This window comes from Thalassococcus arenae, from assembly GCF_019104745.1.
Taxonomy (GTDB): Bacteria; Pseudomonadota; Alphaproteobacteria; order Rhodobacterales; family Rhodobacteraceae; genus Thalassococcus_B; species Thalassococcus_B arenae.
Map to the genome: position 1 here is coordinate 896493 of NZ_JAHRWL010000001.1, position 54385 is coordinate 950877.

A 54385-nucleotide genomic window follows, 5' to 3' on the forward strand; every position below is an offset into this window, starting at 1 on the left:
CGCCGGATGTCTATCACCTGTATTACGGCGACGCGGCTGGCACGCCCGGCACCGTGATGACCTATTTCCCCTTCCCGGGCGCCAAACGGGGACGGTCGGGCACCGGCGAGGTCTCGACCACCGCGTTTTCCGTGCCCGCGGGCGCGCTGGAATACTGGCAGGACCGGCTTGCCGAACATAACGTCGCCGGGCTGGAACACCGCGACCGGTTCGGACAGGCGCAACTGGCGTTTCGCGGCCCCGACGGCGATGGGTTCGTTCTGGTCGAATCCGAAGACCGGCGCCATCCCTGGGCTGCGACGGTGCCCGAAGACGTGGCCATCCGCGGCTTTCATTCGACGGAACTGCGGCTTGACCCGCGCGGCGCCGATGCAAGCGCCGAGTTGCTGCGTTTCATGGGGTACGAGGCCGAGGGCAGACAGGGCAACGTGATGCGTTTCCGCGTGCCGGGCGGCAACGCCGCCGACGCCATCGACATCGCCCGCACCGATGCCGCGCCGGCCGGTCAGGGGGCGGGCAGCGTGCACCACATCGCCTTTTCGGTGACGAACCGCGCCGCACAGCTGGACGTGCGCAAGGCGTTGCTGGACACCGGCTATCAGGTCACCCCGGTGATCGACCGCGACTACTTCTGGGCGATCTATTTCCGCTCACCCGGCGGGGTCCTGTTCGAGGTGGCCACGGACGAACCCGGCTTCGACCGCGACGAGGACAGCGGACATCTGGGCGAAGCGCTGAAATTGCCCGGCCAGCACGAGCATCTGCGGGCCCGGATTGAACAGTTGCTGGAGCCGATCCGTGACTGACTACCATTTTGCGGAGACGCAGGGGGCGCCCGGCGCGCCCCTTGTCTTCACGTTTCACGGAACCGGCGGATCCGAGCGGCAGTTCCACGACCTGCCGCGCCAGATCCTGCCCGAGGCGCATGTGGTATCGCCGCGCGGCGACGTGTCGGAAGGTGGCGCGCTACGGTTCTTCCGCCGCACCGGCGAAGGGGTCTACGACATGCCGGATCTTGCCGACCGGACGGCGCGCATGGGTGCGTTCCTGCGATCGGCGGTGTCCCGGATCGGCGCACGGCGTGTGATCGGGCTTGGCTATTCGAACGGTGCGAACATCCTTGCTTCGGTGGCGATGGACAGGCCCGACCTGTTCACCGACCTGATCCTGCTGCACCCGCTGATCCCGTGGACGCCGGAGCCAGTGCCTGCGCTCAGGAACGTGCGTGTCCTGATCACCGCGGGGCAACGCGACCCGATCTGCCCCGCCCCCCAGACCCAGGCGCTGGCGGACTGGTTCGCCAAGCAGGGTGCGCGCGTCGATCTGACCTGGCATCCCGGCGGGCACGAAATCGCCCAGGCGGAGGTGGTGGCACTGCAACAGGCCCTGGCCGGCTGAACGAAAACGCCCCCGGAGCCAGAACAGGTTCGGGGGCGTTTCGGTATCTCGCGGTCCGATCGTCGGGCGGCAAACGCCGCCTGCGGTCAGCGACGCGCGAAAAGGCTGTGCCAGAGATCGGCAAAGGCCTGGCCGCGGGCGGCATGGGCCGCGCGGATGGCGTCACGTTGGCGAGCGGTGCTGGCTGTCTCGAACATGGTGGTCTCCTGGGATGCGAAGGTTGGATCAGGTTGTCTTTCCTGAACTCAATATGTGCGTTTTCATTTCAGTTCACAAACGAGACTTCTCACCAGATCAGTTAAATGATACTTAAGTCAAATGAGTGATCGCCTGCCGCCGCTGACCGCCTTGCGCGCCTTCGATGCCGCCGCCCGAAAGATGTCGTTTGCCAAGGCGGCGGAGGAATTGAATGTCACGCCCGCTGCGCTGTCCTTTCAGATAAAAAGCCTTGAAGAGCATCTGGGTCAGCCGGTCTTTCGCCGCCTGAACCGCGCGGTCGAACTGACCGAGGCGGGCCGCGTTCTGGCCCCCGGCTGCGCCGAAGGATTCGAAGCGCTTGCCCGCGTCTGGCGTGCCGCGCGACGCTTGCAGGATACGCGCGGGTTGACGGTGACGGCGGGACCGGCCTTTACCGCGAAATGGCTGGCGCCGCGGTTGTATCACTTCGCCCAAAGCCATCCAGAAATCGAATTGCGCTTCGCGGCCACGCTGCGGCGGCTGGATTTCGCCCGCGACGGTATCGACGTGGCGATCCGCTATGGCTACGGCCCGGATGATGGGTTGCATGTGGAATACATCCTGCCCGAGGCAATCATGCCGATGATGCGGCCGGACCTTGCCACGCGCTATCGCGATCCGCGCGAATTGGCCGACGCACCGCTGTTTTTCGACGATTCCATCGAATTCCTCGATCCGCCGGCGACATGGCCGGTCTGGTTCCGCGCCAACGGGATCGACTGTGACCCGCACCCTGCGGCGCGGTTTTCGCAGGCTGACCATGCGCTGGACGCGACGATGGCAGGCGGCGGCGTTGTTCTGACGCGTTCATCCCTGGCGCTGCCCTATCTGGCCTCGGGGCAGTTGGCCGCGCCTTTCGACATCGCGCTCACCACGGCGGCCCGGTTCCGGTTTCTTTGCCCGAAAGGCCATGAAACGCGGCCCCAGATCGCCACGTTCCGCGATTGGCTGATGCAGGAAACAGGCGCCTACCCGGACGTGCTGAGCGGCAAGACGTTGATCAATGTGGCGGACCTGCCCTAGCAGGGGCAAGCCCGCCGAATGGTCCGCCTGACGCCGCGGACGGGCGGTTTCAGGTTGCCGGTTGCGCCGACAGTCGCGTGATTTCTTCCTTGATCCTGAGCTTCTGCTTCTTGAGTTCCGCGATGTGCAGGTCGTCTACCCCCGGGGCGCGCTGCGCCTTTTCAACGGCCTCCGATAGCGAGGCATGCTTTTTCTTCAGCTCCTGCAGGTGCGAAGTGACGCTCATGGATTCCTCCTGTTGATGGGTTGGATCCGTAGTGCAGCACATCGCGGGCCGTCTGTCACGCTGCGAGCGCAGCATGGGCCCGCGCGAAATAGCTCAAGTCTTTCGTTATGCCGTCGGAAAGGGCAACGCGGCGCCGTCGCGCAGGATGGCCGAAACCTGCGGCGTGTAGTGGTCGGCATCGCCGGGATGCGCGTTGCCGCGGTGCAGAACAACGGGTGCGCACAGGCGAAAGGCCGCCTTTCCGCCCTTGCGCCCGCGCAGCAGCACCAGCCTTGCGGCGCGGTGCGCCCGCGGGACCAAAGGCAGGCATTCGACAGAGCCCAGATGCGTCGTCATCGCGGCCAGCAGGTCTGGCAGGCGCTCGGCGCGTTGAATGACCGTGGCAAATCCACCCGGCGCCAGCCGCCTGGCCGCGACCGCGATCCAGTCCGACAGCGGGGTTCTTCCGGCGCGCGCGATCTCGCGACCCGCATCCTCGGAACCGATTCGCGAACCGGGGCCGAAATAGGGCGGGTTGGCCAGGACATGATCGAAGGTCGCGCTGCGCAACGGATCGGGCAGATCGACGATGTCGGCGCAAACCACCTGCGCGTCGAACCCGTGGTCCGCCAGATTGCGCCGGGCCAGATCCGCATAGGCGGGCTGGATCTCGACTCCGGTCAGCGAAAGCCCCGGCACCCGCGCAGCAAGGCAGGACAGGGCCGGGCCCGCACCGCAGCCCAGTTCCAGCACACACTGTCCAGGCCTGGCCATCACCGATGCCGCCAGAAGAACAGGGTCGACACCGGCGCGGTACCCGTCGCGTGGCTGCCGGATCGTGACCTTGCCACCAAGAAAGGCATCGCATGTCAGTTCGGCCTCGACGAAGGGCTCAATCCTCAAACCGCACTCCGTATTCGCGCAAGACCCGGCGCGCGGCCTGGAGTTCATCGGCGCGCACCATCAGCCGCCGCGGCAAGATGCCGATGCTGCCCTCGAGCACGCTCATGTTTACGTCCAGCTCGAAGCTCATTATACCCGCGTCGTCGAGAAGGGTTTTCGCCAGCGGGATCAGGGTTATGTCGTTGGTGCGCAAAAGCTCTTCCATGGCGGGGATGTAAGGACAACCAACGCGGGTTGTCGAGCCTTGTGACGGGGGTGTGATGAGCCTGGATCAACCGGCTTCAAAGCCGCATGAACGGCTTGCGGCGGCGCTGCAGGATGACCTGGCCGGCGTCAACGCGCTGATCCGCGACCGCATGGCGTCGCGCCACGCGCCGCGCATACCCGAGGTCACGGCGCATCTGGTCGAAGCCGGGGGCAAGCGGCTGCGCCCGATGCTGACCCTGGCCAGTGCACGGCTTTGCGGCTACGAAGGCCCGTATCACGTACACCTGGCCGCGACGGTGGAATTCATCCACACCGCGACGCTGTTGCATGACGACGTGGTCGACGAAAGCCAGAAACGCCGCGGGCGGCCCACGGCGAACCTGCTGTGGGACAACAAGTCGAGCGTGCTGGTGGGCGATTACCTGTTCGCGCGGTCCTTCCAGCTGATGACCGAGACCGGCAATATCCGCGTGTTGCGCATCCTGTCGGACGCCGCCGCCACGATCGCCGAGGGCGAGGTCCTGCAGATGACCGCGGCGCAGGATCTGGCCACGGACGAGGCCGTCTATCTGCAAGTGGTGCGCGGCAAGACCGCCGCACTGTTTTCCGCCGCGACCGAGGTGGGCGGTGTCATCGCAGGGCGGCCCGAAGCCGAGGTCAAGGCGCTGTTCGACTATGGCGACGCGTTGGGCATTGCCTTCCAGATCGTCGACGATCTGCTGGATTACTGGGGGTCGGACGCCACCGGCAAGAATGTCGGCGACGATTTCCGCGAACGCAAGCTGACCCTGCCGGTCATCAAGGCGGTGGCCAAAGCGGATGCCGAAGAACGCGCCTTCTGGTCGCGGGTGATCGAAAAGGGCGACCAAGGCGAGGGCGATCTGGACCACGCCATCGCCTTGCTGAACAAGCACGACACGCTGGAAGCGACGCGGCAGGATGCGCTGGCCTGGTCGGCCAAGGCCAAGTCGGCGATGCTCAGCCTGCCGCAAAGCGATCTGCGCGACATGCTGGTCGACCTCAACGATTACGTGGTGGCGCGGGTCAGCTAGCGGGAAAGCCCGTGGATGAAATGTGTCGCCCGGTTCTTTCGGACTGCGACAAGGACGGATGTTCAGCAGTCGCGCGGAACAGCGGCACGCATCTGATCACCCAGCAAACAACCCGCTTTCCACCATTCTGGCCGGATCTTGTGCAGCTCATACGTGGCTGCCTTCGCCGCCTCTTCGGTTTCAAACAGACCGAAACAGGTCGCTCCTGATCCGGACATGCGCGCCAATCTGCACCCGGGCAAGGCGGAAAGAACAGAGAGGACCTCTGCTATTCCCGGCTCGACACACAAGGCTGCGTCTTGCAGATCGTTGCGCTGGACCGAAAGCCAGTCGATCAAATCGCCGACATCGAAGAATTCGGGTAGGGCCGCGGGCATTGGTGGATTGTCGCGCAGTTTCAGCGCCTTGAACACAGAGGGCGTCGACACCGGCAGGCGGGGGTTTGCAAGCAAGGCCGGCAAACTGGGCAGGTCAACCGGGATCAGTTTGTCGCCGACGCCCTGCACACGCATCGGGCTTGAATGAACGCACATGGGAATGTCCGCGCCAAGCGTCAGCAGGTTGTTCATCTCTGCTTGAAGCCAGGGCTCCGGCGCGTCGGCCAACCAGTGGAACACGTCGCCTTTCAAGTAGGTCATCCCACGCCAAGCGGCGGCAGCATCCGCTGAGCCTCCACCGATCCCCGAAGCGGACGGCAGGTTTTTTTCCAGCACCAGCGCGGCACCCTCGAACGGCACCAAAGCGGCCGCGCGCAATGCCAGATTTCGCATGTCAGACGGAACCCCCTGCGACTCGGGGCCCTCGACCGTCAACGAAAGTGAGTTGGCGGGCACGGCGATAAAAAGCCGGTCCCCGACAGAGGCAAATGTCACCAGCGAGTCCAGCAGGTGATAGCCGTCCGCCCGCTGGCCGGTGACGTGAAGCGTCAGGTTGATCTTGGCCGGAGCAAAGACCTCAATTCTGGCCATTGGCCAACTTGAGCGGCGGCGCGCCTTCTTCGGCCAGCACGACATCGAGCCCGACCGCCAGCTTGCGGCGGATGCGCTCGGGATCGAGCTCCTCGGACGCGTCTTCCCAATCGACGAAGCTGAGTGCGCGTTTCCACTGGAATTCCGCCTCGAGTGTGCGCCCCACGGCCCAGTAGACATCGCCCAGATGGTCGTTGACCACCGGGTCGATGGGCATCAGTTCGGCGGCGCGTTCCATATGGACGACCGCCTCGTCATAGCGGCCAAGCCGGTAGAGCACCCATCCCAGGCTGTCGACGATGTAGCCGCTGTTGGGTTGCGCGGCGACGGCGCGTTCGATCATGTCCAGCGCCTCGTCCAGCTTGGTCTGCTTCTCCACCAGCGAATAGCCGAGATAGTTCAGCACCTGCGGCTGGTCGGGGTTGAGTTCAAGCGCCTTGCGGAAATCGGCTTCGGCCTGGTCCCACAGGCCCTGGCGTTCATAGGAAATCGCGCGGGCATAGAGCAGGAACCATTGCCGTTCGCCGGGTTCGTCGAACAAGGCCAGCGCGCGGCTATAGGCCTCTGCGGCTTCGGCATAGCGATCTTGCTGGCGCATGATGTCGCCCAGCGTCGATTGGACAACGGCCAAGTCGCCGTGGGTTTCGGCCAATTGTTCAAGCACCTCGACGGCGGCATCCACCTTGTCCTGCGCGCGCAGCGCGCCGGCCCGGCCCAGTTCGGCGGCGTGGAAGGAAGGATCGTCGCGCGGGACGCGTTTGTAGGCCGCGACGGCCAGGTCGTGCTGTCCGAGCTTTTCCAGCAATTCCGCGGTCAGCAGCAAGGCGTCGACATGATCGGGGCGGAGGTGTTCCGCAAGGCGGGCGTAAAGCAGGGTGTAGTCGTCGTCGCTTTCATTCGAGAGCGCTCCGGCCAGCGTGTAGAAGACTTCGGCCATGCCGTCGCGGGCCGAACGGATATGGCTGAAGGGCAGCTTGCCTCCGGCATCGAGCGCGGCGCGCATGGCGGCGAGTTCCGGGTCGAGATCCTGGCCGAACGACCGGTCGATCAGCGTGACTGCGTCGGTGGCGCGGTCGAGCTGGCTCAGGATTTCGGCGCGGGCCATCACGCCCCGCCGGGTCAGCGACATGCCGCCGGCCTCATCCGCGGCGAACAAGGCCTCGGCGCTTTCGAAATCCCCGACCGATGCCAGCGCCATCGCCTTGTGATAGGCGGCAAACGGTCCGAGGCCCTGCAACTTGCCGACTTCGTCAAAGGCGACCACGGCGGCGCCCATGTCGCCCTGCCCCAGTTGCGCCCAGGCGTCGATCAGCCCATCGGCGAGCGGCCCCAATCCGCGTACATCCTTGATCGCGGCCGACACCGCTGCGTATTTCTCTTCCTTGGCGTCCCGCACGACGAGCGCCATGTTCGCGAGCTGGCTGGAAAACCCTTCGAGAACCAGCTTGTCCGCCAGCGCGGCGGCGCGGTCGAGATCGCCCAAGGACACGTTCGCCAGGATCGCCCGTTCGAGCAGTTCGGGGTTTTCCGGATCGAACAGGATCGCCCGTCCGTAGTATTCGGCCGCTGCCTTGTAGTCGCCCATGATCGCCGCCTGGCGCGCGGCAAGGTAGTCACCTGCAAGACCATTCGCGGAAACCCCGGCCGGGATCGCCATGATCACGACCAGCGCCGCACTGCCCAGAACCTTCGCGATGGATGTCACCCTGTTTCTCCGCGCTGATGGTTGTTCGCGTCACCCTAGTGCCGAACCCACACACTGACAATTGTCTCGTCCGCGGCCCCGGGATGACAAGCGCGTGTATGCCGCGGTGAGCGGCAGAAAAGCGCGATCCGCTAGGCTTCTTGTACGGTTTCGCGCAGCTTGGCCAAGGTGCGATTCGACAATGGTCGGTCGAATTGCATGCCGCCGATATCCGCCTCTTGCCAGACGACCCGCGCGCTGATGTCTTGGTCATCCAACCGAAAGCGAACGCGGTCCATCGGGTTGCGCGCCAGAACGCCGCGAAACCGCAGACCGTTGGCGCTGAGATTCACGACCGTGACCCGCCTCGGCCCAAAGACGGATCGGACATTCAACGCGAAACGGCTGGACCAACGCGGTGCTCTGATCTGCACGAAGATGACCCCTTGCCGGATATCGTCGAACGGCAGGGTGCAGCAGAGGCGTTAAGATAGATCGAAAACCGGGCAAGGCGTCGGCCAAGCCATGCCCGGGAAAACAGCGTTTGACTGCATCACATGTTGGGATAGTTCGGCCCGTCGCCACCCTGCGGAACCGTCCAGTTGATGTTCTGGCTTGGGTCCTTGATATCGCAGGTCTTGCAATGCACGCAGTTCTGGAAGTTGATGACGAAGCGCGGGTCCTTGCCGTCTTCGCGGACCACCTCATAGACGCCGGCCGGGCAATAGCGTTGCGCGGGCTCGGCGTATTTCGGCAGGTTCACCTGGATCGGCACCGAGGGGTCTTTCAACTGCAGATGCGCAGGCTGGCTTTCCTCGTGGTTGGTGAAGCTGAAGCTGACATTGGTCAGCCGGTCGAAACTCAGCTTGCCGTCCGGTTTGGGATAGTCGATTTCCTTGAATTTCTTGGCATCGCCTGTTGCGGCGGCATCGGTCTTGCCATGGCCGATGGTGCCGAGCAGCGAGAAGCCGAGGGTGTTGGTCCACATGTCCAGCCCGCCCAGCGTCAGAGATGCTGTCAGGCCGTATTTCGACCACAACGGCTTGACGTTGCGCACTTTCTTGAGGTCGTGGCCGATGGCACCGCCGCGCACTTCGGATTCGTAGGCCGCCAGTTCGTCGCCTTCGCGGCCGGCCTTGATGGCGGCGTGGGCGGCCTCGGCCGCGGCCTTGCCCGAAAGCATCGCGTTGTGGTTACCCTTGATGCGCGGCACGTTGACCATGCCGACCGAACATCCCAGCAGCGCCACACCCGGCGCGACCATCTTGGGCATCGACTGGTAGCCGCCTTCGCTGATCGCCCGCGCGCCATAGGCCACGCGCTTACCGCCTTCGAGCAGCTTTGCGACCATCGGGTGGTGCTTGAAGCGCTGGAATTCCATGTAGGGATAGAGGTGCGGGTTCTCGTAGTTCAGGTGCACCACGAAGCCGACATAGACCTGGTTGTTTTCCAGATGATAAATGAACGATCCCCCGCCGGCATTGCCACCCAGCGGCCAGCCCATCGTGTGAGTGACCGAACCCTGCTTGTGCTTGGCCGGATCGATCTCCCAGATTTCCTTCATGCCCAGGCCGAATTTCTGTGGTTCCTTGCCCTTCGACAGGTCGTATTTCTCGATCACTTGCTTGGCCAGCGACCCGCGCACGCCTTCGGACAGGAAGACATACTTGCCGTGCAACTCCATTCCCGGTTCGTATCCGTCGCCCGGCGTGCCATCGGGGTTCTTGCCGAATTCGCCCGCGACCACGCCCTTGACGCGATCGCCGTCATAAACCAGCTCGGAACAGGCCATGCCGGGGAAGATCTCGACCCCCAGCCCCTCGGCCTGTTCGGCCATCCAGCGACAGACATTGCCCATCGACACGATGTAGTTGCCGTGGTTGTTCATCAGCGGCGGCATCGGCCAGTTGGGGATGCGCAATTGCCCGGCTTCACCCAGCATGTAGAAATTGTCTTCCGTCACCGGGGTGTTCAGCGGTGCGCCCTTGGCCTTCCAGTCGGGGATCAGCGCGTCAAGGCCGCAAGGGTCCAGAACCGCGCCCGACAGGATATGCGCACCCACTTCCGAGCCCTTTTCCAGAACAACCACCGACATGTCGGCATCGAGCTGTTTCAGACGGATCGCCGCCGACAGGCCCGCCGGGCCCGCTCCCACGATCACGACGTCGTATTCCATGGATTCGCGCTGCGCGTCGCTCATCTTGCACCCCTCCCGGGTTGGCATGTCCCTTTGTCGACCTTGCCTAGCGCGGCAGCGCAGCAAGGGTCAATTGCGACACGGCGTTACAAAGCGCGAACGCGGCGTTTTCGAACCGCCGCGCCATCCGGAAAGGTCGTGGAATCAGCCCCGATCCGCCCTTTCGCTGGACATTTTCACCGACCTGTTGCATTGCGCCCCGGCTTGCGCACATTGTGACCCGAGCACGCTGCACAGACGGCCCGGGCGACACCGGACAAGAAACGGAACCGAGTTCATGGAAAAGATCCCGATGACCCGCGCGGGCCACGCCGCGCTCGAGGGCGAATTGAAGGTGCTGAAAAGCGAAGAACGGCCGGCCATCATCAAGGCGATCGCCGAAGCCCGCGAACACGGCGATCTGTCCGAGAACGCGGAATATCATTCGGCGCGCGAAAAGCAGAGCTTCATCGAGGGCCGGATCAAGGAAATCGAAGGCATCCTGGGCCTGGCCGAGGTCATCGATCCGGCAAACCTGTCCGGTGCGGTCAAGTTCGGCGCCACGGTGACGCTGGTCGACGAGGATACCGACGAGGAAAAGACCTGGCAGATCGTCGGCGAACACGAGGCCAACATCGAAAAGGGTCTGCTGAACATCAAATCGCCCATTGCGCGCGCGCTGATCGGCAAGGACGAAGGCGACAGCGTCGAAGTGCGCACCCCGGGTGGCGAGAAAAGCTACGAGATCCTCAAGATCGCCTATAGATGAGCGCGGCCATGGCCACCGAACCCGATCCGTCCCGCACCCGCAAGAGCCCGGTCAGCCTGCTGCCCGAACCGGCGGACGGCTTTGGCGCGGTCGAGGTGGCCGCGTTGGTCGCGACCGTCTTCTGGCTGCTGCTGAGCGGCATCTATTTCCTCACCGGACGGCCGAGCGACCAGGCCGGTTTGGGCTTTCTGATGGCGGCGATGGTGATCGTTCTGCCGATCGCGATGATCTGGGTGGCCGCGCTGACGGCCCGGTCGACGCGGGTGCTGCGGGCAGAGTCGGCGCGGCTCCAGGCCGCCATCGACGCGATCCGCGCGGCCTATGTGGCGCAGATGAAGACCCAACAGGGCGCGGGCGAGGCGCCACATCCCGCACTGACCAAAAGACTGGATGAAATCGCCGCCACGCAAAAGGCTCTGGAAAGCGGCCTGACACGGCTGACGACCGCGCGGGTGACCGAAACCGCCCTTGCGCAATCCGCTGCGACCGCGATCGAAGGCGAAGACCAGCCCGCGCTGTCCCTGGGCACCCCGGCCGAAGCGCTCGAGCCGCCCTTGTCCAACAGCGATTTCATCCGCGCGCTGAATTTTCCCGAAACCGCCGATGACAAGCCCGGTTTCGCGGCGTTGCGGCGGGCGCTCAAGGACCGGACGGTCAAGCAACTGGTGCAGGCCAGCCAGGACGTGCTGACCCTGCTCAGCCAGGAAGGCATATACATGGACGACCTGCGCCCCGACCTGTCCCGGCCCGAGATCTGGCGCGCCTTCGCCGAGGGCAAGCGTGGCCGGGCCATCGCGTCTTTGGGCGGCGTGCGCGACCGCTCTTCGCTGGCGCTGACCGCGGGCCGGATGAAACAGGATCCGATCTTTCGCGACGCGGCGCATCATTTCCTGAGGCTCTTCGACCGGACCTTCGCCGGTTTCGCCAGCCGCGCCAGCGATTCCGAGATCACCGAATTCGCGGGCACCCGCACCGCGCGCGCCTTCATGTTGCTGGGCCGCGTCGCGGGCACGTTCGACTAGGCCGGGCCGCGGCGACGCGTCGCCAAAAGCACCAGAAAACTGCACGCGCGACCCGCGCGTTCCGCTTGACCGCCGGCTAAAGGCCGAACGATCCGTATGGAAAGTATCGCACCGGATCGCCCGGGCGGACATGCGCCGCGCCGTCTGGCAGTTCCACCAGCCCTTCGGCCCAGCTCAGCCCAGACACCCGGCCCGACCCTTCGGAGCGGAACACTTCCGCCCGGCCGTCACGGATGCGGGCGCGCAGGTATTCCCGCCGTCCCGGTTTCTTGCGTTTCTCGAACGCCGCAGGCACGTCGAACCCCTGAGGATCGCGCCAGCCTTCGCCCGCCAGCAGCCCCATTGCAGGCCGCGCGAAGACCAGCGTGCAAACGAAAGCCGCCACCGGGTTGCCGGGCAGGCCGAAAACCGGTGCGCCCCGCCACATCCCCAGGGCCAGCGGGCGGCCGGGTTTCAGCGCGATCCGCCATTCCTGCATCGCACCCGCGTCGCGCAACAGGGCCGAGACGTGATCTTCGTCCCCCGCCGACGCGCCGCCCGAGGTCAGGATCACGTGCGCCTGGTCCGCCGCTGCATCCAGCGTTCCGCGCAAGGCGTCGCGGTGATCCGGTACCCGGCCCATATCCACCGGTTCGAACCCGAACCGGTCCACCATCGCCAGCAGCATCGGCCGGTTGGCGTCGAAGATCTGCCCCGGTGCGGCATCGGCCCCGGGTTCGACCACCTCGTCGCCGGTGGACAGTACCGCGACGCGCAGACGTTCCCAAACGCGCAGATGTCCATGCCCCACTGCCGCGGCCAGCGCCAGTTCCGGTCCGCCCAGCCGCGTGCCCTCCGTCAGCGCCACGGCCCCTGCGGCGACATCTTCGCCGGCCTTGCGGGTGTTGGCACCGGTCTTCAGCGGACCGTTGAAGGCGATCACCCCGTCGCCGACGGTCGTGTCCTCGTCCAGCACCACCGTGTCGACGCCCGCGGGCAAGGCCGCACCCGTCAGAACCCGGATGGCGTGTCCCTTGGGCACCCGGCCTTCAAAGGGCACCCCGGCTGCCGCCCGACCCGGATTCAGCGGCAGCGTCTGCGGTCCGGGGCCGACGACAGATCCGGCAAAGCCATAGCCATCCACCGCGGTATTCGCTTCCGGCGGGTTCGCGCGCAGCGCAACGAGGTCGGTGGCCAGAACCCGCCCGGATGCCTGCGCCAGAGGCAGGTCTTCTGCACCGACCACCGGGCGCAACCGGTCGCGCAAGAGCGACAGCGCCTCGTCCACAGGCGTCCAGTCGACACCGGGCGGCAGGGCAAAGCAATCGTTGGACAGCGGCGGCGCGGAAATCCCGGACGCCGCGGCGCGCAACGCGTCTTCCCGACCGGCACCAAGGATCCAGCCCTCGACGGGGTCGCCGGTGCGCAGCATGACGTCCAGCGTCGCGGGCGAAAGGCGTGACAGCGCCTGGGCCAGAACCCGCACCTGCGCACGGTCCGGGATCTCGCCGGGTTCGCGCCGGGCCGCGACGATGTCGGCGATCAGCGACGGGAACAGTTCGACCAGCACGATGGGCGTATCCGGCGCCTCGAACGGCGCAACGGTCAATCGACCGGCGAACCGGTCGCGCAGCGCCTGCAGGCGCGGCAGACCCAGCAGCGCCTGCGAGCCGACGGAACCCGTCGTGAATAGTTTCCAGCAAGGCTGGGCGCGCGTGACGCGCGCCTCGACCGCGCGCCGTTCCGGCAGGCCATGCCCCGCCCGCGCCGTGCCCTTGTCCGGCAGCACCGCGTCGGCCTCTGCGGGCGGACAGCCCCAGAACGGACCGGTGCCGGGAAACAGACGGTTCAGGTCGCGCGCCACGATAAACCGGTTGTTGGCGTTGTCCGGGGCGTCCACGATGCGCGACGCCAGCCAAGTCCAAAGTGCCAGCGGGTCATCCGTGCCGGTCACGGCGCGCGCAAACCCCTTGGGATAGGCGAAGGGAAAGTCGAACCCCGCCACCACCCGGCGGCCCTGCCCCAGTTCGGTTTCGAACAGGGCCGCCAGCGCGTCGATCGCTTCGGCGCGGGTGCGGTGATAGTGGCATGAAACGTCGCCCTGTCGGGCCACACCGATCCAGATCGCATCCTTGGTGGGCTTTGCCGGGGACGGCGCCGACCGCGCCGACCAGTCGACCACGACAAACGTGTCGAACCCGGTCATAGCCCGACCTCGGCCAGTACGAAATCGGCGATCGCGACAGTGTCATCCAGGTCGAGAACCGGACGATCCAGTTCCAGCGGCACGTCCGAGGCCACGGCGCGGATCGTCGGGTCTCCGGGTGCGATCAAGCTGTGCCCGGCCTCGGCGCGAAAGGCCTCGATCTTGGGATGCGGCGCGCCCTTGAACCCTTCGATCAGCACCAGATCGGCCGGGGCAAGCCGGGCCAGCAGGTCCGGCAGCTGCGGCTCGTCGGCGCCGCGCAACTCGGTCATCAGGGCCACCCGTTTCGGTGACGACACCAGCACTTCGGAGGCGCCGGCCGCACGATGGCGGAAACTGTCGGTGCCGGGCACATCCACGTCGAACCCGTGATGGGCATGTTTCACGGTGCTGACGGTATAGCCGCGCGCCGTGATCTCGGTCACCAGCCGTTCCATCAGCCCGGTCTTGCCGGCGTTCTTCCAGCCGGTGACGCCGAAAACCTTCACACCATCGCCTCCGCCTCGGCCAGGTCTTGGGGCGTATTGACGTTGAAGAACGGATCACCCGCGTCGGTCGGAAACACCTGCTCGCGCCCGTCATGGCGGTCGGTCCAGATCACCACCTTGCGCAACCCGTCCAGCAAAGCGGCGCGCAGGTCGTCGCGCAACGCCACCGGCCAAAGCCCGAAGGTCGGGTGCCGGATCAGCCCGCCGCGGGTCTTGCTTTTGGTCTGCGCATCGCCCCGCGTGGCGGCCAGAACCAGCGGATGTGCCTGGCCTTCGGAGGCCAGCAGCAGGCGTGGCACCAGATCGCAGGGAAAGAACGGTGTATCGGCGGCGACGGTCACGACCGCATCGGCGCCCTGCCCGGCCGCCCAGTCGAGCCCGGCCAGAACTCCGGCCAAGGGGCCGGGAAACCCGTCGATGCTGTCCGGCAACACCGGCAGGCCAAAGTCATCGAACCGTGCGGGATCGCCGTTGGCGTTCAGCGCCAGGCCACCCACCTGCGGCGCCAGGCGGTCGATCACATGCGCCAGCAGCGGCCGGCCGCCAAGCGGCAGCAGCGCCTTGTCGCCGCCGCCCATCCGGGTCGCCAGCCCACCGGCCAGGATCACGCCCAGCGGTTGCTTCACGGCTTTCTCCGGTCGTGCTTGTAGGCGGCGGGCATCAGCCCGCGCAACGGCATGACCGCGAAGTCGGGATCGGCAGGCACCGCGACCAGCGCGTGCGGCGCGTAGTCCAACATCAGTTCGCGGCACGGACCGCAGGGCGGGATGACCTCGCCGCGCCGGTTGACGGCCGCGCAGAAGACGACGGCATCATCGGGGTTGGCCGACAGCGCCATGCCAAGCGCGACCGGTTCGGCGCAGACGCTGGCGCGCGGCAATGTGCTGTCCAAGTTCAACGCCACAAAGCGCGCACCCGACGCCGTCAGCACCACCGAGGCCACGGTGTGCCAGTCGCCGCGCTGGCGGTCGGCGATGAAGGCGCGGGCGGCGGCGACGGCCTCCTGATGCGCGGGGTCGAGACGTTGCGGTGCGGTCATCCTGCGCTTTTCCTGCGATGCTTGCGGTCTTCGTCCGGCACGCTGTCGGGGTCGATGTCGCGCACCAGCCGCTCTTCGCCCGCCAGGCAGATGAACCGCTTGCCGCGCATCCGGCCCACCAGCGTCAGCCCGACCTGTCGGGCGATTTCCACGCCCCAGGCCGTGAAACCCGAGCGCGAGGCCAGAACCGGGATGCCCATCAGCGCCGTCTTGATGACCATCTCGGATGTCAGCCGCCCGGTGGTGTAGAGGATCTTGTCACCCGCCGGCACGTCGTGGCGGAACATCCAACCGGCGATCTTGTCGACGGCGTTGTGGCGCCCGACATCCTCCATGTAGACCAGCGGGCGATCGGCCTGGCACAGGACAGTGCCATGGATCGCGCCCGCTTCCAGATAAAGCGACGGGGTGGTGTTGATGCGTGCCGCCAGCGCATACAGCCATGACGTGCGCAATTCGGCCGCGGGCAGTGTCTTGCCCTCCAACCCTTCCATCATGTCGCCGAACACCGTGCCAACCGCGCAGCCGCTGGTGCGGGTCTTCTTCTTGACCTTCTCCTCGTAGGTGGTGCGCGACGCTGTGCGCACCACGACGGTTTCCAGTTCCTCGTCGTAATCGACGCCGGTCACCGTTTCGCCATCCTTCAGCATGCCCTGGTTCCGCAGGAACCCGATCGCGAGATAGTCGGGATAATCCCCGATGGTCATCGCGGTGACGATTTCCTGGCTGTTGAGAAAGATCGTCAGGGGCCGCTCCTCGACCACCGAAATCACCGTTTCGGCGCCGGTCTGGTCGGTGCCTGTCACGGCCCGTGTCAGGCGCGGCGCCTGCGGGTCGGGGGCGATGAGATAAGGCATATCGGGCGATTGCATCCGGGGGCTGGCTTGGCTAGGGCAGGAACGAACGAGGCAGGACCAAGTGATGGCGGGCAACGGGGCAAAGTCAAGCTACTGGCGGGGTGTGCGGGATGGAATGCCGTTCATCCTGGTGCTGATCCCGTTCGCAACGCTGTTTGGCGTTGCAGCGACCGAGGCGGGGCTGAACATCGTCGAAACGCTGGCCTTTTCGGTTGTGGTCGTCGCGGGTGCGGCGCAATTCACCGCGCTGCAATTGATGACCGAACAGGCGCCGACACTGGTGGTGCTGGCCTCGGCGCTGGCGGTGAACATGCGCATGGCGATGTATTCGGCCTCGATCACCCCGCATCTGGGCGGCCTGCCGCTGTGGAAGCGCGCGGCGACGGCCTATTGCCTGGTCGACCAGAGCTATGCCTCGGCTGTGCTGGATTACGAGCAACGCCCCGACCAGACACCCGATCAGAAATTCGCCTATTTCTTCGGGGTCTGCACGCCGATCATTCCGCTGTGGAGCGTGTTCACGCTGATCGGCGCGTTGGTGGGCGAAGCGATCCCGCCGGAACTGGGCCTGGATTTCGCCCTGCCCATCGCCTTTGTGGCGATGATCGCGCCGGCGCTGCGGACCCGCGCACATGTCGCCGCGGCCTTTGCCGCCGTGGTCGGCGCGCTGGCTTTCGCCTGGTTGCCCTGGAACCTGGGCCTGATCGTCGGCGGTTTGGCGGGCATGGCTGCGGGTGCCGAGATCGAGCGGAGGATGGGCGCATGATCGACCGCGCGGAATTGTGGCTGGTGATCGTCGTGCTCGGGCTGGGGTCGTTCGGCCTGCGCTTTGCCTTCCTGGGGTTGGTCGGCGACCGGCCGATGCCGCCCTGGCTGCTGCGGCACCTGCGCTATACTGCCGTCGCCGTGCTGCCCGCGCTGGTGGCACCGCTGATCGTCTGGCCCAAGGCCACCGGCGGAGACCCCGACCCGCTGCGCCTGGCTGCGGCCGCACTGACGCTGGCGGTCGGCTATACCAGCAAGAACGTCATCCTCGCCATGCTGGCCGGGGCCACGGTGATGGTGGCCGGCGCCTATTGGTCGTTCTGACTGCTTCGGCTGATTTCGCGGCTGATCCCGTTGCGGGCTTCGAACTCGGCGATGGCCAGCTCCTTGTCGTCACCGTCGTTCTCGTACAGCCGCCGTTCCGTGACGCCCGGAATCTGCGCGACCTGGTCGGCCAGGTTGTTCGGGAACAAGGTCGAGCGGACGGACGAGAATTCGGGCACCTGCGACAGGATGCGCGACGTGGCGGTGGTGCACTGTGCCGCGGGGACGATCCCGTTGGCCTGCACCAGGCGCAAGGCACGCTCGGCGCTTTGCGGTGATACCGGCAGGCGCTGGATGCGCACGTGATAGGTCGACCGGGCGTGGGCGCGTTCGTAGAAATCCAGAACCGACGGGGTGATGCCATACAGCACGTCGCCGATTTCCGGCATGACGCTCAGTTGAACGGACCCCGCGGGGTCGAAGATCACCCGCTGCGACGGCGCGTTGATCATGATCGAGGTATGCGCTCCGGAACCCGACCGGTTGTTGATCATCGTATAAAGCACGATCTCGGGCGGGCCATCATGCCGATACGCCGCGCGCGCGGCTTCTTCGGGAGAGGATTCCTTGGTCCCCATCGGCTGACCGCAGGCACCAAGGATCAACAGGCCCAAAAGGGCCAGAACACCGAAACGCTTTTTCACCAGTTCAGCCGATTCACGAATTGAAGACGGCGAGGAAGACCACGATCGCCAGGATCACGATCACCGTGCGGATAGTGAAGGTGATGAACCCGTTAAAGGTCTTTTCCTGGGTGGTGATGTCCATGCTGCCGTGCTTGTGCTCTGCCATGGGTCTTTCCTCGAATTTGCGTGTTCCCGATGCGGGATTAGCCTATTCGGCCAGCGCTGTCACGCGCAGGCGCGCGAGCAATTGTCGCGCCCCGCGGTCCCGCGCTCGGAACCACGCTCAGAGTTGCTCCAGCTCGCGGGCCAGACGGAACCCGATCCGGCGCGGTTCGGTCTGTTCGACCTCTTTGGGAAGCGCGCGCAGCATCACGTTCAACTGGCTGACATGCTGGATCAGCTGGGTTCGGGCCCCGGACGGGTCCGAGCCGTAAAAGGTCACGATATCGGGGTCGAAATATCCCATCCCCTCGATGCGCAGGATCCCGGTGTTGCTTCCGGTAAAGCCCATCGCCACCTCGTGTTCGTTGTCCAGTTGCTGTTCGAAATTCTGGATATAAAGGATGAGCCGCTCATAGGCCCATTCCGCCGGGCTCTTGGACTTGACCGGCTTGCGGGTGACGGCATCGGGCAGATCGGCCGGGCCGCAGGGATCGTCGGAGTCGGTATGCACATCGACCTTGCGCGGGATGGCGTCGGCTTCGGCGGCCTCGGCGGTGGTGGCGATTTCCTTCATGGGCGCTCCTCAGACCGGCAGGGCCGTGGTTTCCTTGATCTCTTCCATAACAAAACTGGCCGAGATATCCGACAGCGGCACACGGGCGATCAACTTTTTGTAGAACGCGTCATATCCCGCCACGTCGGCGACCCGGACCCGCAGAAGGTAATCCAGATCACCGGACATCCGGTAGGCGCTCAGCACTTCGGGCAGCGATTCGACAGCGCGGTGGAAGCGGTCCAGCCAATCGGCATCGTGGTTCGAAGTGCGCACCAGCACCACCACCTGCAATCCGCACCCCAGGGCGCGCGGATCGGCCAGCGCGACGCGTCCGCGCAGGATGCCGCGGTCTTCCATCTGCTTGATCCGCCGCCAGCACGCGTTGCGCGACAACGCCACCCGTTCTGACACCGCATCTACGCTGAGCGAAGCGTCCTGTTGCAACAGGCGCAGGATACGGCGGTCTGTTTCGTCGATATTCACACTCATCATGGGATTATTTCCCAAAAATTTCCGATTGGCCACCCGATTTTGAGACCCATTCCCCAATCGGTTTTGGCAAAAGATGCAGGCCAGATACAGGAGATGGACATGGACAACACCCGCCGCGCGCCGCTGCAGTCGCTGTTTTTCGATCACCCCGCTTCGGTGAACGAAACCTATTTCCAGCACATGGGCTTTGCCCTGCGCTTCGCCGGTCTGCTGGCGCTGGCCGCAGGGGCCGCACTGCTGCATGCCCTCGTGCCGGCACTGTGCGAACGGACCGCCAGCACGATCATCCGGTGCCTGCATGCCCGGATCGAGGCGCGGCGCTGACCCATGTGCCGCATCGCCGCTTATCACGGCCCTGCCATCCCGCTGGAAAACATCATCGTCCGGCCGCGCCACAGCCTGCTGAGCCAGAGCCAGCACGCGACCGAGGCCAAGCTGGCGGTAAACGGTGACGGGTTCGGTATCGCCTGGTATGCGCCGCACAGCGCCGAACCGGGGCTGTATCGCGACGTGCTGCCGGCCTGGAGCGACGGCAACCTGCCCAGTCTGTGCCGGATGATCACCGCGCCGCTGTTCCTGGCGCATGTGCGTGCTTCGACCATCGGCGAAACCAGTCGCGCGAATTGCCACCCGTTCACCTTCCAGGGCTGGAGCTTTTGCCACAACGGCCAGATCGCGGCCTTCCCGGCCTTGCGCCGGAGGATGGAGGCGGCGCTGCCCGATGCCCATTACGCCGCTCGCCGCGGCACCACCGATAGCGAAATGCTGTTCCTGACCCTGATGGCGCGCGGTTTCGCCGACGCCCCGGCGGCAACACTACGATCCGTCCTGACCGAATTCGCGCCCGAGTCCGATGCCGCGCCGAATCGCGTCACCTGCGTGATGTCGGATGGACAATCGCTGCTTGCCTTCCGCCATGCCAGCGACGGCAAGGCGCCGACGCTGTATCTGTCCGGCACGCTGGACAATGGCGGCCGGGCCTTTGCGTCCGAACCGCTGGACGGCGAGTCCAACCGCTGGACCGCAGTGCCGTTGGATACCCTGGTGGTGCTGCGTGATGGGCAGGTGGCGGAATACCCGCTTTTGGCTCAGGCCGCCTGAAAAACCCAGGCGCCGTCCTCGCGTCGTGTCCGCGTCGCCCGTCCCTCGTGCCACAGATGCAGGCAATGCGCCATGGATTCGACCAGCGCCAGCCCGTACTCGCCCGCCCCGATCCGGCGTTTGAACAGCGGTGCAAAGCATTCGCCGGCGCTGTGCGGCACGGCCAGATGCGCATGCAACCGGTCAAGCGCGCCGTGGTGGTTGTCGATCAGTTGCCGCATCCGCGCCGGCAGGCCCGTGAAGGGCAGCTTGTGGCCGCCCAGAACCAGATGCGCGTCGCGGGCAAAGGCCGAAAGCCGCTCGCAGGCCTCGAGCCATTCTCCCACCGGGTCGGCCTCGGGCTCTGTCGCGTAGACACCGATATTCGAACTGATCGACGGCAGGATCTGATCGCCCGCCAGCACCAGGTCGCAATCGCGGCTCCAGAAGGTGGCGTGTTCGGGCGCGTGGCCGTTGCCGATGCGGATGTCCCAACTGCGCCCACCCGCCCGCAGCGTGTCGCCCTCGCGGATACGGGTAAACCCGAGCGGTAGCGGCGCGGTGCAATCGGCGAAGTTGAAGGGACGTTCGGACAGGCGCTGCGCCAGCACCTCGGCCGCCATGCCGCAGCCGCGCCAGTAATCCACCGTCTCGGGCGACGGCACGTCCTGAACGTCCAGTTGCAGCATCCGGGCCATCAGCCAGGCTGTCCTGGTCGTCACCAGTTCGGCACCGTGGTCGCGCACGAACCAGCCCGCCAGACCGACATGATCGGGGTGATGGTGGGTGACGATCACGCGATTGATCGGACGCCGCCCCAACGGGCCGTCGATCAGACCCTGCCAGATCGCGCGGCTTTTGCTGGAGGCGAAACCGGTATCCACCACGGTCCAGCCATCGCCGTCATCCAGCGCGTAGACGTTGACGTGGTCCAGTTTCATCGGCAGCGGCAGGCGCATCCACAGGACGCCCTCGGCCACCTCGATGGCGGCGCCCGGCTCGGGCGGCGTGTCCCAGGGATAGCGGATCGTGCCGCCGGTCCCGTCCATCAGGCCGCCAGATCGTCGAGGCTCATGGCGTAAAGGCCGCCGGCGCCGGACATGGCATGGGCCAGAAGGCCGGTATGCTCGGGCAGCAGCCGTTCGATGTAGAATCGCGCCAGCACCTCGCGCGCGCTGCCGGGTTCGGCCATCGCGGCGCGCAGGTGGAAATGCCCGCCCAGAAGCCGCGCGAAGGCCCGCAGGTAGGGCACCGCCCCGGCCGAGCGTTCGTCCATGTCACCTTGGTCGAGCAGCCATTCGGTCGTCTCGCGCAAGGTCTCGGAAGCCTGCCAGACCGCTTCGGCCAGGTCGGGCACGGTGCCCTTGGCGGTTTCCGCAAAGGCTTCGATTTCGTCGAGCAGGCGGAAGGCCGCGTCGCCGCCATCGGCCAGCTTGCGGCCGATCAGGTCCATCGCCTGAATGCCGTTGGTGCCTTCGTAGATCGTCGTCACGCGGACATCGCGCAGGAATTGCGCTGCGCCGGTTTCCTCGACAAATCCCATGCCGCCATGCACCTGGATGCCCAGGTTCGCGACATCGACGCCGGTTTCGGTGCCGAAAGACTTGGCGATGGGGGTCAGGAAGGCGGCGCGCTTGGCCCAGTGATCTTCGCCGGTGGCGGTCTGCATGTCGATGGCAGTGGCGCAGGCCAGCGCGATCGACCGGGCGGCAAAGACATCGGCCTTCATCGTCATCAGCATGCGCCGCACATCGGCATGGGCGGCGATGGAATAGCCGTGCAGCGACGTGCCCTGCCGGCGTTCCAGCGCATGCGCCATGGCGTGCTGGAACGCCGCCTCGGCCACGCCGATGCCCTGGCCGCCGACGCCCAGCCGGGCATTGTTCATCATCGTGAACATCGCGCGCATGCCGTTGTTCTCTTCGCCCACCAGCCAGCCGGTCGCGCCCTCGTAAGACATCACGCAGGTCGGCGAGCCGTGCAGGCCCAGCTTGTGTTCCAGGCTGACCACCTTGAGGCTGTTGGCCATGCCGGGATTGCCATCGGCGTCGGGGATGCGCTTGGGCACCAGGAACAGGCTGATCCCCTTGGTCCCGGCCACAGCGCCGGGCAGGCGCGCCAACACCAGGTGGCAGACGTTTTCGGTGAAATCGTTGTCGCCCCAGGAAATGTAGATCTTCTGCCCGGTGATCGCGAATGTGCCGTCGCCATTCGGTTCGGCCTTCGAGGTCAGCGCGCCCACGTCCGATCCTGCCTGCGGTTCGGTCAGGTTCATCGTGCCCGACCATTCGCCGGAAATGAGCTTGGGCAGGTACAGCGCCTTGATCGCGTCGCTGGCATGGTGTTCCAGCGCTTCGATCTGCCCCTGGGTCATCAGCGGGTTCAGTTGCAGCGACAGGCAGGCGGCAGCCATCATCTCGTTGACGGCGGTGGTGACCGCCATCGGCAGGCCCATTCCGCCATGGTCGGGATCGGCGGCGATCGCAACCCAGCCGCCTTCGGCGATGGCCCTGTAGCCGTCGGCAAAGCCCGGCGAGGTTCGCACGATGCCGTTCTCAAGAGCCGCGGGATGCAGATCGCCGTTGCGCTGCAAAGGCGCCAGAACCTCTTCACACATCTTGCCGGCTTCGGTCAGGATCGCCTCGACGGTCTCGGGCGTGGCCTCGGCGAACCGGTCGGTCCGGGCGACCTGCGCGAAATCGACGACGTGGTCCAGGATCAGGCGGTAATCGGTCAGGGGGGCACGGTAGGGCATGGCGTCAGGGGTCCAATCGGCTTGGCAAACACGGGGCCCTCGGATAGCAAGGGCGTCAACTCGACCGGCAGGGTAGCCCTGCCGCCCGCCCGAACCAACCGAAACGCGGCGTCACGGCCCATGCCCCTTTTGAATACCGAAACCTTGCAGGCCGACACGGCCGGGATCAAGCGCGCGGCCGACCTGCTGCGCGACGGCAAGCTTGTCGCCTTCCCGACCGAAACGGTCTACGGCCTGGGGGCCGATGCCGGCAACGACCGGGCGGTAGCACGGATCTACGAGGCCAAGGGACGGCCCAGCTTCAACCCCCTGATCGTGCACCTGGCCGAACTGGACGCGGTCAAGGCGCTGGTCGACTGGTCCGATGACGCCGAGGCGGTGGCGGGCGCGTTCTGGCCCGGGCCGCTGACGCTGGTCCTGCCGCTGCGCGCCGGCGCACCGGTGTCGCGCCTGGTCACGGCGGGTCTCGACACGCTGGCGATCCGGATGCCCGCGCATCCGGCGGCCCGCGCCCTGCTGGCGGAATTCGGCGGCCCGGTGGCCGCGCCCTCGGCCAACCGATCGGGCCAGATCAGCGCGACCCGGGCAGAACATGTCCTGTCGGGGCTGTCGGGCCGGATCGAGGCCGTGATGGATGGCGGGCGCTGCCCGGTAGGGCTTGAATCGACCATCCTCGGACTGGCCGGCCGGCCGACGCTGCTGCGGCCCGGCGGGATCGGACCGGAACTGCTGGAACAGGCCCTGGGACGGCGGATCGCGCAAAGGCACGAGACCGACGCGATTTCGGCGCCGGGCCAGTTGGGCTCTCACTATGCGCCGAATGCCCGGATGCGGCTGAACGCCACCGATTGGGAAGCGGGCGAGGCGCGTCTGGGTTTCGGAGACGTGGACTGCGACCTGAACCTGTCCCCGGGGGGCGACCTGGTCGAGGCGGCGGCCAACCTGTTCGAGTACCTGCACCGGCTGGACGCATCGGGCGCGGCGGTGATCGCGGTGTCGCCGGTGCCGCATCGCGGGCTGGGTGTGGCGATCAACGACCGGCTGTCGCGCGCTGCGGCGCCGCGGTAAGGGGGCCAGCCCCCTTTGGCGGCAAGCCGCCATTCACCCCCGGAGTTTACTTGGCAAGATGAAGATCAGCCGTGGAACGGCCAGAGCGGCGCGATACCGGGCTTGAGGCGTCCGGCTGCATCGAAATCGTCATCGGGGTGAAAGCGCCAGCGCGGGCGGTTCGGCAGATCGGCGATCAAGGCCTGCTGCGCCCCCAGGCGCGCCGCCAGCCGGGTGTCCAGGGCGGCCTTGTCGGCGCCCTCCCAATAGCCGTGCACGCCGTGTTCGGCCACCGGCTCGGCGATGTCGAAACCGCAATAGCGCAGGGTGTAGGCCAGCGGCCAGAGCAGCAGGTCCAGCCGCCCCTCCTTGCCGCCCGGCCCGACCTCGGCCGCCCCGGCGCCCGTGGTCACGCAGAACAGGGCCGTCTTGCCTCGGCACGGGCCGGTGTCGAATCGGTGATCGACATCGTGCAGGCGGCCATGGATCAGCGCGCGGTCGCACCAGCCCTTGAGAATGGCGGGGGGACCGAACCACCAGATCGGGAAATGGAAGACCACGAGCTCGGCGGCCTCGATCTTGGCCGCTTCCCGCGCCGCATCGGCCGATACGCGGCCCGTTTCCTGCGCCTTGAGCGGGTCGTACGCACCCTCGATGCCGGACGGCGCCGCACGTTCGGCCGGATCGAAAGCCATGGCATAAAGATCGGATTGCAGCACCGTGTACCCGGCATTCCGGGCTGCCCGGGTGCTGGCTTGCGCCCAGGCCGCCGTGAAAGAGACCGGGGACGGATGCGCCGAGACGATCAGGCAGGTGGCCAAGGATCAGGCCCGTCCACCCTCGGACGACAGCATCAATGCCGGCACCCCGATGCTGGCCAGTGCCGCCTCCCATTTCTCGGCATCCGGCTTGTCGAAGACCAGCGTCGCGCTGGCATCGCAGACCAGCCAGCCGTTGCGGGCGATCTCGCCCTCGAGCTGCCCGGGCCCCCAGCCTGCATAGCCCAGCAGAACCAGCCGCCGCGCCGGTCCCTGGCCGCGGGCGATTTCCTCGAGCACGTCCAGCGTGGCGGTCATGTGGATGCCGTCCGTGACCTGCAGCGTCGTCACCACCGAGGCGTAATCGGGCGAGTGCAGCACGAAGCCGCGCCCGGTTTCGACCGGTCCGCCGAAATGCACCGATTGCTTGCCGATATCCCCGCGCATGTCGATCGACAGGTTTTCCATCAGGTCGCCCAGCGACACGTCGCCGACCGTCTTGTTGACGATCAGACCCATCGCGCCTTCGTCGCTGTGTTCGCACAGCAGCACGACGCTGTGTTCGAATCGCGGATCGCCCATTCCCGGCATGGCGATCAGCATCTTTCCGGTCAGCGACGTCGTGGCGGTGCTGCGATCGGCCTTGGCCATGCGGAAACCCCTTCGGCTTGCTGCACCAGCATGGCCAAGCCGCGCCCGGGGCGCAAGGGCGGCAGGGCGCGGGGCGATCACGGTTCGCATCGCCGGAACGTGACTTTCCATTTCATTGCAAAGCGGGCATCTGGCAGATCATGATCCGTTCGCTTCTTCTTGCCTGTGCCGCCATTGTGGCCGCCCCGCTTGGCGCACAATCCTTCGACGGTGTCGTCGAGGCGCAGTTGCGGCCCGGCTGGCGGCTGGCCGATGGCAGCCACATGGCGGCCTTGCAGCTAAACCTGGCCCCGGGCTGGAAGACCTATTGGCGCGCCCCCGGCGATGCCGGCATTCCGCCCTTGTTCGACTGGCGCGGCGGCGCGGCAGTGTCGGTGCTGTGGCCGGCGCCGGAAGTGTTCCACCAGTCCGGCATGCGTTCGGTGGGATATGACGACACGGTAGTGCTGCCGCTGCGCGTCGTGCCACAGCGCGCGGGCGACAGCGTGGCGCTGAGCGGAACCATCGATATCGGCATCTGCGAGGAAGTCTGCATTCCCTATCGCGTCTCGGTCGCCGCCGAATTGCCGGCCGGCGCGACCAAGCCGGATTCGGTGATCGTCGCCGCGCTGGCCGATCTGCCCTATTCCGCGGACGAGGCCGGTGTCCGCGCCGTGACCTGTTCGGTGGCACTGGACGCCCAGGGCCTGCGGTTGCGGACCGAGATCGCCATGCCGAAACAACCGGGGGCCGAGACCGTCATCGAAACCGCCGATCCCGAGATCTGGGTGGCCGAGCCGCGCAGTTGGTGGGAAGGCGGGCGGTTGATATCGGAAACCCGGCTGACGCACATGGCGGGCGGCGCATTGGCGCTCGACCGGTCGCGGTTGACCATCACCGTGCTGGGGCGCGACCGCGCGGTCGAGATCAGGGGTTGCGACTGATCATGCGCCGGCGGCGCAGCAGCGCGAGGCCCGCAAAGACATAGGCCGCCACCGAAAAGGCCGCCACTCCGGCCAGGAACAACGCGAAGGCGACCGCCATCGGTGCGGTGTCGGATGCGGGCAGCAGACCGCTCAGCGCCGGCGGCAAGGCCCCGGTGAGCGCGACAGACCCCATCGTCACCGCCAGCCAGCCAAGCACGAGGGCACCGGCAAAGGCGAATCCCGTCCGGATCCGCGCGGTGCGGAATCGCAGGCCGCGCCGGAACGCGGCCACCAATCGCCCGACATCGTGCTGGATCGCCACCAGCGCCGGCACGACCAGCAGCACCAGAAACATGCCGAAGCCCAGCCCGTAACACAGCGCGATGACGGTCGGTTTCAGGAACTGGGCATCGGCGGAACGTTCGTACAGCAGCGGCGCCAGGCCCAGCACCGTGGTCGCCGTGGTCAGGAAGACCGCACGCAGACGGTCGGCGGCGCCGTCGATGATCGACGGGATCAGCCCCCGTTCCCTGGCGTATTGGTCGATCTGGGTCACCAGCACGATGGAATCGTTGATGATGATCCCGGTCATGCCCAGCAGGCCCACCACCGTGAACATGCTCAGCGGCACGTCCCATTGCGCGTGGCCATAGATCGTGCCGACCAGGCCGAAGGGGATGATCGCCATCACCACGACGGGGCGCGTCCAGCTGGCAAAGACCCAGGCCAGCGTCAGGTAGATGCCCAGCAGGACCAGGATCAGCCCGGTGCGGGCATCGGCCAGGAATTCGTCTTCCTGTTCCGACAGCCCGGCCAGCCGGTATTCGACCTGCCGTTCGCTGGCGATGCGCGGCAGGATCTCCTGTTCCAGCGACTGCATGATTTCGGTGGCGCGGGCGGGATTGTCCTCGGAGATATCGCCGGTGACGGAAATCAGCCGGATGCCGTTTTCGCGCCGCACGGTGGAAAAGCCGGTGCGCCGTTCGACGCTGACGATGTCGGCCAGCGGCACGTATTCGCCCGCACCGGTGCGCAGGAACATCCGGTCCACGAAATCGGCGGTCAGTTCTGCGGCAGGCAGTTCGACCCGGATCTCGGCACTGCGCGGACCGTCCGGATAGGTCGCCGCCTCGATCCCGCCCAACCGGTCGCGCAGCACCCGCCCCAACCCGTCGATGTCGAACCCGAGCGCGGCGCCCTGCGGCGTCAGTTCCAGGATCAACTCTTCCTTGTCGTAGGTCAGGTTGTCCTCGATCGCCGACACCTCGGGGAACTGCACCATCGCCGCCTTGAGGTCTTCGGACGCGGCCTTGAGGGTCTCGACGCTGGCGCCGAAGAATTGCACGTCCAGCGCGTCGCCCCCGGGTCCGGCGCGCCAACCGCGGAAGCTGACGGTTTCGGCCATCGGGTGACGCACGATGCGATCCTGCAATTCGCCGACGAAGGCAAAGCTGGAATAGGGCCGCAGATCGGCTTCGATCAGCTCGATGGAAATGCCACCCAACTGGTCGGCATCCTTGGTGTCGGCCCCGGCGAGGTATCCGGCATTGCCGCCGATCTCGGCGATGACATAGGCCAGTGGGTTCAGGCCGTATCGGTCCTCGTATTCGCGCCCCAGCTCTTCGGTGGTTTCCTGCAGCAGCCGCATCTGCGCCAGCGTGTCGGCGCGCGTGGCTCCGGGCGCCATGGCGAAATTGCCGGTGACCGAGGATTGTTCGGGCGCATTGAAGAACCGCCATTGCACGTCGCCGCGGATGAACAGCGCGGCCTGGCTGGCCAGCAGCAGAACCGCCGTGGCCAGCACCGCGTAGCGCGCCGCGATGACCCCGGCGATCAGCGGACGGAACAGCGTTTCGCGCACCCAGACGAAACCGCGATCGACGATGCGCGAGGGCATGTCGTACCAGTGCCGCTGCGCCGAGGCGGCGATGGCGTGGGCCATGTGGTTGGGCAGGATCAGGAAACACTCCACCAGCGACGCCGCCAGCACGACGATCACCGTGAACGGGATGTCCTGGATCAGATCGCCAAAGCGCCCGCCGATGGCGACCAGGCCGAAAAAGGCAATGATCGTCGTGATGGTGGCGGAAAACACCGGCTGAACCATCCGCAACGCCGCGCTTTCCGCGGCGTCGTAGGGTTTCATGCCATGCCGCCCCAGATGCGCGGCGTGTTCACCCACCACGATCGCGTCATCGACGACGATGCCCAGCGTGATGATCAGGGCAAACAGCGAAATCATGTTGATGGTGATCCCGAAGGCATACATCAGCGCGATTGCGGCCAGCATCGCGGTGGGGATGCCCGCCGCGACCCAGAACGCCGTGCGGGCGTTGAGGAACAGGAACAGCAGGGTCACGACCAGCGCCAACCCGGTCAGGCCGTTGTCCAGCAGGATGTTGAGGCGCCCCGTGATCGCCTCGGCGCGGGTGCGGATCAGCTCGATCGTCACGCCTTCGGGCAACGAGGCCTGCATCGTGCGCGCGACGTCCTCGACCTGGCGCTGGATGCCGATGGCATCGCCGCGGTCGGACCGGTCGACGCGGATCGAAATCGCCGGGTCGTCGCCAACGAAATAACTGCGCTCGCGGTCGATGCCTTCGACCCGGACCGTTGCCACGTCGCCGACCGTCAGCTTGGAGCCGTCCGGGTTCGAACGCAGCACGATGGCCGCCAACTGGTCGGCGCTGCGCTTCTCGACACCGGTGCGCACCCGCGCCCCGGCGCTGCCCACGTCGCCGGCCGGATCGGCCTGCACCTCGCCGGCGATGGCCTGGGCGATCTCGGCCATGGTCACGTCGTAGGCGATCAGGTTTGCCGAAGGCACCTCGATCACCGTGCGCGGCGCCGCGACGCCCCGGATCGTCGTGCGTGTGACGCCCTCGGCGAACAGTCGCGTGACCATTTCGTCGGCGAAACGCGCCAACTGGTCGACGCCGACCGGTCCGGTAATGACCAGGTCGGTGACCCGATCGCGCCAGGCGCCGCGCCGCACCTCGGGATCTTCGGCGTCCTCGGGCAGGTTCGTCACCGTGTCGACCGCGGTTTGCACGTCATCCGCCGCACGGCTCATGTCCCAGCCGGGCTCGAATTCCAGCTCGATGCTGGCGCGCCCTTCGCGTGACACGGAACTGGTGCTTTCAACGCCTTCGACGGTCAGCAGCGCCGGTTCCAGCACCTGCACGATGGCGACATCGACATCCTCGGCCCCGGCGCCGTCCCAGCGGACCGTCACATCGACATTGTCGACGATCACGTCGGGAAAGAACTGCGCCCGCATGTTCGGAGCGGCCAGCAGACCGGCGGCGATCAGGATCACCAGCAGCAGATTCGCAAGCGTGCGGTGCCGGGTGAAATAGCCGATGATCCCGAGGGCGCCGCCACCGACCATGCGTCAGCCCCCCATCCGGGATTCGATCCGCTGCACCATCTCGGCCGGGACCATCTTCTGTTCCAGGGTGGTCAGGATGCGGGTCTTGGCTTCGGCCGGCATTCGGTTGTTGGTCTCGACGAAGGCCCGCAGCTTGGCGCGGCGCTCGTCGGTCAGCTCCAGCATCTCGGGGGCCACCGGTTCGGCGTTGTCGCTGCGCAACGGGCGCACCTTGATCCCGGCCCCCAGCAGCGGCGTGCGTTCCGCCACCACCTCGCGCCCGGCCAGGTCGCGCGCGCGGACCAGCACATCGTTGCCCTGGCGGCGCAATACGTTCACCGACGCCGTTTCCAGGCGATCGTCTTCGCCCAATACCAGCACGGTGCCGGCGGCGTCGACGGCGGTCGCCGGCAAACGCGAAACGAATGGCAAGGGCGGCTCCTCGATCGAAACGGTCACGAAATCGCCCGGCTTCAGCCCGCGCGGCGCGTCCAGCGATGCAAACAGCAACCGCCCTGTCTGGCCTTCGGCCACCGCCGCGCTTTCGCGGATCAGCGTCCCGCTGGCGGTCAGATCGACACCCAGCACATCCAGCGTCACCTTGACCGGTGCAGACCGCAAGGCACCGGTTTCAGACAGCAGCCGGGTGTATTGCGGCGTCGAGATGCGAAACGCGACTTCCAGCGCGTCCGGGTCGACCAGTTCGGCCAGCTTTTCGTTTTGCGACACCAGACGCCCAGCCACCACAGACACGTCGCTCAGCGTGCCGGCAAAGCCTGCACGGATCTCGGTATCGGCCAGCCGCCGCTCGGCCTCGGCCAGCGCGATCTCGGCGCGGTTCAACCGTGTCGCGGCCTGATCGATGCGCGATTCGGCCTGCGCCACGGCGCGGCGTTGCGTCAGCACCGCCTGCCGCGCCGACGAGGCCGCAAGTTCCGCCGTCTCGACCGCCGCTGCGGTGCCGACGTTGCGCGCCAGCAGATCCTGCTGCCGCCGCAGCGCCTGTTCGCGCAAGGCCACTTGTTCCTCGGCCGAGGCCAGTTCGTCGACCGCCAGCCGCAAGGCCCTGTCGGCCTCGCGCTGTTCGGCTTGTGCGTCCAGCACTTCGCTTCCGGCGCGGTCCACTGCGGCCTGGGCATCCGCGGGATCGACCCGGGCCAGCAATGCGCCCTGGCTCACCCGTCCGCCATCGACGAAATCGGGCGACAGGTCGATCAGCGTTCCACCCATCGCAGCGCGCAGTTCCAGGGTGCGGCGGCTTTGCACCGTGCCGAAGGCGGTCAGGACCGGCACCTCGGTATCCGGCCGGATCGTCACGACGTTGACGGAAAAGACCCTTTCGCGGGCGGGTGGCGCGCCCGGTTCGTCGGAAAGGCGCGCCTCGACCGCATCGCGGACAAGAACGCCGGCCCAGAGCAGAAGGCCCAAGGTCAGGGACAAAAGGAACAGCCCCGTCAGGCTTCGCCTCAAGAAACGCATTCTGCCTCCGGGTCGCGGTGCGATAGATCAAATCTAGTCACCGCTGCGAATTTGCCAAGCAATGGTCGTTACACGGCTTTGTGCATCATTTCCGTCGCCGATGTTCGTCCAGCCGGGGAAAAATCTCGACAAAGTTGCAGGGGCGGTGCCGGTAATCCAGCTGAAGCGCCAGGATTTCGTCCCATGCATCCTTGCAGGCGCCGGGGCTACCCGGCAGCGCGAACAGGTAGGTGCCGCCCGCCACGCCCCCCGTGGCGCGGCTTTGCACGGCGCTGGTGCCGATCTTGCCGAACGAGATCATCGTGAACACCGTGCCGAAGGCGTCGATTTCCTTTTCATAGACATCGCGATGCGCCTCGACGGTCACGTCGCGCCCCGTCAGCCCGGTGCCGCCGGTGGAAATCACCACGTCGATGCCGGGATCGGCGATCCAGGCGCGCAGCTGCGCCGCGATCTCGTCACGCTCGTCCTTGACGATCTGGCGGTCCGCCAGCACGTGACCCGCAGCTTCGATCCGCGCCACCAGCGTGTCGCCAGAACGGTCCTCGGACACCGAGCGCGTGTCGCTGACCGTCAGAACCGCGATGCGGACCGGGATGAATTCCTTGGTTTCGTCGATTCGGGACATGGCCGGGCTCCTTCCGCCATCACGCTACGCCCGCGGCGACGCGATGCCCAGAGGGCGGATCACTTCGTGGCGTCCAGCCGCGCGCTCAGCTCAAGCAGATCGGCCCAGGCCTCGCGCTTGAGATGCGGCTGGCGCAGCAGGTAGGCGGGGTGAAACATCGGCAAGGCAGGGCGGCCCTCGGCCTCGGTCCAGTTTCCGCGCAGCCGGGTGATCCCGCGCTTGCCCAGCAGCGCATCGCAGGAAACGTTGCCCATGATGACCAGGAAATCCGGCTCGGCCAGGGCGATGTGCCGCTTGAGGAACGGCTTCATCATCGCGATTTCATCGGGCTTCGGGTCGCGGTTCTGCGGCGGACGCCAGGGCATGACGTTGGTGATATAGACGTTGTCCGCGCGGCTGAGCCCGATGGCCGCCAGCATCCGGTCCAGCAACTGCCCGGCGCGGCCGACAAAGGGTTTTCCCTGCAGGTCTTCGTCGCGCCCGGGCGCTTCGCCCACGATCATCACGCGGGAACCGGCGGCGCCATCGGCGAAAACCAGGTTGCGCGCGCCGCGCCGCAGTTCGCAGTGCGGGTAGGCATCCATCGCGTCGCGCAGCGCGCCCAGGTCCGGCGCGTTGCGCGCAGCGATCTCGGCCTCGGCCACAGGATCGGCCTGCGGCGCAAGCGCCGGCGCCGCCAACGCCGCTGCTTTCGGTTTGGCCGGCTGCGCGCGCGCCGACTCTTCCGCGGCAAAGCGGTCGACCGGCGCATCTTCCAGCGCCTCGTCCACGCCCATCTCGCGTTGCCAGTCCAACGCGGCGCGGGCCGCGTGCCAATCCAGTGCCGATTCCATCCCGCGACGTTAGGACTGCAACGCGGCAAAGGCCAGCGATCGCATCGCCGCGACAATGGCCGCGAAACTGCGCCTTTCCGCCACCGACCCGAACAACGCGCCACGCCCCTTGCCGGCACGGAACGCGCTTTCTATAACGACGCGGCTTTGGGGAGACTTTCATGCGGTTCGATCAGCGGCATCTTCTGGGCATCGACCCGCTTCGCCCGGACGAAATCACCACGCTTCTCGATCTGGCCGACCAATACGTCACCCTGTCCCGCCGCCGCGACAAGCACGCCAACGCCCTGGCCGGACTGACCCAGGTCAACATGTTCTTCGAAAACTCGACACGCACCCAGGCCAGCTTCGAGATCGCGGGCAAGCGGCTGGGCGCGGACGTGATGAACATGTCGATGCAGGCCAGTTCCATCAAGAAGGGCGAGACCCTGATCGACACCGCGATGACGCTGAACGCCATGCATCCCGACCTGCTGGTCGTGCGCCACCCGCAATCGGGTGCCGTGGCCCTGCTGGCGCAAAAGGTGAATTGCGCGGTGCTGAACGCTGGCGACGGGCGGCACGAACATCCCACCCAGGCGCTGCTGGACGCGCTGACGATCCGCCGCGCCAAGGGGCGGTTGCACCGGCTGACCATCGCGATCTGCGGCGACATCGCCCATTCCCGCGTGGCGCGGTCGAACATCCTGCTGCTGCACAAGATGGAAAACCGCATCCGCCTGGTCGGGCCGCGCACGTTGATGCCCGCCGGGATCGACGCGTTCGGCGTCGAGGTCTACGAGGACATGAACGAGGGCCTCAAGGATGCCGACGTGGTCATGATGCTGCGGCTGCAGAAGGAACGCATGGATGGCGGCTTCATCCCGTCCGAGCGCGAATACTACCACCGCTTCGGGCTGGACGGGGAAAAGCTGGCCAGGGCCAAGCCCGACGCCATCGTCATGCATCCCGGCCCGATGAACCGGGGCGTCGAGATCGACGGCACGCTGGCCGACGACATCAACCGCTCGGTCATCCAGGACCAGGTGGAAATGGGGGTCGCCGTGCGCATGGCGGCCATGGATTTGCTGGCGCGCAATCTGCGTGCCCGGCCCAAGGAGATCGTGGCGTGACCAGTATGCAGATCAACGGATCGGAAACCGGCATCGTGCGGCTGTTTCACCTCGACCTCCCGCGCGAAGCGGTCGAACGGTTCACCACGCAAGCGGGCACCGGTGAATGGCCGCTGAAATACGCCCTGGGCGCCAAGACCCTGCGCGCCGATTTCGTCGATGTCGTCGATATCCGCGATCTGGGCGATATGGTCCTGTCGGACTACCTGGCGCAGGCGCATAACGCGACGGGGTCGGATTTCCGTGCGTTGCGGCAGCGTATCGATGCGCTCAGGGGACACGCGGTCGTCATCCCCTCGCAAGCCTTCGGCAACACGGCACAGACGCTGACCGTGGCCAACCCGTTGCGCTGGATCGGCACCTTCGGCGAGGTCAAGCCCAAGAGCCCCGGCCCCAAACTGCAAAGCGACGCCGCCAGGCCCGGCGAAAGCCGCCCGGCCGACACGCAGCCGCCGATCCGGACCAGCGGCGCATTGCGGCTCGCAACCCTGGGTCTCGGCGTGCTGGCGATCCTGCTGCTGGCGCTGTTCCTGCGGTGACCGGCGCCACCGAAACCGGTTCCGGACAGTCGGGCTGGGACGGCATCCTTGCTGACGGCGAGATGGTTGTCTGGCAGGGCAAACCCAGCCGACGCCTGCGGATCGGACGTGTCGACATGGCGCGCACCGGAATGGGCCTGGTCTTTGTCGTGTTCGCCATCTTCTGGATCAGCCAGACCGCGCCGACCGCCGGTAGCGGCATGGCGCGTGTCTTCTCGCTGGCGGGCCTGCTGTTTCTGGCCATCGGGCTTTACAATGCCGGCGGGCACCTCGTTTGGCGCGGCTTCAAGCACCGCTTCACCACCTACACGCTCAGCGACCGGCGCGCCTTTATCGCGACGAACCTGCCGTTGCAGGGCCGCCGTCTGCAAAGCCACCCCATCGCGCCGGACGCCGCCGTGGCGCTGGAGGATGGCGAACCCGGATCGGTCTGGTTCGCGCATCGCCATGTCGGCCACGACAGCGGCAGCCGCCGCGTGCCGGTCGGGTTCGAGAACATCAGCGCGCCGCGCGCGGTCTACGACCTGGTGCGCCTTGTGCAGCGGGGCGCGGCATGACCTTCGCACCCGACCGCACCGCCTATTTCCGCGCCCACAACACGCTGGCCGCCATCGCGATGGGCGCGGGCATGCTGGTGCTCTGGCTGGCCGGCAACCCGCATGTCTGGACCGGCGCCATCGGCGGTCTGGCGGCGGTGGCCCTGCGCGGCTGGTACCTGATGGACGAAGAACTGGCCCAGGTCTGGACGCTGGCCGACGGCGTGTTGACCGGGCCGCAGGGACGGCGCGTGGCGCTGGCAGACATCGCCCGCTTGCGCAAGCTGGGCACGGCGGTGCAAGTGGTCACCACCGGCGGCGACAAGCACCTGATCAAGTTCCAGGCCGACCCCGACGCCACCATCGCCCGCATCGACGCCGCCCGACCCCCGGAAAGACGCCAGCCATGACCAAGATCCTGATCGCCAATGCCCGCCTGATCGACCCAGAGGCCGGCACCGACGCGCCGGGCGCGGTGCTGCTCGACAAGGGCCGGATCGCCGAACGTTTCGACACGCCCCATCCGCAAGTCGCCGACGCGGCGGTGATCGACGCGAATGGCGCCTGCCTGGCGCCGGGCATCGTCGATATCGGCGTCAAGGTTGGCGAACCGGGCGAGCGCCACAAGGAAAGCTTCAAGACCGCGGGTCTGGCCGCCGCGGCGGGCGGCGTCACCACCATCGTCACCCGGCCCGACACGGCGCCCGCCATCGACACGCCCGAGACGCTGGAATTCATCCGCCGCCGCGCCAACGAGACCGCACCGGTCAACGTGCTGCCGATGGCGGCGCTGACCAAGGGCCGGCAGGGGCGCGAGATGACCGAGATCGGGTTCCTGATGGATGCCGGGGCCGTCGCCTTCACCGATTGCGACGCCGTGGTCGCCGACACCAAGGTGCTGGCCCGCGCAATGACCTATGCCGCGTCGCTGGGTGCGCTGGTCATGGGCCATCCGCAGGAACCGGTGCTGTCGGCCGGGGCCGCGGCCACCTCGGGCAAGTTCGCCACGCTGCGCGGCCTGCCCGCCGTCTCGCCGATGGCCGAAAGACTGGGGCTGGAACGCGACCTGGCGCTGGCCGAAATGACCGGCGTCGCCTATCACGCGGACCAGATCACCACCGCCCGCGCCCTGCCGGCGCTCGACCGGGCGCGGCAGGCCGGTCTCGACGCGACCGCCGGCACCTCGATGCATCACCTGACGCTGAACGAGCTGGACGTTTCGGATTACCGCACCTTCTTCAAGGTCAAGCCGCCGCTGCGTTCCGAAGACGATCGCCTGGCGATGGTCGCCGCCCTGCGCGACGGGCGGATCGACATCGTGGGGTCGTTCCACACGCCGCAGGACGAGGAAAGCAAGCGCCTGCCCTTCGAGGAAGCCGCCAGCGGCGCGGTGGGCCTGGAAACCATGCTGCCGGTGCTGCTGCGGCTCTATCACGCCGAAGAAGTCGACCTGCCGACGCTGTTCCGCGCGCTGTCGCTGAACCCGGCGAAACGGCTGGCGCTGGATTGCGGCAGGTTGGCCAGGGGCGCACCGGCCGACCTGGTGATGTTCGACCCGGACAAGCCGTTCGTCCTGGACCGCTTTCAGCTGCAATCGAAATCCAAGAACACGCCGTTTGACGGCGCGCGCCTGCAAGGTAAGGTCCTGCGCACCTTCGTCGCCGGAAAAGAGGTCTACGCCGCCTGATGCCCGAGATCGCCTCCTCTCTGCCCGTCCTGCTGGTCTGGGCGGCTCTGGGATACCTGCTGGGGTCGATCCCGTTCGGCATGGTGCTCAGCCGCGTGTTCGGGCTTGGCGATCTGCGCAAGATCGGGTCGGGCAATATCGGTGCGACCAACGTGCTGCGCACCGGTCACAAGGGCGCCGCGGCGGGCACGCTTTTGCTGGACGGGGGCAAGGGCGCGGTGGCGGTGCTGCTGGCGCGCGCCCTGGCGGGCGAAGACGCGGCACAGCTTGCGGGGCTGGCGGCCTTTGTCGGCCATTGCTACCCGGTCTGGCTGGGCTTTCGCGGCGGCAAGGGCGTGGCGACGTTCCTGGGCATCGTGCTGGCGCTGGCCTGGCCGGTGGGCCTGCTGTGCTGCGCCACCTGGCTGGCGGGCGCGGCGGCCTCGCGCATCTCGTCGGTCGGCGCGCTGGCGGCGTCTGCATCCAGCGCGGTTTGGGCCCTGATCACCGGCCACGGCCAGATCACGCTGCTTTGCCTGGCGTTGACTGCGCTGATCTTCTGGCGCCACCGCGCCAACCTGGCCCGGCTGCGCGCCGGGACCGAGCCGCGCATCGGCGCCAAGGGCTAGGCCGGGATTTGTCGTCCGTCCTTCCAGGTCAGCCTGCCTGAAACCCGAGGTCTCAAACGGCCATTCCGTTGGCGCCGTCCCATGGGGGCGGGTCGACGCGGCGCAACGGTGCCCTTTGCGCGACACGTATGTCCGAAGCGACCTGTCTGGCCGTGCATGTGCAAGAAATCAGGCACGCGCGTCGTGCACCCGCGAATACAGCCGCGCGAGAACTGCTGCCCCTAAGCCGCCCGCCGCTCCAGATGCGCCTGCACCGCCCGCGCCACCGCATCGGGATGGCCGAGCACCAGCATGTGGTCGCCTCCCGGCACGACGATGTCGCGCGCATCGCGAATGCGCCGCACCAGCCCGGCATGAATGGCCGCGATGATCGGTTGCGTTTCGCTGCCCCGCAGCAGTGCCACCGGCGTCGGCAAAGCCTCGAGCCGACCCGGAGCCAGCATGCCGTGCACGTCGTCCCAAAGGGCCGGGCCGGTCGCCACGATGAAAGGCATGCCCGCCGTCATCGCGTCGCGGGTCTGCTGCGGCAGAGCATCCCATTTCAGCCCACCGCCCCACAGACGGTTGAACAACCGTGCCGACTTGGCGTGATCGCCCGCGACGAAGGCGGCATGGAATTCCTCGTCCTGCACCCGGTGCGCATCGCGCACCGCCCCGTCCGCGGCGGCGAACAACACCGGTTCGACCAGTGTCAGAGACGCCACGCGGCCGGGGTTTTCCAGCGCCACACGCAACGCCACCGTCGCGCCGAAACTGTGACCCAACAGATGGATGCCTTCCTGCAAAAGAGCCGCGGCCACGTCGGTCGCCTGGCTGTGCAGGTCGGGCGTCGGGGCCCAGGGGGCGCTGGCGCCGTGACTGGGGAAATCCGGGGCGATCAGCGTCGCACGATCCGCGAGCGCCGCCGCCACGCCGGACCACATGCCCGATCGACCCAGACCGCAATGCAGCGCCAGCACCCGCGCGGCACCGGATCCCAGCGTGTTCACATGGATGGCGGTGCCGCCGACCGTCAGGTCAGGCATCAAAGCTTTCCGGCGAGGTGCAGGTCCAGGTCGTCCAGCCGGTCCTGCCCCCAGAAATGCTGGCCGCTGTCGGTGATGTAGAACGGTGCGCCGAAAGCGCCGCGCTCGACCGCCTCTTCCAGGTTGGCGGCATAGGTCTCGGCGCCCTGCAACAGCCCGCTATCGGCCAGCGCCGGATCGAATCCCGCCTCGCTCAGCGCTGCGCGGATCACCGCATCATCGGCCACGTCCTTGTCCTCGGCCCAGCAGGCGCGCAGGATCGCGTGCACCAGCTTGCCCATGTCGCCGCCCCCGGCGTTCTGCGCCGCGATCACCGCGTAGGAGGACGGCGCTCCGTTGGTGGGCCAATGCGCGGGCTTGAGGTTCAGTGGCAGCCCGGTCTTCTTGGACTGCCGGGTCAGTTCCTGAAGGCGATAGGCCTGCCGGTTCGGATGGCGATCCTTGGGCGGCGTGCCCCCGGTGCGGGCGAACAGCGCGATCACGTCCAGCGGCTTGTAGGCGATGGTGGCCCCGTGACGCGCCGCGATCTCCTCGAGCCGCGTTCCACCCAGATAGGTATAGGGCGAGAGCGTCGAGAAATAATAGTCGATATGGGCCATGACACGGGTTTCCTTTGTGTTGCTGGCACGCAAACTAGGCCCGTGTTAAGGCCACCGCAACACATCACGAATCCGTCACAGCCCCGGAGCCGCAAGCCCATGCCCACCGTCATCGAACCCAAGCTGATCTCCGGCAACGCCAACATGCCTCTGGCCAAGGCGATCGCGCGGCGCATGTCCGCCTATCGCGGCATGAGCGTCGGTCTGGTCGACGCGCGGGTCGAACGGTTCAACGACCAGGAAATCTTTGTCGAAGTCTTCGAGAACGTCCGCGGCGAGGACATGTTCATCATCCAGCCCACCTCGAACCCGGCCAATGACAACCTGATGGAACTGCTCATCATGGCCGATGCGCTGCGCCGGTCCTCGGCGGCGCGGATCACCGCCGTGATCCCCTATTTCGGCTATGCCCGCCAGGACCGCCGCACCAAGGCGCGCACGCCGATCACCGCCAAGCTGGTGGCCAACATGATCGCCGAGGCGGGTATCGAACGGGTGCTGACGATGGATCTGCACGCCGCGCAGATCCAGGGTTTCTTCGACATCCCGGTCGACAACCTCTATGCCAGCCCGGTCTTCGCGCTGGACATCCTGAACCATTTTCACGGCCGGACCGGCGACGTGATGGTGGTGTCGCCCGATGTCGGCGGCGTGGCGCGCGCGCGCGAATTGGCCAAGCGGATCGGCGCGCCGCTGTCGATCGTCGACAAGCGCCGCGAAAAGCCGGGCGAGATCGCCGAGATGACGGTGATCGGCGACGTCAAGGGCAAGACCTGCATCATCGTCGACGACATCTGCGACACCGCCGGCACGCTGTGCAAGGCGGCCGAGGTGCTCATGGATCACGGCGCGACCGAGGTGCATTCCTACATCACCCACGGCGTGCTGTCCGGCCCGGCGGTCGAGCGGGTGACCGGTTCGGTCATGAAATCGCTGGTCATCACCGACAGCATCGAGCCGACCGCCCCGGTCAAGGCCGCCGACAACATCCGCGTCGTGCCGACCGCACCGATGTTCGCCCAGGCAATCCTGAACATCTGGAACGGCACCTCGGTGTCGTCGCTGTTCGAAACCGAAACGCTCAGCCCGATCTACGAGGGCCTGCTCTGACGCGACTCAGGGATTGCCATCCGCATCGCAGCCCCCCGCGTTCACGCAGGAACACCCGGAATCGTTGCAGGTGACGGCCCCGCCGCAGCAGCCGGAATAGACCAGGTTCACGCAATCGGCCGCGCCTTCGCACAGGCAGCTGCCATTGCACTGAATCTCCTGCGGCAAATCGATGTTGGCAAAGCTTTGCGGCCCGGCGCGGCGCACGGTCGGCAAGGTCACGTCGCGGCGCGGGGCCGCCAGAATCCGCTCGTTCTGAACAAGCAGCGGTGTGTCGGCACGGGGGGTCAGAAAACCGTTGGTCTCGGCGGCAAGCGGCGCAGTCTGCACCAGGACGAACGCCAGAAACGCACAAACAAACCGGATCATCGCAAATCTCCTTTTGCTGAAAATTCCGTTGTCGGCAAAGCCGCAATCCATGGCCATGCAATCATGAGTATAACATGAATCCCTGAAATTCTCGACAAACGAGTGGCGAATAGCCCGGCCCGCGAGGCGCCCGCCACGCGGACGCGGTTGGCGGAGATGCGCGGAATTCGGCACGCTGCGGACCGACCCCGAAAACAAGGCTTTCCTGCACTGTCGGCGAGCGCTGTTGCGCGTGGGTTTCGGCCTGGTCCGATCGTGCCCCCGGCGCAGGTGATCGTCCTGCGGGCACCATCTGTGCGATGGGCGCAATGACCAGCCATGCGGTCCGGTCAAACCCGCCATCGCAGCGCCGATTGTCCCCGATCATGGACGATTGGCAAACGGCGGCGCAGCATCGCCGATGCCGGAGGTCGTTGTCATGTCACCGATTCTGTTCCGCCTCGTCGCCGCCGTCTGCCTGGGCTGCATCCTCGCATTTCCCGGCGTGGCCGGTGCGCAATCCCAAGACGATCCCCACGGTCTGTACGAAATCCGCTGCGGCGGCTGCCATGCGCCCCATGCCGGCGATTTCGTCTTCGACAGCCTGACCACCGGCGCGACCGGGCTGGTCGGGGTCAAGACCGGACTGCCAGTGCGCGATTTCCTTGCCAGCGGGCATGGGCGCCTTTCCGACGACGAAATCGACCGGGTCGTCGCGCTGTTGCAGACCGTCTTCGACGGCGGGCACCTGTTCCGCGACAAATGCCTGATCTGCCACGACCGGGCCGTCGTTCTGGCGCGGACCAAGCTGATCGTGAAGGGCGGCGTGCTGACCGGGCGGTATACCGGGCGCGACATCCCGGAATTCCTGAAGATCCATGGCCGGCTCACGCCCGAAGAGGTGCCCGCCGTCGCCCGGATGCTGGAACGGCAACTGTCTCAGTAAAGCTCCCAGTCGTCTTCGCTGGCGACCTCGCCGATGGCCAGCCACGACATCCGAACGCGCGCCACGCGGGTGTCCGACCAGGTGCGGAACACCAGGTCGAACCCGGTTTCGGTGATCTTGTCGGCGGTGACGTCGGCGCGCACGTTGGCCCCCTGGTCCATGTCCCACAGCGACAAGGCGACCTGCACGCTGGGCACGGTCCGGAAAGGTTCCGAAAACGTGACGACCTTGCGCCGCTCGCGCGCGCCCGATCCGGTCCACATCTCGCCGCCGCTGGCGAAATCCGAAAACACTTCTTCGTTGCCCTGATCGACGCCGATCAAAGAACCGACAAATTTCTTCATCGATATCAGTCCTGTCCGTACCTTGGCCGGGTATAGCGTCATTGCGGCGGAAATTGGAACGCCGAATGCCGGTTTCGTGTCCGGTCAGAGCGCGCCGGTGATCAGCACCGCCAGATAGGCCGCGTAGGCGGCAAAGAAAACGCCCGCTTCGCCCTGGCTGAGACGTTTGCCGGTGGCCGCGAAAACGATCAGCGCCAGGGCCGCACCCAGCATGACCCAGATGTCGAAACGGATGATCTCGGGCGGCACGTTCAGCGGCTGGACCAAGGCCGTCACGCCCAGGATTCCCAGCAGGTTGAAGATGTTGCTGCCCACGACGTTGCCAAAGGCGACATCGCCCTGCCCCTTGCGCACGGCGATGACCGAAGTGACCAGTTCCGGCATCGAGGTGCCGACGGCGACGATGGTCAGGCCGATCACCGCCTCGGATATGCCGAATTCCTGCGCGATGGCCACGGCGCCGGCGACCAGCCAGTTCGCGCCGACCAGCGTCAGCGCAAGGCCGCCAAGCGCAACCAGTCCGGCCCGCCAGATCGGTTGGCCCGGAACGGTCTCGGGAACATCGACAAGCGTCGCGGTGCTGCGCCTTTCGGCCAGGAAGACCGCCAGCAGGTAAAGCGCCAGCATCATCACCATGACCCCGCCGGCCAGCCGGCCGACGGCGCCGGCCGCAACGATGGCCAGACCCGCCAGCGACGCGACCACCATCATCGTGCCGTCTCGGCGCAGCGTCGCGGTCTGCACTGCGATCGGCGCGAACAACCCGGCCAATCCCAGGATCAGCAGGATGTTGGCGATGTTGCTGCCCACCACGTTGCCGACCGCGATGCCGGGAGCATCGCGCAGGGCGGCCAGCAGACTGGTCATCAGTTCGGGTGTCGAGGTGCCGAACCCGACCAGGGTCAGACCGATCACCAGCGGCGAGACGTTCAGCGCCTGCGCGACGGACACGGATCCACGCACCAGGAAATCGCCGCCAAAGATCAGGGCCGTCAAGCCCGCGGCGACAAGAAGCAGGTCGACCATGTTATGCGCAACCCCAAGGGCCGCGCCAGTCGCGCGGTGCAGCGGATGTGTGGCGGCCGGTTCGCGACTTCAATCGGGTTCGGAAAATATTTCCCGCGCGCCCGGCAGCAGACGGGGCGCGCGTCGCAGCACCGACACGATCGGCCCGCCGGATCGGTCAATCCGGCGCGTCGCCCTCGGGGCCGACGATGCAGAACCCGTTGCCGAAAGGGTCCGCGCAAAACGCCACTGCGGGGTGCGGGCCGCCGTCGAACCGCTTGTCGACCACCGCTCCGGCCGCCAAGGCCGCCTTCAGAACCGCTTCGAAATCCTCGACATGGAAATCCAGGTGGACCGGAGACCAATGGCGCGGTTCCGACTCTGTCCGCACCGGACGGCTTCCGGGTTCTTTCTGGATGATGCCCAGCCGCTGTTCGCCCTGGGTCAGCACAGCATATCCGGACAACGGCCGCGCGGTTTCGACAAAGCCGAACACACCCGCGTAGAACGCGATTCCGGCATCGAGCGCCGGCACATCGATGGTGGCGCTGTATTTCATGGCGCAAGTCTACCACGCTCGTGCGCGGGACGGGCAGGCTTGTTCCGATTGCCACCCCGATCGGCGGATTTCCGGCGCGGCCAACAAAAAACCCCGCGCGATGGCGGGGTTCTTCGGTGGGTGTCGGGGCGGCCCTCAGAGCGAAGGCTGCTTGACCGAAAGCCCGATCTCGCCCCCGACCGCGACCATGTCGGCCAGCAGCTTGGCGGCATCGTCGACCGGGCCGGGTTCGTTCTTGAACGTGTCCTTGGTCTGGCTGTAGGCGGCCTGCGCCTCGGCAACCAGCGCGTCATAGGTGGCCTGGTCCACATCGGCGCGCGGCAGCGCCTTTTCGGCCAGCACCGACAGGCTTTCGCCCAGCTCGGCAAAGCCGCCGGTGACCACGAATTCCTGCATCCCGCTTTCGGTCTCGACCCTGAGAATGCCGGGGCGCAGCGTGGTGATGACGGGCGCGTGGTTCGGCAACGCCGTCATGTCGCCATCCGCACCGGGGATCTGCACCGAACGGACCTTGGCCGACATCAGGCTGCGCTCGGGGCTGACCAGGTCGAATTGCATCGTCTCTGCCATTTCTGTCTCCTGTGCCGGGACGGCGGGGTGAACCCCGCCCTACACCCGGGTCAGCGGTAGGGCGGGGTTCACCCCGCCACACCGTTAGGCTGCTTCGGCGGCCAGGCGCTCGGCCTTGGCGATCACATCCTCGATGCCACCGACCATGTAGAAGGCCGCTTCGGGCAGGTGGTCGTATTCGCCGGCCACGACCGCCTTGAACGACTTGATCGTGTCCTCCAGCGGCACCTGAACGCCGTCCGACCCGGTGAACACCTTGGCCACGTCAAAGGGCTGCGACAGGAAACGCTGGATCTTCCGGGCGCGGGCCACGGTCAGCTTGTCCTCTTCGCTCAGTTCGTCCATGCCCAGGATCGCGATGATGTCCTGCAGCGACTTGTAGCGCTGAAGGATCCCCTGCACGTCGCGGGCGACGTTGTAATGCTCTTCGCCGATCACCGCCGGGTCCAGCAGACGCGACGTCGAATCCAGCGGGTCCACCGCCGGATAGATGCCCAGTTCCGAGATCGCGCGCGACAGAACGGTCGTGGCGTCGAGGTGGGCAAAGGTGGTGGCCGGCGCGGGGTCGGTCAGGTCGTCCGCGGGCACGTAGACGGCCTGGATCGAGGTGATCGAACCGGCCTTGGTCGAGGTGATGCGTTCCTGCATCGCGCCCATGTCGGTGGCCAGCGTCGGCTGGTAGCCCACCGCCGACGGGATGCGGCCCAGCAGCGCCGACACTTCGGAACCGGCCTGGGTAAAGCGGAAGATGTTGTCGACGAAGAACAGAACGTCGGTGCCGGACTGGTCGCGGAACTGCTCGGCCAGCGTCAGGCCGGTCAGCGCGACGCGGGCACGGGCGCCCGGAGGCTCGTTCATCTGGCCGTAGACCAGCGCCACCTGGCTTTCCGACAGGTTGTCCGGCTTGATGACGTTGGATTCGATCATCTCGTGATACAGGTCGTTGCCCTCGCGGGTGCGTTCACCCACGCCGGCGAAGACCGAAAAGCCCGAGTGCACCTTGGCGATGTTGTTGATCAGTTCCATGATCAGAACCGTCTTGCCCACGCCGGCGCCGCCGAACAGGCCGATCTTGCCGCCCTTGGCATAGGGCGCCAGCAGGTCGACGACCTTGATACCGGTGACCAGGATTTCCGATTCCGTCGACTGTTCGACGAATTCCGGGGCGGGCTGGTGAATGGCGCGCTTTTCCTCGGCTTCCACCGGGCCGCCTTCGTCGACGGGTTCGCCCACGACGTTGATGATCCGGCCCAGGGTCGCATTACCCACCGGCACCATGATCGGCGTGCCAAGGTCGGTCACGGTCTGGCCGCGGACCAGGCCTTCGGTGGCGTCCATCGCGATGGTGCGCACGGTGTTTTCACCCAGGTGCTGGGCCACTTCCAGAACCAGCCGGTTGCCGTTGTTGTCGGTTTCCAGCGCGTTCAGGATCGCCGGCAGGTGGTCTTCGAACTGGACGTCGACCACGGCGCCGATGACCTGGGTCACTTTTCCTTTAGCGTTTGCCATCATTCGTCTCCGGTGTCGTCAGAGCGCCTCGGCGCCCGAAATGATTTCGATGAGTTCGTTGGTGATCACGGCCTGGCGCGACCGGTTGTACTGGATCGTCAGCTTGTCGATCATCTCGCCCGCGTTGCGCGTGGCGTTGTCCATCGCGGACATCCGGGCGCCCTGCTCGGACGCGCCGTTTTCCAGCAATGCCGTAAAGATCTGCGTGGCGACGCCGCGCGGCAGCAGATCGGCCAGGATCGCCTCTTCGTCGGGCTCGTAATCATACAGCGTCGATGCGCCCTCTTCCGCGCCCTCGGTCTCGTACGAGGCCGGGATGATCTGCTGCGCCGTCGGGATCTGGCTGATCACCGACTGGAAGCGGTTGTAGAAGATCGTCGCGACGTCGAATTCGCCCGCGTCAAAGCGCGCCAGAACGTCCTTGGCAATGCCTTGCGCGTCGCCATAGCCGACCGTCTTGACCTCGGTCAGATCGACATGGCCGATCAGCAGGTTGCCATAGTCGCGGCGCAGCTGTTCGCGGCCCTTCTTGCCGACGGTCAGGACCTTGACGGTCTTGCCTGCGGCTTTCAGCGCCTCGATCCGGGTCTTGGCCAGCTTGACGATGCTGCTGTTGAAGCCACCGCAAAGCCCGCGCTCCGAGGTCATGACGACCAGCAGGTGCACGTCGTCCTTGCCGGTGCCCGCCAGAAGACGTGGCGCCGAATCCGACCCGCCGACCGACGCGGCCAGCGCGGCCATCACCGCGTTGAACCGTTCCGAATAGGGACGGGCCTGCTCGGCTGCATCCTGTGCCCGCCGCAGTTTCGCGGCGGCCACCATCTGCATGGCCTTGGTGATCTTGCGGGTCGATTTGACCGACGCGATCCGGTTCTTGAGATCCTTAAGATTGGGCATGTCCGGCCCCCTTAAGCGAAGTCAGCGGCGAATTCGGTCAGAACGGCCTTGATGCGGTCCTCGGCGTCGCCCTTGATCTTGGGGTCTTCCTTGGTGATCCAGTCCAGCAGGTCCTGATGCTTGCCGCGGACATGCGCCAGCAGACCCTTCTCGAACCGGCCGACATCCTTGACGGCGATCTTGTCGAGATAGCCCAGCGTGCCGGCGCAGATCACGACGACGATCTCGGCGTTGGTCAGCGGCGAATACTGCGGCTGCTTCATCAATTCGGTCAACCGGGCGCCGCGGTTCAGCAGCTTCTGCGTCGCGGCATCGAGATCCGAGCCGAACTGCGCGAAGGCCGCCATTTCGCGGTACTGGGCGAGGCTCAGCTTGATCGGGCCGGCGACCGACTTCATCGCGTTGGTCTGGGCCGACGAACCGACGCGCGACACCGACAGACCGGTGTTCACGGCCGGGCGGATGCCCTGGTAGAACAGTTCGGTTTCCAGGAAGATCTGGCCGTCGGTGATCGAGATCACGTTGGTCGGGATGAATGCCGACACGTCGCCGCCCTGGGTTTCGATGACCGGCAGCGCGGTCAGCGACCCGGCACCGTTGTCCTCGTTCAGCTTGGCCGACCGCTCCAGCAGCCGCGAGTGCAGGTAGAACACGTCGCCCGGATAGGCTTCGCGGCCCGGCGGGCGGCGCAGCAGCAGCGACATCTGGCGGTAGGCCACGGCCTGCTTGGACAGGTCATCATAGATGATCAGCGCGTGGCGGCCGTTGTCGCGGAAATACTCCGCCATGGCGGTCGCGGAATAGGGCGCCAGGAACTGCATCGGCGCGGGGTCCGACGCGGTGGCGGCAACGACGATCGAATATTCGATCGCGCCGGTCTCTTCCAGCTTCTTCACCAGCTGCGCCACGGTCGACCGCTTCTGGCCGACGGCGACGTAGACGCAGTAGAGCTTCTTGCTCTCGTCGTCGCCGGCGGCGTCGTTGTAGGATTTCTGGTTCAGGATCGCGTCCAGGGCGACGGCGGTCTTGCCGGTCTGGCGGTCGCCGATGATCAGCTCGCGCTGGCCGCGGCCGATCGGGATCATCGCGTCCACGGCCTTGAGGCCGGTGGCCATCGGCTCGTGCACCGACTTGCGCGGGATGATGCCCGGCGCCTTGACGTCGGCGATGCGGCGCTCGGCGGCCTTGATCGGGCCCTTGCCGTCCAGCGGGTTGCCCAGGCCGTCCACGACGCGGCCCAGCAGGCCGTCACCGGCGGGCACGTCCACGATCGCGTTGGTGCGCTTGACGGTGTCGCCTTCCTTGATGTCCTGGTCGGTGCCGAAGATCACGACGCCGACGTTGTCGCTTTCCAGGTTCAGGGCCATGCCCATGATGCCACCGGGGAACTCGACCATCTCGCCGGCCTGGATGTTGTCGAGACCGTAGACGCGGGCAATACCGTCGCCGACCGACAGCACGCGACCCACTTCTGCGACCTCGGCCTCCTGGCCAAAGTTCTTGATCTGCTCCTTCAGGATCGCAGAAATCTCGGCTGCTTGGATACCCATTATCCGACCTCTTTCATTGCATTCTGGAGGGAATTGAGCTTGGAGCGGATCGAGGTATCGATCATCTTCGAGCCCACCTTGACGACAAGACCGCCGATGAGACTTTCATCGACGGTCGCATTGATTTTCACGTCCTGGCCGATCTTGGCCTTCAGCGTCTTCGCCAGCGCGGCGGTCTGCGCGTCGCTCAGCGCGGTGGCCGAAGCCACGTCGGCGGTCACTTCGCCCTTGTGGGTGGCGATCATCGCGCGCAGGTGTTTGATCAGTTGCGGCAGCACGAACAGGCGGCGCTTCTGCGCCATCAGCGCCAGCGCGTTCTGCATCGCCGGGACCAGCTTCATCTTCTTGGCGATCGCGGTGATCGCGGCGCCCTGGGCGTCGCGCGAATAGATCGGCGAAGCGATCAGCGACCGCAGATCGGCGCTGTCCGCCAGCGCTGCCGACAGGTCGTCCAGGTTCGCTTCAAGCTTGGCGAGGTTCTTGTTCTCGCGCACGATCTCGAAGATGGCGGTGGCATAGCGGTCGGCGATACCGGAGGAAATCGAGGCTGTTTCTGACACGTCCACCCTTCCGTTTCTTGACCCCCCAGGCGCGCACCGCAAGACGCGGCGGTCTGGGGTTGGGACCGCACCCTGACTTGGCTCAAGGCGCTGAAATCGACGCGGATGTAGCAGAGAGGTTCCCACCCCGCAACATGTGAACACGTATTTAACCGGAGTCCAAAAGCCCTTAAATTCAGGGCGCAAGCCCAAGTGCGACCTTGTGCGCACTGCCAACGTGCGGATGTGACGCGGGTTTTTCCGGCCACGGGCGATTCTGCAGCCGCGAAAGCCGCGCGGATTTCCCGCCGGATGACCGGAAAAAAGCGGGGGATCGGGGCCTGCGGGACGGCGGGCGCGGCGATGCCGCGCAGGCGGCGAGCGGCGCGTGCCGTCCTCAGACCGGTTTCGCGGCCTTCCCGGGGGTCAGCACCTCCAGCGGGTTCAGAACCTTCGCCGCCTCGCCCACGCCGCGCCGGGTCGGCGGGTGGCGCTTGGACGCCGTCACCATCAGCACACCGCCCGCCATCACCGCCGGGATCGCGCGGCCGGTGCGTTCCCAGAACCGCGCCGTCTTCATCCAGAAGCGCCGGGTCGAGGGCGGCTGGTACAGCACCGATACATGATCCTCGGGCACGAAATCATGCGCCTTCAGCTGCGCCTCCAGCTGGCCCAGCGAATAGGGCCGGCCAAAGCCGAAGGGCGTGGCGTCCGACCCGGCCCACAGCCCCGACCGGTTGGGCAGCACGAACAGCGCCTTTCCACCGGGCCCCAGCACCCGGTAACATTCGTCCAGCAGGTCCGACGGGCTTTCCGAGGTCTCCAGCCCGTGCATCAGGATCAGCCGGTCGACATGGCCGGTCTCCAGCGGCCAGGCGGTTTCCTCGCACAGCACCGACATGTTGGGCTCGCCCGCGGGCCAGGGCATCACCCCCTGCGGCGCCGGCATCAATCCGATCACCCGGCGCGCGGATTTCAGGTAGGGGCGCAGCAGCGGCACGGCGAAGCCGTAGCCCACGACCGTCTGCTTGTCGGCCTCGGGCCAGAACACCTGCACCTGGTCGCGGATCACCCGCTGGGCGGCGCGCCCAAGCGCGCTGGCATAGTAGAAATCGCGCAGGCTGCGCACGTCCAGATGCATTGCCCCGGCGTCCCCGATGCGATTGACTGGCGCCATCCTGTCAAAGCCCGCAAGGAAAAGCCATGCCTCTCGACATCGTCACCGTGCCCTGCCTGTCCGACAATTACGCCTACCTGGTCAACGGCCCCGACGGCGTGGCGGTGATCGACGCGCCCGAGGCCGTCCCGATCATCGCGGCGCTGGACGCGCGCGGCTGGACCCCCGGCGTCATCCTGCTGACCCATCACCACGGGGATCACGTGCAGGGCGTCGACGAGATCAAGGCGCGCTACGGCTGCGCGGTGATGGGCCCCGAGGCAGAGAAGGCCAAGCTGCCGCCGCTCGACGCGGCCCTGCCCGACGGCATGTCAGGCGGCAGCGGCGATGGCGCGATGACGGTGATCGCGGTGCCGGGCCACACGCTGGGCCACGTGGCCTACCACTACCCCGCGGCCAAGGCCGTCTTCACCGCCGACAGCCTGATGGCCGGCGGCTGCGGCCGGGTGTTCGAAGGCACACCCGAAATGATGTGGGACAGCCTGTCGAAACTCGCCGCGCTGCCGCCCGACACCATGGTCTATTCCGGCCATGAATACACCGCGTCGAACCTGCGTTTCGCCCTGACGATCGAACCGGACAACGCCGCGCTACGGGCCCGCGCCGACGATGTCGCCCGCGCCAATGCCCAGGGCCGCCCCACCGCGCAGGCGCCGCTGTCGCTGGAACTGGACACCAACCCGTTCCTGCGCGCCCGGCTGCCGCAGGTGAAGGCCGCGATCGGCATGGCGGATGCCAGCGACGCCAGGGCCTTCGCCGAAATCCGCGCCCGCAAGGATCGGTTCTGACGCCATTCCGGCGCCCGGCACGCAGCAGCAAAGCCACAGGATGACGGGCAATTTTCGGTCTCGCCCTTCACAAGTCCCGGGTGCCGCCCTATCCTATTGGAGAACCCGCTGCGCCCTCCCGGTTGCGGCCCCAGACTTCTCATTCATGACAAACCCGCCCGCGTGAGGAAAATCACGCCACATTGCGCATTTGCGCCGAAATGTGAGGGGTTTTGCCCCAGAAAAAACTTGAAGCCGGGTCACAATCGACCAAACTTTAATATCAAGAGGCAAAGCTGAGCGAACCGGCACGCGCCGCGGCGCAGCACAGATAAAGAGGAGCACAGATCGTGCCTTCATTCTCGAATACCCTTGAGCAGGCCATCCATGCAGCGCTCGCGCTCGCCAATTCGCGCAGCCACGAATTCGCCACGCTGGAACATCTGCTTCTCGCGCTGATCGACGAACCCGATGCGGCGCGCGTCATGAAAGCCTGTTCCGTCGATACCGAGGAACTGCGCACCGCGCTGGTCGAGTTCATCGACGAGGATCTCGCCAATCTCGTGACCGACATCGAAGGCTCCGAAGCGGTGCCCACCGCCGCCTTCCAGCGGGTCATCCAGCGCGCCGCGATCCACGTGCAATCCTCGGGCCGGACCGAAGTGACCGGCGCCAACGTGCTGGTGGCCATCTTCGCCGAACGTGAAAGCAACGCCGCCTACTTCCTGCAGGAACAGGACATGACCCGCTACGACGCGGTCAACTTCATCGCCCACGGCGTCGCCAAAAACCCCGCCTATGGCGAAAGCCGCCCGGTCCAGGGCGCCACCGAAGCCGAGGAAGAGGCGCAGGCGACCGAATCCAGCGGCCAGGGCGCGGAAAAGGAATCCGCGCTGTCCAAGTATTGCGTCGATCTCAACGCCAAGGCCGAACATGGCGATATCGACCCGCTGATCGGCCGCGACCACGAGGTCGAGCGCTGCATCCAGGTGCTGTGCCGCCGGCGCAAGAACAACCCGCTGCTGGTGGGCGACCCCGGCGTCGGCAAGACAGCCATCGCCGAAGGTCTGGCGCGCAAGATCGTGTCGGGCGAGGTGCCCGAGGTGCTGGCCGAGGCGACGATCTATTCGCTCGACATGGGCGCACTGCTGGCCGGCACGCGCTATCGCGGCGATTTCGAGGAACGGCTGAAATCCGTCGTTCAGGAACTCGAAGATCATCCCGACGCGGTGCTCTTCATCGACGAGATCCACACCGTGATCGGCGCCGGCGCCACCTCGGGCGGCGCGATGGACGCGTCGAACCTGCTGAAACCCGCGCTTCAGGGCGGCAAGCTGCGCACCATGGGCTCGACCACCTACAAGGAATTCCGCCAGCATTTCGAAAAGGACCGCGCCCTGTCGCGGCGCTTCCAGAAGATCGACGTCAACGAACCGACGGTCGCCGACAGCATCAAGATCCTCAAGGGCCTCAAGCCCTATTTCGAGGAACATCACAGCGTCAAGTATACCGGCGACGCGATCAAGTCGGCCGTCGAACTGTCGGCGCGCTACATCAATGACCGCAAGCTGCCGGACAAGGCCATCGACGTCATCGACGAGGCCGGCGCGGCCCAGCATCTGCTGGCCGCAGGCAAGCGCCGCAAGACCATCGGCGTCAAGGAGATCGAGGATGTCGTGGCCAAGATCGCCCGCATCCCGCCCAAGAACGTCTCCAAGGACGACACCGAACTGCTCAAGGATCTGGAAAAGACCCTCAAGCGCGTGGTGTTCGGCCAGGACAAGGCGATCGAGTCGCTGGCCTCGGCGATCAAGCTGGCCCGCGCCGGCCTGCGCGAACCGGAAAAGCCGATCGGCAACTACCTGTTCGCCGGCCCCACCGGCGTCGGCAAGACCGAGGTCGCCAAACAGCTGGCCAGCACGCTGGGCGTGGAACTGCTGCGCTTCGACATGTCGGAATACATGGAAAAGCACGCCGTCTCGCGGCTGATCGGCGCACCTCCGGGCTATGTCGGGTTCGACCAGGGCGGCCAGCTGACCGATGGCGTCGACCAGCACCCGCATTGCGTGCTGCTGCTGGACGAGATCGAAAAGGCGCACCCGGATGTCTACAACATCCTGCTGCAGGTGATGGACCACGGCACCCTGACCGATCACAACGGCCGCACGGTGGATTTCCGCAACGTGATCCTGATCATGACCTCGAACGCCGGCGCCATCGAACAGGCCAAGGCCGCCATCGGTTTCGGCCGCGACCGCCGCGAGGGCGAGGACACCGCCGCGATCGAACGCACGTTCACGCCGGAATTCCGCAACCGGCTGGATGCGGTCATCTCCTTCGCGCCGCTGCCCAAGGAAGTCATCCTGCAGGTGGTCGAAAAGTTCGTGCTTCAGCTCGAAGCGCAGCTGATGGACCGCAACGTGACCATCGAACTGACCCGCCCGGCGGCCGAATGGCTGGCCGACAAGGGTTACGACGACAAGATGGGCGCGCGTCCGCTGGGCCGCGTCATCCAGGAGCACATCAAGAAACCGCTGGCCGAGGAGCTGCTGTTCGGCAAGCTGGCCAAGGGCGGCATCGTCAAGGTCTCGGTCAAGGACGGCCAGCTGGTGCTGAACCTCGAAGGCCCGGACAAGCCGCGGCTGGGCTCGAAAAAGCCCCCCCTGCTCACCGCCGATTGATGCGCGCAAGCGCGCTGATCCTTGCGGCCTCCGTCGCGGCTCCGGCCGCGGCGGAGGCGCCGCTTCTGACCCTGCCAATCGACTGCACCCTGGGCGAAACCTGCTTCATCCAGCAATTCGTCGACCATGATCCCGGGCCGGGCGCCACCGATTTCGCCTGCGGCACGCTCAGCTATGACGGCCACCAGGGCACCGATTTCGGTCTGCCCACCCATGCCGACATGATCCGGGGCGTCCCTGTCCTGGCCGCCGCGCCCGGCACCGTGCGCGCGATCCGCAACTCCATGCCCGACCAGGTCATGACCGCCGACAACGCCGCCCAGATCGAAGGCCGCGACTGCGGCAACGGCCTGGTGATCGAACATGACGACGGCTGGGAAACCCAGTATTGCCACATGAAACAGGGCTCGGTCACCGTGCGGGCGGGCGACAGGGTCGAGCGTGGCGCGGTGCTGGGCCAGGTCGGGCTCAGCGGCCGGACGGAGTTTCCCCATATCCACCTGTCGGTGCGCCACAACGGCGAAACCGTCGACCCGTTCCAGCCCGAGACGCCCAACCAGTGCGACGCCCCCGAAGGCGACAGCCTGTGGCAGGTGACACCGGCCTATGTGCCGGGCGGTCTGCTGGACGCGGGCTTTGCCACCCGCATCCCCGATTTCGCCGCCGTCAAGGCCGGCACCGCCGCCGAAACCCTCAGCGCCGGCAGCCCCGCGCTGGTGGTGTTCGGCTTCGGCTATGGCGCGCGGGCGGGCGACGTGATGGCGATCACGGTCACCGGACCACAGGGCGTTCTGGCCGACAACCGTGCCACCATCGACCGCCCGCAGGCGCAGTTTTTCCGCGCCACCGGCCGCCGCGCGCGCGGCGACTGGCCCGCCGGGGACTATACCGGCACCGTGGTGCTGGAACGCGCCGGCGCCGAAATCGCCCGACGCACCGTCAGCCTGGCGATCGACTGACCCCGCCTAGCGTTCGGTCAGCTTCAGCTCGATCCGCCGGTTCTGCGCCCGCGCCGCGGCGCTGTCGTCGGGATTGACCGGCTGGAACTGGCCGAACCCGTTGGCGGCCAGCCGCTGCGGCGGGATGCCCAACGCGTCGACCATGTAGCGCACCACCGACAGCGCCCGCGCCTGGCTCAGCTCCCAGTTGTCGGCGAAAATCGCGCCGGGGCGCAGCGGGATGTCGTCGGTATGGCCGTCCACCCGGATGATCCAGTCGATGCCCTGGGGAATATCCGCCGCGATGGCACGCAGGATCGCCGCCACATCGGCGATCTGGGCGCGGCCCTCGGGCGACAGATCGGCCGAGCCCAGCTCGAACAGCACCTCGGACGAAAACACAAAGCGGTCGCCCTCGATCCGGATGCCCTCGCGCTGCCCCACCACGTCGCGCAGGCGTCCGAAGAATTCCGACCGATAGCGCTCCAGGTCGCGCGCCTGTTCCTCCAGCCGCTTCCGTTCGGCCTCTTCCAGCTGGCGGCGGCGGCGTTCCTCGGCGGCGACGCGCGCCAGCGCGGCGTTCAGCTCCGAGCCCAGGTTCTGCACCTGCACCTGCGCGGCCTCGTCGCTGGCCTTGGCCTCGTCCAGCAGTGCCTGAAGCTGGTCCAGCTGCTGGCGCAGCGCGGCGACCTGCT

At 66.6% G+C, this 54385-nt stretch carries 60 protein-coding genes (2 of these 60 only partly in view); 23 read left to right on the plus strand and 37 right to left on the minus strand.

What is annotated here, in order from left to right; translation table 11 throughout:
• The 3 genes from KUH32_RS04510 to gcvA all read left to right on the plus strand — a co-directional run.
• A protein-coding gene (locus KUH32_RS04510; protein ID WP_217776864.1) for a VOC family protein crosses the window boundary here: on the plus strand, positions 1 to 806 show its 3' portion. Its footprint begins 124 nt before the window's first position; only the last 806 of its 930 coding nucleotides appear in the window; its start codon lies beyond the left edge, outside the window; its stop codon occupies positions 804 to 806.
• Positions 799 to 1398, plus strand: a complete 600-nt coding sequence (locus tag KUH32_RS04515; protein WP_217776865.1) for an alpha/beta hydrolase — start codon at positions 799 to 801, stop codon at positions 1396 to 1398. The genes KUH32_RS04510 and KUH32_RS04515 overlap by 8 nt, the downstream gene beginning before the upstream one ends.
• Before the next feature lie 318 nt (positions 1399 to 1716).
• Positions 1717 to 2658 (plus strand): transcriptional regulator GcvA, encoded by a 942-nt coding sequence (gcvA, locus tag KUH32_RS04520; protein WP_217776866.1) that lies wholly within the window; start codon positions 1717 to 1719, stop codon positions 2656 to 2658.
• Between the two features lie 49 nt (positions 2659 to 2707).
• Here gcvA and KUH32_RS04525 read toward each other — a convergent pair whose 3' ends face one another.
• The 3 genes from KUH32_RS04525 to KUH32_RS04535 all read right to left on the minus strand — a co-directional run bounded on the left by KUH32_RS04525 (position 2708) and on the right by KUH32_RS04535 (position 3971).
• Entirely contained in the window at positions 2708 to 2884 is a 177-nt protein-coding gene (locus KUH32_RS04525) for a YdcH family protein (protein WP_217776867.1), read from the minus strand.
• 105 nt (positions 2885 to 2989) lie between these two features.
• The gene (locus KUH32_RS04530; protein WP_348541109.1) at positions 2990 to 3760 is read right to left on the minus strand and encodes a tRNA1(Val) (adenine(37)-N6)-methyltransferase; all 771 of its coding nucleotides are present in this window, start codon (positions 3758 to 3760) and stop codon (positions 2990 to 2992) included.
• Positions 3756 to 3971 carry a putative signal transducing protein gene (locus KUH32_RS04535; RefSeq protein WP_217776869.1) on the minus strand — a complete coding sequence of 72 codons (216 nt, stop codon included), beginning with the start codon at positions 3969 to 3971 and terminating at the stop codon, positions 3756 to 3758. Before KUH32_RS04535 ends, KUH32_RS04530 begins: the two co-directional genes overlap by 5 nt.
• Positions 3972 to 4026: 55 nt before the next feature.
• Here KUH32_RS04535 and KUH32_RS04540 point away from each other — a divergent pair, with 55 nt between their 5' ends.
• Positions 4027 to 5025: a polyprenyl synthetase family protein gene (locus tag KUH32_RS04540; protein WP_217776870.1), complete on the plus strand. Its 999-nt coding sequence runs from the start codon at positions 4027 to 4029 to the stop codon at positions 5023 to 5025.
• 62 nt (positions 5026 to 5087) lie between these two features.
• On the opposite strand, the gene KUH32_RS04545 is transcribed toward KUH32_RS04540, so the two are convergent.
• The 4 genes from KUH32_RS04545 to KUH32_RS04560 all read right to left on the minus strand — a co-directional run bounded on the left by KUH32_RS04545 (position 5088) and on the right by KUH32_RS04560 (position 9877).
• Complete coding sequence (locus KUH32_RS04545) at positions 5088 to 5993, minus strand: 4-(cytidine 5'-diphospho)-2-C-methyl-D-erythritol kinase (protein WP_217776871.1); 906 nt, start codon at positions 5991 to 5993, stop codon at positions 5088 to 5090.
• Complete coding sequence (locus KUH32_RS04550) at positions 5980 to 7650, minus strand: tetratricopeptide repeat protein (protein WP_217778292.1); 1671 nt, start codon at positions 7648 to 7650, stop codon at positions 5980 to 5982. Before KUH32_RS04550 ends, KUH32_RS04545 begins: the two co-directional genes overlap by 14 nt.
• 179 nt (positions 7651 to 7829) lie before the next feature.
• On the minus strand, positions 7830 to 8111 hold the full coding sequence (locus tag KUH32_RS04555) for a PilZ domain-containing protein (protein WP_217776872.1): 282 nt from the start codon (positions 8109 to 8111) through the stop codon (positions 7830 to 7832).
• A gap of 119 nt (positions 8112 to 8230) precedes the next feature.
• Positions 8231 to 9877 carry an electron transfer flavoprotein-ubiquinone oxidoreductase gene (locus KUH32_RS04560; RefSeq protein WP_217776873.1) on the minus strand — a complete coding sequence of 549 codons (1647 nt, stop codon included), beginning with the start codon at positions 9875 to 9877 and terminating at the stop codon, positions 8231 to 8233.
• A 274-nt stretch (positions 9878 to 10151) separates the two neighbouring features.
• Here KUH32_RS04560 and greA point away from each other — a divergent pair, with 274 nt between their 5' ends.
• Both greA and KUH32_RS04570 read left to right on the plus strand, forming a co-directional pair.
• Entirely contained in the window at positions 10152 to 10622 is a 471-nt protein-coding gene (gene greA, locus KUH32_RS04565) for a transcription elongation factor GreA (RefSeq protein ID WP_217776874.1), read from the plus strand.
• An 8-nt stretch (positions 10623 to 10630) separates the two neighbouring features.
• Positions 10631 to 11644 carry a hypothetical protein gene (locus tag KUH32_RS04570; protein ID WP_217776875.1) on the plus strand — a complete coding sequence of 338 codons (1014 nt, stop codon included), beginning with the start codon at positions 10631 to 10633 and terminating at the stop codon, positions 11642 to 11644.
• Between the two features lie 76 nt (positions 11645 to 11720).
• Here KUH32_RS04570 and KUH32_RS04575 read toward each other — a convergent pair whose 3' ends face one another.
• Genes KUH32_RS04575 through KUH32_RS04595 form a run of 5 tightly spaced genes read right to left on the minus strand, consistent with a single transcriptional unit; the run spans position 11721 to position 16228 of the window.
• Positions 11721 to 13829, minus strand: coding sequence for a molybdenum cofactor synthesis domain-containing protein (locus KUH32_RS04575; RefSeq protein ID WP_217776876.1), 2109 nt, complete (start codon positions 13827 to 13829; stop codon positions 11721 to 11723).
• Positions 13826 to 14317, minus strand: a complete 492-nt coding sequence (gene mobB, locus KUH32_RS04580) for a molybdopterin-guanine dinucleotide biosynthesis protein B (RefSeq protein ID WP_217776877.1) — start codon at positions 14315 to 14317, stop codon at positions 13826 to 13828. The genes KUH32_RS04575 and mobB overlap by 4 nt, the downstream gene beginning before the upstream one ends.
• Positions 14314 to 14943 carry a molybdenum cofactor guanylyltransferase MobA gene (gene mobA / locus KUH32_RS04585; protein ID WP_217776878.1) on the minus strand — a complete coding sequence of 210 codons (630 nt, stop codon included), beginning with the start codon at positions 14941 to 14943 and terminating at the stop codon, positions 14314 to 14316. Before mobA ends, mobB begins: the two co-directional genes overlap by 4 nt.
• A complete protein-coding gene (locus KUH32_RS04590) occupies positions 14940 to 15356 on the minus strand; it encodes a cytidine/deoxycytidylate deaminase family protein (protein WP_217776879.1) in 417 nt (138 codons plus the stop codon). Before KUH32_RS04590 ends, mobA begins: the two co-directional genes overlap by 4 nt.
• On the minus strand, positions 15353 to 16228 hold the full coding sequence (locus KUH32_RS04595) for a formate dehydrogenase accessory sulfurtransferase FdhD (protein WP_217776880.1): 876 nt from the start codon (positions 16226 to 16228) through the stop codon (positions 15353 to 15355). Before KUH32_RS04595 ends, KUH32_RS04590 begins: the two co-directional genes overlap by 4 nt.
• Before the next feature lie 49 nt (positions 16229 to 16277).
• On the opposite strand from KUH32_RS04595, the gene KUH32_RS04600 reads away from it, so the two are divergent.
• On the plus strand, positions 16278 to 16979 hold the full coding sequence (locus KUH32_RS04600) for an AzlC family ABC transporter permease (protein WP_217776881.1): 702 nt from the start codon (positions 16278 to 16280) through the stop codon (positions 16977 to 16979).
• Positions 16976 to 17302: an AzlD domain-containing protein gene (locus KUH32_RS04605; protein WP_217776882.1), complete on the plus strand. Its 327-nt coding sequence runs from the start codon at positions 16976 to 16978 to the stop codon at positions 17300 to 17302. Before KUH32_RS04600 ends, KUH32_RS04605 begins: the two co-directional genes overlap by 4 nt.
• Here KUH32_RS04605 and KUH32_RS04610 read toward each other — a convergent pair.
• The 4 genes from KUH32_RS04610 to KUH32_RS04625 all read right to left on the minus strand — a co-directional run bounded on the left by KUH32_RS04610 (position 17287) and on the right by KUH32_RS04625 (position 19135).
• Positions 17287 to 17946 (minus strand): hypothetical protein, encoded by a 660-nt coding sequence (locus KUH32_RS04610; protein ID WP_348541084.1) that lies wholly within the window; start codon positions 17944 to 17946, stop codon positions 17287 to 17289. The genes KUH32_RS04605 and KUH32_RS04610 overlap by 16 nt on opposite strands.
• Before the next feature lie 13 nt (positions 17947 to 17959).
• Entirely contained in the window at positions 17960 to 18094 is a 135-nt protein-coding gene (locus KUH32_RS04615) for an aa3-type cytochrome c oxidase subunit IV (RefSeq protein WP_217776883.1), read from the minus strand.
• 117 nt (positions 18095 to 18211) lie between these two features.
• Positions 18212 to 18664: a DUF6173 family protein gene (locus KUH32_RS04620; protein WP_217776884.1), complete on the minus strand. Its 453-nt coding sequence runs from the start codon at positions 18662 to 18664 to the stop codon at positions 18212 to 18214.
• 9 nt (positions 18665 to 18673) lie between these two features.
• Positions 18674 to 19135, minus strand: a complete 462-nt coding sequence (locus tag KUH32_RS04625; protein ID WP_217778295.1) for an Lrp/AsnC family transcriptional regulator — start codon at positions 19133 to 19135, stop codon at positions 18674 to 18676.
• A 102-nt stretch (positions 19136 to 19237) separates the two neighbouring features.
• On the opposite strand from KUH32_RS04625, the gene KUH32_RS04630 reads away from it, so the two are divergent.
• Both KUH32_RS04630 and KUH32_RS04635 read left to right on the plus strand, forming a co-directional pair.
• Positions 19238 to 19462, plus strand: coding sequence for a DUF6356 family protein (locus KUH32_RS04630; protein WP_254898982.1), 225 nt, complete (start codon positions 19238 to 19240; stop codon positions 19460 to 19462).
• A 3-nt stretch (positions 19463 to 19465) separates the two neighbouring features.
• Positions 19466 to 20239: a class II glutamine amidotransferase gene (locus KUH32_RS04635; RefSeq protein ID WP_217776886.1), complete on the plus strand. Its 774-nt coding sequence runs from the start codon at positions 19466 to 19468 to the stop codon at positions 20237 to 20239.
• On the opposite strand, the gene KUH32_RS04640 is transcribed toward KUH32_RS04635, so the two are convergent.
• Complete coding sequence (locus tag KUH32_RS04640) at positions 20227 to 21267, minus strand: MBL fold metallo-hydrolase (RefSeq protein ID WP_217776887.1); 1041 nt, start codon at positions 21265 to 21267, stop codon at positions 20227 to 20229. The genes KUH32_RS04635 and KUH32_RS04640 overlap by 13 nt on opposite strands.
• Positions 21267 to 22973, minus strand: coding sequence for an acyl-CoA dehydrogenase (locus tag KUH32_RS04645; RefSeq protein ID WP_217776888.1), 1707 nt, complete (start codon positions 22971 to 22973; stop codon positions 21267 to 21269). Before KUH32_RS04645 ends, KUH32_RS04640 begins: the two co-directional genes overlap by 1 nt.
• A 120-nt stretch (positions 22974 to 23093) precedes the next feature.
• Between KUH32_RS04645 and KUH32_RS04650 the strand changes: the two genes are divergently transcribed.
• A complete protein-coding gene (locus KUH32_RS04650) occupies positions 23094 to 24041 on the plus strand; it encodes an L-threonylcarbamoyladenylate synthase (protein ID WP_217776889.1) in 948 nt (315 codons plus the stop codon).
• Positions 24042 to 24106: 65 nt separating this feature from the next.
• On the opposite strand, the gene KUH32_RS04655 is transcribed toward KUH32_RS04650, so the two are convergent.
• Positions 24107 to 24841, minus strand: coding sequence for an NAD(P)H-dependent oxidoreductase (locus KUH32_RS04655; protein ID WP_217776890.1), 735 nt, complete (start codon positions 24839 to 24841; stop codon positions 24107 to 24109).
• A gap of 3 nt (positions 24842 to 24844) precedes the next feature.
• Positions 24845 to 25429, minus strand: coding sequence for a YqgE/AlgH family protein (locus KUH32_RS04660; protein WP_217776891.1), 585 nt, complete (start codon positions 25427 to 25429; stop codon positions 24845 to 24847).
• A gap of 140 nt (positions 25430 to 25569) precedes the next feature.
• Between KUH32_RS04660 and KUH32_RS04665 the strand changes: the two genes are divergently transcribed.
• The gene (locus KUH32_RS04665) at positions 25570 to 26352 is read left to right on the plus strand and encodes a protein-disulfide reductase DsbD domain-containing protein (RefSeq protein WP_217776892.1); all 783 of its coding nucleotides are present in this window, start codon (positions 25570 to 25572) and stop codon (positions 26350 to 26352) included.
• On the opposite strand, the gene KUH32_RS04670 is transcribed toward KUH32_RS04665, so the two are convergent.
• From KUH32_RS04670 to KUH32_RS04685, 4 genes are all read right to left on the minus strand, one after another.
• Positions 26336 to 29725, minus strand: coding sequence for an efflux RND transporter permease subunit (locus tag KUH32_RS04670; protein ID WP_217776893.1), 3390 nt, complete (start codon positions 29723 to 29725; stop codon positions 26336 to 26338). The genes KUH32_RS04665 and KUH32_RS04670 overlap by 17 nt on opposite strands.
• Before the next feature lie 3 nt (positions 29726 to 29728).
• Positions 29729 to 31183: an efflux RND transporter periplasmic adaptor subunit gene (locus tag KUH32_RS04675; protein ID WP_217776894.1), complete on the minus strand. Its 1455-nt coding sequence runs from the start codon at positions 31181 to 31183 to the stop codon at positions 29729 to 29731.
• A gap of 85 nt (positions 31184 to 31268) precedes the next feature.
• Positions 31269 to 31811 carry a molybdenum cofactor biosynthesis protein B gene (gene moaB, locus KUH32_RS04680; RefSeq protein WP_217776895.1) on the minus strand — a complete coding sequence of 181 codons (543 nt, stop codon included), beginning with the start codon at positions 31809 to 31811 and terminating at the stop codon, positions 31269 to 31271.
• A gap of 59 nt (positions 31812 to 31870) precedes the next feature.
• Positions 31871 to 32644 (minus strand): uracil-DNA glycosylase, encoded by a 774-nt coding sequence (locus tag KUH32_RS04685; protein WP_217776896.1) that lies wholly within the window; start codon positions 32642 to 32644, stop codon positions 31871 to 31873.
• 161 nt (positions 32645 to 32805) lie between these two features.
• Here KUH32_RS04685 and KUH32_RS04690 point away from each other — a divergent pair, with 161 nt between their 5' ends.
• The 6 genes from KUH32_RS04690 to plsY are packed head-to-tail and all read left to right on the plus strand — an operon-like array spanning position 32806 to position 37126.
• Complete coding sequence (locus KUH32_RS04690) at positions 32806 to 33756, plus strand: aspartate carbamoyltransferase catalytic subunit (RefSeq protein ID WP_217776897.1); 951 nt, start codon at positions 32806 to 32808, stop codon at positions 33754 to 33756.
• Positions 33757 to 33761: 5 nt separating this feature from the next.
• Positions 33762 to 34295 (plus strand): aspartate carbamoyltransferase catalytic subunit, encoded by a 534-nt coding sequence (locus KUH32_RS04695; protein ID WP_254899084.1) that lies wholly within the window; start codon positions 33762 to 33764, stop codon positions 34293 to 34295.
• Positions 34292 to 34852 carry an aspartate carbamoyltransferase catalytic subunit gene (locus KUH32_RS04700; RefSeq protein ID WP_217776899.1) on the plus strand — a complete coding sequence of 187 codons (561 nt, stop codon included), beginning with the start codon at positions 34292 to 34294 and terminating at the stop codon, positions 34850 to 34852. The genes KUH32_RS04695 and KUH32_RS04700 overlap by 4 nt, the downstream gene beginning before the upstream one ends.
• Complete coding sequence (locus tag KUH32_RS04705; protein WP_217776900.1) at positions 34849 to 35241, plus strand: hypothetical protein; 393 nt, start codon at positions 34849 to 34851, stop codon at positions 35239 to 35241. Before KUH32_RS04700 ends, KUH32_RS04705 begins: the two co-directional genes overlap by 4 nt.
• A complete protein-coding gene (gene pyrC, locus KUH32_RS04710) occupies positions 35238 to 36518 on the plus strand; it encodes a dihydroorotase (protein WP_217776901.1) in 1281 nt (426 codons plus the stop codon). Before KUH32_RS04705 ends, pyrC begins: the two co-directional genes overlap by 4 nt.
• Positions 36518 to 37126, plus strand: coding sequence for a glycerol-3-phosphate 1-O-acyltransferase PlsY (gene plsY / locus KUH32_RS04715; RefSeq protein WP_217776902.1), 609 nt, complete (start codon positions 36518 to 36520; stop codon positions 37124 to 37126). The genes pyrC and plsY overlap by 1 nt, the downstream gene beginning before the upstream one ends.
• Positions 37127 to 37347: 221 nt before the next feature.
• Here the strand turns inward: plsY and KUH32_RS04720 are convergent, their stop codons facing one another.
• Both KUH32_RS04720 and KUH32_RS04725 read right to left on the minus strand, forming a co-directional pair.
• Entirely contained in the window at positions 37348 to 38151 is an 804-nt protein-coding gene (locus KUH32_RS04720) for an alpha/beta fold hydrolase (protein ID WP_217776903.1), read from the minus strand.
• Positions 38151 to 38750, minus strand: coding sequence for a 2-hydroxychromene-2-carboxylate isomerase (locus tag KUH32_RS04725; RefSeq protein WP_217776904.1), 600 nt, complete (start codon positions 38748 to 38750; stop codon positions 38151 to 38153). The genes KUH32_RS04720 and KUH32_RS04725 overlap by 1 nt, the downstream gene beginning before the upstream one ends.
• A gap of 99 nt (positions 38751 to 38849) precedes the next feature.
• Here KUH32_RS04725 and KUH32_RS04730 point away from each other — a divergent pair, with 99 nt between their 5' ends.
• Complete coding sequence (locus KUH32_RS04730; protein WP_217776905.1) at positions 38850 to 39860, plus strand: ribose-phosphate pyrophosphokinase; 1011 nt, start codon at positions 38850 to 38852, stop codon at positions 39858 to 39860.
• Positions 39861 to 39866: 6 nt separating this feature from the next.
• On the opposite strand, the gene KUH32_RS04735 is transcribed toward KUH32_RS04730, so the two are convergent.
• Positions 39867 to 40229 (minus strand): hypothetical protein, encoded by a 363-nt coding sequence (locus KUH32_RS04735; RefSeq protein WP_217776906.1) that lies wholly within the window; start codon positions 40227 to 40229, stop codon positions 39867 to 39869.
• Between the two features lie 418 nt (positions 40230 to 40647).
• On the opposite strand from KUH32_RS04735, the gene KUH32_RS04740 reads away from it, so the two are divergent.
• Positions 40648 to 41154: a hypothetical protein gene (locus tag KUH32_RS04740; protein ID WP_217776907.1), complete on the plus strand. Its 507-nt coding sequence runs from the start codon at positions 40648 to 40650 to the stop codon at positions 41152 to 41154.
• Here the strand turns inward: KUH32_RS04740 and KUH32_RS04745 are convergent.
• The 9 genes from KUH32_RS04745 to KUH32_RS04785 all read right to left on the minus strand — a co-directional run bounded on the left by KUH32_RS04745 (position 41148) and on the right by KUH32_RS04785 (position 49268).
• A complete protein-coding gene (locus tag KUH32_RS04745) occupies positions 41148 to 41498 on the minus strand; it encodes an H-type lectin domain-containing protein (RefSeq protein ID WP_217776908.1) in 351 nt (116 codons plus the stop codon). The genes KUH32_RS04740 and KUH32_RS04745 overlap by 7 nt on opposite strands.
• Before the next feature lie 84 nt (positions 41499 to 41582).
• Positions 41583 to 42524 (minus strand): calcium/sodium antiporter, encoded by a 942-nt coding sequence (locus KUH32_RS04750; RefSeq protein WP_217776909.1) that lies wholly within the window; start codon positions 42522 to 42524, stop codon positions 41583 to 41585.
• Positions 42525 to 42681: 157 nt separating this feature from the next.
• The gene (locus tag KUH32_RS04755) at positions 42682 to 43062 is read right to left on the minus strand and encodes a VOC family protein (RefSeq protein WP_217776910.1); all 381 of its coding nucleotides are present in this window, start codon (positions 43060 to 43062) and stop codon (positions 42682 to 42684) included.
• A gap of 135 nt (positions 43063 to 43197) precedes the next feature.
• Positions 43198 to 43632 carry a F0F1 ATP synthase subunit epsilon gene (locus KUH32_RS04760; RefSeq protein WP_217776911.1) on the minus strand — a complete coding sequence of 145 codons (435 nt, stop codon included), beginning with the start codon at positions 43630 to 43632 and terminating at the stop codon, positions 43198 to 43200.
• 84 nt (positions 43633 to 43716) lie between these two features.
• Entirely contained in the window at positions 43717 to 45141 is a 1425-nt protein-coding gene (atpD, locus tag KUH32_RS04765; RefSeq protein WP_217776912.1) for a F0F1 ATP synthase subunit beta, read from the minus strand.
• 18 nt (positions 45142 to 45159) lie between these two features.
• Complete coding sequence (locus KUH32_RS04770; protein WP_217776913.1) at positions 45160 to 46038, minus strand: F0F1 ATP synthase subunit gamma; 879 nt, start codon at positions 46036 to 46038, stop codon at positions 45160 to 45162.
• Between the two features lie 11 nt (positions 46039 to 46049).
• Complete coding sequence (gene atpA / locus KUH32_RS04775) at positions 46050 to 47588, minus strand: F0F1 ATP synthase subunit alpha (protein ID WP_217776914.1); 1539 nt, start codon at positions 47586 to 47588, stop codon at positions 46050 to 46052.
• A complete protein-coding gene (locus KUH32_RS04780; RefSeq protein ID WP_217776915.1) occupies positions 47588 to 48154 on the minus strand; it encodes a F0F1 ATP synthase subunit delta in 567 nt (188 codons plus the stop codon). Before KUH32_RS04780 ends, atpA begins: the two co-directional genes overlap by 1 nt.
• Before the next feature lie 370 nt (positions 48155 to 48524).
• Positions 48525 to 49268: a class I SAM-dependent methyltransferase gene (locus KUH32_RS04785; protein WP_217776916.1), complete on the minus strand. Its 744-nt coding sequence runs from the start codon at positions 49266 to 49268 to the stop codon at positions 48525 to 48527.
• Positions 49269 to 49330: 62 nt separating this feature from the next.
• Here KUH32_RS04785 and gloB point away from each other — a divergent pair, with 62 nt between their 5' ends.
• From gloB to KUH32_RS04800, 3 genes are all read left to right on the plus strand, one after another.
• Entirely contained in the window at positions 49331 to 50092 is a 762-nt protein-coding gene (gloB, locus tag KUH32_RS04790; RefSeq protein WP_217776917.1) for a hydroxyacylglutathione hydrolase, read from the plus strand.
• A 329-nt stretch (positions 50093 to 50421) separates the two neighbouring features.
• Complete coding sequence (clpA, locus tag KUH32_RS04795; protein ID WP_217776918.1) at positions 50422 to 52752, plus strand: ATP-dependent Clp protease ATP-binding subunit ClpA; 2331 nt, start codon at positions 50422 to 50424, stop codon at positions 52750 to 52752.
• Positions 52752 to 53711, plus strand: coding sequence for a M23 family metallopeptidase (locus KUH32_RS04800; protein WP_217776919.1), 960 nt, complete (start codon positions 52752 to 52754; stop codon positions 53709 to 53711). The genes clpA and KUH32_RS04800 overlap by 1 nt, the downstream gene beginning before the upstream one ends.
• A 6-nt stretch (positions 53712 to 53717) precedes the next feature.
• Here the strand turns inward: KUH32_RS04800 and KUH32_RS04805 are convergent, their stop codons facing one another.
• On the minus strand, positions 53718 to 54385 hold the 3' portion of the coding sequence (locus KUH32_RS04805) for a peptidoglycan -binding protein (RefSeq protein WP_217776920.1). Its footprint extends 1363 nt past the window's final position; the window shows 668 of its 2031 coding nt (coding positions 1364-2031); its start codon lies beyond the right edge, outside the window — the gene reads right to left on this strand; it ends in the stop codon at positions 53718 to 53720.

Bases quoted from the DNA above. Each gene is read 5' to 3' on its own strand.
- KUH32_RS04630 (WP_254898982.1), top strand. From the start codon at position 19,238: ATGGACAACACCCGCCGCGCGCCGCTGCAGTCGCTGTTTTTCGATCAC.
- KUH32_RS04705 (WP_217776900.1), top strand. From the start codon at position 34,849: ATGACCTTCGCACCCGACCGCACCGCCTATTTCCGCGCCCACAACACG.
- KUH32_RS04675 (WP_217776894.1), bottom strand. From the start codon at position 31,183: ATGCGTTTCTTGAGGCGAAGCCTGACGGGGCTGTTCCTTTTGTCCCTG.
- greA (WP_217776874.1), top strand. From the start codon at position 10,152: ATGGAAAAGATCCCGATGACCCGCGCGGGCCACGCCGCGCTCGAGGGC.
- KUH32_RS04750 (WP_217776909.1), bottom strand. From the start codon at position 42,524: ATGGTCGACCTGCTTCTTGTCGCCGCGGGCTTGACGGCCCTGATCTTT.
- KUH32_RS04570 (WP_217776875.1), top strand. From the start codon at position 10,631: ATGGCCACCGAACCCGATCCGTCCCGCACCCGCAAGAGCCCGGTCAGC.
- KUH32_RS04540 (WP_217776870.1), top strand. From the start codon at position 4,027: ATGAGCCTGGATCAACCGGCTTCAAAGCCGCATGAACGGCTTGCGGCG.
- pyrC (WP_217776901.1), top strand. From the start codon at position 35,238: ATGACCAAGATCCTGATCGCCAATGCCCGCCTGATCGACCCAGAGGCC.
- KUH32_RS04665 (WP_217776892.1), top strand. From the start codon at position 25,570: ATGATCCGTTCGCTTCTTCTTGCCTGTGCCGCCATTGTGGCCGCCCCG.
- KUH32_RS04735 (WP_217776906.1), bottom strand. From the start codon at position 40,229: ATGATCCGGTTTGTTTGTGCGTTTCTGGCGTTCGTCCTGGTGCAGACT.
- KUH32_RS04525 (WP_217776867.1), bottom strand. From the start codon at position 2,884: ATGAGCGTCACTTCGCACCTGCAGGAGCTGAAGAAAAAGCATGCCTCG.
- plsY (WP_217776902.1), top strand. From the start codon at position 36,518: ATGCCCGAGATCGCCTCCTCTCTGCCCGTCCTGCTGGTCTGGGCGGCT.
- gloB (WP_217776917.1), top strand. From the start codon at position 49,331: ATGCCTCTCGACATCGTCACCGTGCCCTGCCTGTCCGACAATTACGCC.
- KUH32_RS04595 (WP_217776880.1), bottom strand. From the start codon at position 16,228: ATGCAATCGCCCGATATGCCTTATCTCATCGCCCCCGACCCGCAGGCG.
- KUH32_RS04645 (WP_217776888.1), bottom strand. From the start codon at position 22,973: ATGCCCTACCGTGCCCCCCTGACCGATTACCGCCTGATCCTGGACCAC.
- KUH32_RS04760 (WP_217776911.1), bottom strand. From the start codon at position 43,632: ATGGCAGAGACGATGCAATTCGACCTGGTCAGCCCCGAGCGCAGCCTG.
- KUH32_RS04725 (WP_217776904.1), bottom strand. From the start codon at position 38,750: ATGGCCCATATCGACTATTATTTCTCGACGCTCTCGCCCTATACCTAT.
- KUH32_RS04730 (WP_217776905.1), top strand. From the start codon at position 38,850: ATGCCCACCGTCATCGAACCCAAGCTGATCTCCGGCAACGCCAACATG.
- KUH32_RS04785 (WP_217776916.1), bottom strand. From the start codon at position 49,268: ATGCATCTGGACGTGCGCAGCCTGCGCGATTTCTACTATGCCAGCGCG.
- KUH32_RS04745 (WP_217776908.1), bottom strand. From the start codon at position 41,498: ATGAAGAAATTTGTCGGTTCTTTGATCGGCGTCGATCAGGGCAACGAA.
- atpD (WP_217776912.1), bottom strand. From the start codon at position 45,141: ATGGCAAACGCTAAAGGAAAAGTGACCCAGGTCATCGGCGCCGTGGTC.
- KUH32_RS04770 (WP_217776913.1), bottom strand. From the start codon at position 46,038: ATGCCCAATCTTAAGGATCTCAAGAACCGGATCGCGTCGGTCAAATCG.
- KUH32_RS04575 (WP_217776876.1), bottom strand. From the start codon at position 13,829: ATGACCGGGTTCGACACGTTTGTCGTGGTCGACTGGTCGGCGCGGTCG.
- KUH32_RS04545 (WP_217776871.1), bottom strand. From the start codon at position 5,993: ATGGCCAGAATTGAGGTCTTTGCTCCGGCCAAGATCAACCTGACGCTT.
- KUH32_RS04740 (WP_217776907.1), top strand. From the start codon at position 40,648: ATGTCACCGATTCTGTTCCGCCTCGTCGCCGCCGTCTGCCTGGGCTGC.
- moaB (WP_217776895.1), bottom strand. From the start codon at position 31,811: ATGTCCCGAATCGACGAAACCAAGGAATTCATCCCGGTCCGCATCGCG.
- KUH32_RS04535 (WP_217776869.1), bottom strand. From the start codon at position 3,971: ATGGAAGAGCTTTTGCGCACCAACGACATAACCCTGATCCCGCTGGCG.
- atpA (WP_217776914.1), bottom strand. From the start codon at position 47,588: ATGGGTATCCAAGCAGCCGAGATTTCTGCGATCCTGAAGGAGCAGATC.
- KUH32_RS04755 (WP_217776910.1), bottom strand. From the start codon at position 43,062: ATGAAATACAGCGCCACCATCGATGTGCCGGCGCTCGATGCCGGAATC.
- KUH32_RS04620 (WP_217776884.1), bottom strand. From the start codon at position 18,664: ATGAAGGAAATCGCCACCACCGCCGAGGCCGCCGAAGCCGACGCCATC.
- KUH32_RS04615 (WP_217776883.1), bottom strand. From the start codon at position 18,094: ATGGCAGAGCACAAGCACGGCAGCATGGACATCACCACCCAGGAAAAG.
- KUH32_RS04695 (WP_254899084.1), top strand. From the start codon at position 33,762: ATGCAGATCAACGGATCGGAAACCGGCATCGTGCGGCTGTTTCACCTC.
- KUH32_RS04600 (WP_217776881.1), top strand. From the start codon at position 16,278: ATGGCGGGCAACGGGGCAAAGTCAAGCTACTGGCGGGGTGTGCGGGAT.
- KUH32_RS04720 (WP_217776903.1), bottom strand. From the start codon at position 38,151: ATGCCTGACCTGACGGTCGGCGGCACCGCCATCCATGTGAACACGCTG.
- KUH32_RS04605 (WP_217776882.1), top strand. From the start codon at position 16,976: ATGATCGACCGCGCGGAATTGTGGCTGGTGATCGTCGTGCTCGGGCTG.
- KUH32_RS04670 (WP_217776893.1), bottom strand. From the start codon at position 29,725: ATGGTCGGTGGCGGCGCCCTCGGGATCATCGGCTATTTCACCCGGCAC.
- KUH32_RS04650 (WP_217776889.1), top strand. From the start codon at position 23,094: ATGCCCCTTTTGAATACCGAAACCTTGCAGGCCGACACGGCCGGGATC.
- KUH32_RS04640 (WP_217776887.1), bottom strand. From the start codon at position 21,267: ATGGACGGGACCGGCGGCACGATCCGCTATCCCTGGGACACGCCGCCC.
- KUH32_RS04550 (WP_217778292.1), bottom strand. From the start codon at position 7,650: ATGGCGATCCCGGCCGGGGTTTCCGCGAATGGTCTTGCAGGTGACTAC.
- gcvA (WP_217776866.1), top strand. From the start codon at position 1,717: ATGAGTGATCGCCTGCCGCCGCTGACCGCCTTGCGCGCCTTCGATGCC.
- KUH32_RS04690 (WP_217776897.1), top strand. From the start codon at position 32,806: ATGCGGTTCGATCAGCGGCATCTTCTGGGCATCGACCCGCTTCGCCCG.
- KUH32_RS04800 (WP_217776919.1), top strand. From the start codon at position 52,752: ATGCGCGCAAGCGCGCTGATCCTTGCGGCCTCCGTCGCGGCTCCGGCC.
- KUH32_RS04625 (WP_217778295.1), bottom strand. From the start codon at position 19,135: ATGAGTGTGAATATCGACGAAACAGACCGCCGTATCCTGCGCCTGTTG.
- KUH32_RS04560 (WP_217776873.1), bottom strand. From the start codon at position 9,877: ATGAGCGACGCGCAGCGCGAATCCATGGAATACGACGTCGTGATCGTG.
- KUH32_RS04660 (WP_217776891.1), bottom strand. From the start codon at position 25,429: ATGGCCAAGGCCGATCGCAGCACCGCCACGACGTCGCTGACCGGAAAG.
- KUH32_RS04635 (WP_217776886.1), top strand. From the start codon at position 19,466: ATGTGCCGCATCGCCGCTTATCACGGCCCTGCCATCCCGCTGGAAAAC.
- KUH32_RS04590 (WP_217776879.1), bottom strand. From the start codon at position 15,356: ATGACCGCACCGCAACGTCTCGACCCCGCGCATCAGGAGGCCGTCGCC.
- KUH32_RS04685 (WP_217776896.1), bottom strand. From the start codon at position 32,644: ATGGAATCGGCACTGGATTGGCACGCGGCCCGCGCCGCGTTGGACTGG.